Source organism: Ensifer sp. D2-11, from assembly GCF_054161295.1.
Genome location: NZ_CP096433.1, coordinates 2,115,317 through 2,172,720 on the forward strand (window position 1 = coordinate 2,115,317; position 57,404 = coordinate 2,172,720).

Annotated in this window: 53 protein-coding genes, 1 tRNA gene and 1 pseudogene (1 of these 55 cut by a window edge); 31 read left to right on the plus strand and 24 right to left on the minus strand. The window is 61.9% G+C overall.

Annotation, left to right across the window (positions count from 1 at the left end):
• Positions 1-376: 376 nt before the first annotated feature.
• The 5 genes from M1D34_RS10240 to arsH are packed head-to-tail and all read left to right on the plus strand — an operon-like array spanning position 377 to position 3,687.
• Complete coding sequence (locus M1D34_RS10240) at positions 377-1,378, plus strand: glycerophosphodiester phosphodiesterase family protein (protein WP_015241107.1); 1,002 nt, start codon at positions 377-379, stop codon at positions 1,376-1,378.
• 57 nt (positions 1,379-1,435) lie between these two features.
• Complete coding sequence (locus tag M1D34_RS10245) at positions 1,436-1,849, plus strand: ArsR/SmtB family transcription factor (RefSeq protein WP_013844238.1); 414 nt, start codon at positions 1,436-1,438, stop codon at positions 1,847-1,849.
• Entirely contained in the window at positions 1,849-2,550 is a 702-nt protein-coding gene (aqpS, locus tag M1D34_RS10250; protein WP_498778927.1) for an aquaglyceroporin AqpS, read from the plus strand. The genes M1D34_RS10245 and aqpS overlap by 1 nt, the downstream gene beginning before the upstream one ends.
• Positions 2,547-2,969: an arsenate reductase (glutaredoxin) gene (gene arsC / locus M1D34_RS10255; protein WP_028011999.1), complete on the plus strand. Its 423-nt coding sequence runs from the start codon at positions 2,547-2,549 to the stop codon at positions 2,967-2,969. Before aqpS ends, arsC begins: the two co-directional genes overlap by 4 nt.
• Positions 2,962-3,687, plus strand: a complete 726-nt coding sequence (arsH, locus tag M1D34_RS10260) for an arsenical resistance protein ArsH (RefSeq protein ID WP_010969023.1) — start codon at positions 2,962-2,964, stop codon at positions 3,685-3,687. The genes arsC and arsH overlap by 8 nt, the downstream gene beginning before the upstream one ends.
• Positions 3,688-3,699: 12 nt before the next feature.
• On the opposite strand, the gene era is transcribed toward arsH, so the two are convergent.
• From era to rpoZ, 10 genes are all read right to left on the minus strand, one after another.
• Positions 3,700-4,629 (minus strand): GTPase Era, encoded by a 930-nt coding sequence (gene era / locus M1D34_RS10265; protein ID WP_013844236.1) that lies wholly within the window; start codon positions 4,627-4,629, stop codon positions 3,700-3,702.
• A gap of 8 nt (positions 4,630-4,637) precedes the next feature.
• Positions 4,638-5,354, minus strand: a complete 717-nt coding sequence (gene rnc, locus M1D34_RS10270) for a ribonuclease III (RefSeq protein ID WP_127620528.1) — start codon at positions 5,352-5,354, stop codon at positions 4,638-4,640.
• A complete protein-coding gene (gene lepB / locus M1D34_RS10275) occupies positions 5,354-6,097 on the minus strand; it encodes a signal peptidase I (RefSeq protein WP_003527287.1) in 744 nt (247 codons plus the stop codon). The genes rnc and lepB overlap by 1 nt, the downstream gene beginning before the upstream one ends.
• 159 nt (positions 6,098-6,256) lie before the next feature.
• The gene (gene acpS, locus M1D34_RS10280) at positions 6,257-6,676 is read right to left on the minus strand and encodes a holo-ACP synthase (protein WP_010969020.1); all 420 of its coding nucleotides are present in this window, start codon (positions 6,674-6,676) and stop codon (positions 6,257-6,259) included.
• On the minus strand, positions 6,673-7,230 hold the full coding sequence (locus tag M1D34_RS10285) for a DUF2062 domain-containing protein (protein ID WP_014529131.1): 558 nt from the start codon (positions 7,228-7,230) through the stop codon (positions 6,673-6,675). The genes acpS and M1D34_RS10285 overlap by 4 nt, the downstream gene beginning before the upstream one ends.
• 308 nt (positions 7,231-7,538) lie before the next feature.
• Positions 7,539-7,691, minus strand: coding sequence for a DUF3563 family protein (locus tag M1D34_RS10290; RefSeq protein ID WP_003527290.1), 153 nt, complete (start codon positions 7,689-7,691; stop codon positions 7,539-7,541).
• Positions 7,692-7,891: 200 nt separating this feature from the next.
• Complete coding sequence (locus M1D34_RS10295) at positions 7,892-8,269, minus strand: type II toxin-antitoxin system VapC family toxin (protein ID WP_015007428.1); 378 nt, start codon at positions 8,267-8,269, stop codon at positions 7,892-7,894.
• Positions 8,266-8,499, minus strand: coding sequence for an AbrB/MazE/SpoVT family DNA-binding domain-containing protein (locus M1D34_RS10300; RefSeq protein WP_003527293.1), 234 nt, complete (start codon positions 8,497-8,499; stop codon positions 8,266-8,268). The genes M1D34_RS10295 and M1D34_RS10300 overlap by 4 nt, the downstream gene beginning before the upstream one ends.
• A 50-nt stretch (positions 8,500-8,549) precedes the next feature.
• Entirely contained in the window at positions 8,550-10,775 is a 2,226-nt protein-coding gene (locus M1D34_RS10305) for a RelA/SpoT family protein (protein WP_003527294.1), read from the minus strand.
• A gap of 102 nt (positions 10,776-10,877) precedes the next feature.
• On the minus strand, positions 10,878-11,285 hold the full coding sequence (rpoZ, locus tag M1D34_RS10310) for a DNA-directed RNA polymerase subunit omega (protein WP_003527295.1): 408 nt from the start codon (positions 11,283-11,285) through the stop codon (positions 10,878-10,880).
• A 472-nt stretch (positions 11,286-11,757) separates the two neighbouring features.
• Here rpoZ and M1D34_RS10315 point away from each other — a divergent pair, with 472 nt between their 5' ends.
• Entirely contained in the window at positions 11,758-12,336 is a 579-nt protein-coding gene (locus M1D34_RS10315) for a LabA-like NYN domain-containing protein (RefSeq protein ID WP_003527296.1), read from the plus strand.
• Between the two features lie 502 nt (positions 12,337-12,838).
• On the plus strand, positions 12,839-16,924 hold the full coding sequence (locus M1D34_RS10320; protein WP_498778932.1) for an autotransporter outer membrane beta-barrel domain-containing protein: 4,086 nt from the start codon (positions 12,839-12,841) through the stop codon (positions 16,922-16,924).
• Between the two features lie 323 nt (positions 16,925-17,247).
• Here the strand turns inward: M1D34_RS10320 and smpB are convergent, their stop codons facing one another.
• On the minus strand, positions 17,248-17,727 hold the full coding sequence (gene smpB / locus M1D34_RS10325; protein ID WP_003527297.1) for an SsrA-binding protein SmpB: 480 nt from the start codon (positions 17,725-17,727) through the stop codon (positions 17,248-17,250).
• Positions 17,727-18,611 (minus strand): 4-hydroxy-tetrahydrodipicolinate synthase, encoded by an 885-nt coding sequence (gene dapA, locus M1D34_RS10330; RefSeq protein ID WP_027989980.1) that lies wholly within the window; start codon positions 18,609-18,611, stop codon positions 17,727-17,729. The genes smpB and dapA overlap by 1 nt, the downstream gene beginning before the upstream one ends.
• 299 nt (positions 18,612-18,910) lie before the next feature.
• Between dapA and M1D34_RS10335 the strand changes: the two genes are divergently transcribed.
• The 4 genes from M1D34_RS10335 (at position 18,911) to M1D34_RS10350 (ending at position 23,986) form a co-directional block, all read left to right on the plus strand.
• Positions 18,911-20,956 carry a lytic transglycosylase domain-containing protein gene (locus M1D34_RS10335; RefSeq protein WP_498778934.1) on the plus strand — a complete coding sequence of 682 codons (2,046 nt, stop codon included), beginning with the start codon at positions 18,911-18,913 and terminating at the stop codon, positions 20,954-20,956.
• 166 nt (positions 20,957-21,122) lie between these two features.
• Complete coding sequence (locus M1D34_RS10340; protein WP_192923412.1) at positions 21,123-21,614, plus strand: BA14K family protein; 492 nt, start codon at positions 21,123-21,125, stop codon at positions 21,612-21,614.
• A 214-nt stretch (positions 21,615-21,828) separates the two neighbouring features.
• Complete coding sequence (locus tag M1D34_RS10345) at positions 21,829-22,878, plus strand: porin (protein WP_127517053.1); 1,050 nt, start codon at positions 21,829-21,831, stop codon at positions 22,876-22,878.
• 223 nt (positions 22,879-23,101) lie between these two features.
• Positions 23,102-23,986 (plus strand): tyrosine-type recombinase/integrase, encoded by an 885-nt coding sequence (locus tag M1D34_RS10350; RefSeq protein ID WP_050579939.1) that lies wholly within the window; start codon positions 23,102-23,104, stop codon positions 23,984-23,986.
• A gap of 109 nt (positions 23,987-24,095) precedes the next feature.
• Here the strand turns inward: M1D34_RS10350 and M1D34_RS10355 are convergent, their stop codons facing one another.
• The gene (locus tag M1D34_RS10355) at positions 24,096-25,133 is read right to left on the minus strand and encodes a porin (RefSeq protein WP_498778936.1); all 1,038 of its coding nucleotides are present in this window, start codon (positions 25,131-25,133) and stop codon (positions 24,096-24,098) included.
• Positions 25,134-25,460: 327 nt separating this feature from the next.
• On the opposite strand from M1D34_RS10355, the gene M1D34_RS10360 reads away from it, so the two are divergent.
• The 4 genes and pseudogenes from M1D34_RS10360 to M1D34_RS10375 all read left to right on the plus strand — a co-directional run.
• On the plus strand, positions 25,461-25,766 hold the full coding sequence (locus M1D34_RS10360; RefSeq protein ID WP_003527305.1) for a hypothetical protein: 306 nt from the start codon (positions 25,461-25,463) through the stop codon (positions 25,764-25,766).
• A gap of 47 nt (positions 25,767-25,813) precedes the next feature.
• Positions 25,814-26,110, plus strand: coding sequence for a type II toxin-antitoxin system RelE/ParE family toxin (locus M1D34_RS10365; RefSeq protein ID WP_003527306.1), 297 nt, complete (start codon positions 25,814-25,816; stop codon positions 26,108-26,110).
• A gap of 13 nt (positions 26,111-26,123) precedes the next feature.
• Positions 26,124-26,432: a HigA family addiction module antitoxin gene (locus M1D34_RS10370; protein ID WP_010969010.1), complete on the plus strand. Its 309-nt coding sequence runs from the start codon at positions 26,124-26,126 to the stop codon at positions 26,430-26,432.
• Positions 26,433-26,450: 18 nt separating this feature from the next.
• Positions 26,451-26,673 (plus strand): annotated as a pseudogene (locus M1D34_RS10375) (hypothetical protein); the annotation flags it as partial.
• A gap of 52 nt (positions 26,674-26,725) precedes the next feature.
• Here M1D34_RS10375 and M1D34_RS10380 read toward each other — a convergent pair.
• Positions 26,726-26,815, minus strand: a tRNA-Ser gene (locus M1D34_RS10380).
• 286 nt (positions 26,816-27,101) lie between these two features.
• On the opposite strand from M1D34_RS10380, the gene M1D34_RS10385 reads away from it, so the two are divergent.
• Positions 27,102-28,223: a pyridoxal phosphate-dependent aminotransferase gene (locus tag M1D34_RS10385; RefSeq protein ID WP_153313443.1), complete on the plus strand. Its 1,122-nt coding sequence runs from the start codon at positions 27,102-27,104 to the stop codon at positions 28,221-28,223.
• 21 nt (positions 28,224-28,244) lie between these two features.
• On the opposite strand, the gene M1D34_RS10390 is transcribed toward M1D34_RS10385, so the two are convergent.
• A complete protein-coding gene (locus M1D34_RS10390) occupies positions 28,245-28,511 on the minus strand; it encodes a sel1 repeat family protein (protein WP_003527312.1) in 267 nt (88 codons plus the stop codon).
• Between the two features lie 585 nt (positions 28,512-29,096).
• Here M1D34_RS10390 and M1D34_RS10395 point away from each other — a divergent pair.
• Positions 29,097-29,438 carry a DUF2147 domain-containing protein gene (locus M1D34_RS10395; RefSeq protein ID WP_027989913.1) on the plus strand — a complete coding sequence of 114 codons (342 nt, stop codon included), beginning with the start codon at positions 29,097-29,099 and terminating at the stop codon, positions 29,436-29,438.
• A 223-nt stretch (positions 29,439-29,661) separates the two neighbouring features.
• Here the strand turns inward: M1D34_RS10395 and M1D34_RS10400 are convergent, their stop codons facing one another.
• Positions 29,662-30,363 (minus strand): glutathione S-transferase family protein, encoded by a 702-nt coding sequence (locus M1D34_RS10400; protein WP_153313442.1) that lies wholly within the window; start codon positions 30,361-30,363, stop codon positions 29,662-29,664.
• A gap of 235 nt (positions 30,364-30,598) precedes the next feature.
• On the opposite strand from M1D34_RS10400, the gene M1D34_RS10405 reads away from it, so the two are divergent.
• The 4 genes from M1D34_RS10405 (at position 30,599) to M1D34_RS10420 (ending at position 32,936) form a co-directional block, all read left to right on the plus strand.
• The gene (locus M1D34_RS10405; RefSeq protein ID WP_003527318.1) at positions 30,599-30,772 is read left to right on the plus strand and encodes a hypothetical protein; all 174 of its coding nucleotides are present in this window, start codon (positions 30,599-30,601) and stop codon (positions 30,770-30,772) included.
• 13 nt (positions 30,773-30,785) lie between these two features.
• The gene (locus M1D34_RS10410; protein ID WP_003527319.1) at positions 30,786-30,959 is read left to right on the plus strand and encodes a hypothetical protein; all 174 of its coding nucleotides are present in this window, start codon (positions 30,786-30,788) and stop codon (positions 30,957-30,959) included.
• A gap of 74 nt (positions 30,960-31,033) precedes the next feature.
• Positions 31,034-31,354, plus strand: a complete 321-nt coding sequence (locus tag M1D34_RS10415) for a YnfA family protein (RefSeq protein ID WP_027989911.1) — start codon at positions 31,034-31,036, stop codon at positions 31,352-31,354.
• Between the two features lie 79 nt (positions 31,355-31,433).
• On the plus strand, positions 31,434-32,936 hold the full coding sequence (locus tag M1D34_RS10420; RefSeq protein ID WP_498778941.1) for an AMP nucleosidase: 1,503 nt from the start codon (positions 31,434-31,436) through the stop codon (positions 32,934-32,936).
• Positions 32,937-32,964: 28 nt separating this feature from the next.
• On the opposite strand, the gene M1D34_RS10425 is transcribed toward M1D34_RS10420, so the two are convergent.
• Positions 32,965-33,921: a lysylphosphatidylglycerol synthase domain-containing protein gene (locus M1D34_RS10425; RefSeq protein ID WP_498778943.1), complete on the minus strand. Its 957-nt coding sequence runs from the start codon at positions 33,919-33,921 to the stop codon at positions 32,965-32,967.
• Between the two features lie 95 nt (positions 33,922-34,016).
• Here M1D34_RS10425 and M1D34_RS10430 point away from each other — a divergent pair, with 95 nt between their 5' ends.
• Both M1D34_RS10430 and M1D34_RS10435 read left to right on the plus strand, forming a co-directional pair.
• Positions 34,017-35,036: a glycosyltransferase family 2 protein gene (locus tag M1D34_RS10430; RefSeq protein WP_498778945.1), complete on the plus strand. Its 1,020-nt coding sequence runs from the start codon at positions 34,017-34,019 to the stop codon at positions 35,034-35,036.
• Entirely contained in the window at positions 35,029-36,516 is a 1,488-nt protein-coding gene (locus M1D34_RS10435; protein ID WP_498778947.1) for an ArnT family glycosyltransferase, read from the plus strand. The genes M1D34_RS10430 and M1D34_RS10435 overlap by 8 nt, the downstream gene beginning before the upstream one ends.
• Before the next feature lie 15 nt (positions 36,517-36,531).
• Here the strand turns inward: M1D34_RS10435 and M1D34_RS10440 are convergent, their stop codons facing one another.
• On the minus strand, positions 36,532-37,458 hold the full coding sequence (locus M1D34_RS10440) for a diacylglycerol/lipid kinase family protein (protein ID WP_010969003.1): 927 nt from the start codon (positions 37,456-37,458) through the stop codon (positions 36,532-36,534).
• A gap of 138 nt (positions 37,459-37,596) precedes the next feature.
• Complete coding sequence (locus M1D34_RS10445; RefSeq protein WP_015007347.1) at positions 37,597-37,998, minus strand: winged helix-turn-helix transcriptional regulator; 402 nt, start codon at positions 37,996-37,998, stop codon at positions 37,597-37,599.
• Positions 37,999-38,098: 100 nt separating this feature from the next.
• Between M1D34_RS10445 and M1D34_RS10450 the strand changes: the two genes are divergently transcribed.
• Entirely contained in the window at positions 38,099-39,112 is a 1,014-nt protein-coding gene (locus tag M1D34_RS10450; protein WP_010969001.1) for a zinc-binding alcohol dehydrogenase family protein, read from the plus strand.
• Positions 39,113-39,201: 89 nt separating this feature from the next.
• Here the strand turns inward: M1D34_RS10450 and M1D34_RS10455 are convergent, their stop codons facing one another.
• From M1D34_RS10455 to M1D34_RS10465, 3 genes are all read right to left on the minus strand, one after another.
• The gene (locus M1D34_RS10455) at positions 39,202-40,089 is read right to left on the minus strand and encodes an ABC transporter permease (protein ID WP_003527334.1); all 888 of its coding nucleotides are present in this window, start codon (positions 40,087-40,089) and stop codon (positions 39,202-39,204) included.
• A gap of 220 nt (positions 40,090-40,309) precedes the next feature.
• Positions 40,310-41,308: an ABC transporter substrate-binding protein gene (locus tag M1D34_RS10460; protein ID WP_010969000.1), complete on the minus strand. Its 999-nt coding sequence runs from the start codon at positions 41,306-41,308 to the stop codon at positions 40,310-40,312.
• Positions 41,309-41,872: 564 nt separating this feature from the next.
• Complete coding sequence (locus M1D34_RS10465) at positions 41,873-43,537, minus strand: electron transfer flavoprotein-ubiquinone oxidoreductase (RefSeq protein ID WP_127638307.1); 1,665 nt, start codon at positions 43,535-43,537, stop codon at positions 41,873-41,875.
• 268 nt (positions 43,538-43,805) lie between these two features.
• Between M1D34_RS10465 and M1D34_RS10470 the strand changes: the two genes are divergently transcribed.
• From M1D34_RS10470 to M1D34_RS10490, 5 genes are all read left to right on the plus strand, one after another.
• Positions 43,806-45,095, plus strand: coding sequence for an Hsp70 family protein (locus M1D34_RS10470; protein ID WP_010968998.1), 1,290 nt, complete (start codon positions 43,806-43,808; stop codon positions 45,093-45,095).
• Between the two features lie 72 nt (positions 45,096-45,167).
• Positions 45,168-46,028, plus strand: a complete 861-nt coding sequence (locus M1D34_RS10475) for a uracil-DNA glycosylase (protein WP_010968997.1) — start codon at positions 45,168-45,170, stop codon at positions 46,026-46,028.
• Between the two features lie 138 nt (positions 46,029-46,166).
• Complete coding sequence (locus tag M1D34_RS10480) at positions 46,167-46,343, plus strand: hypothetical protein (RefSeq protein WP_003527344.1); 177 nt, start codon at positions 46,167-46,169, stop codon at positions 46,341-46,343.
• 37 nt (positions 46,344-46,380) lie between these two features.
• Entirely contained in the window at positions 46,381-46,536 is a 156-nt protein-coding gene (locus M1D34_RS10485; protein WP_003527345.1) for a hypothetical protein, read from the plus strand.
• Between the two features lie 264 nt (positions 46,537-46,800).
• Complete coding sequence (locus M1D34_RS10490) at positions 46,801-48,090, plus strand: MFS transporter (protein WP_003527346.1); 1,290 nt, start codon at positions 46,801-46,803, stop codon at positions 48,088-48,090.
• 9 nt (positions 48,091-48,099) lie between these two features.
• Here the strand turns inward: M1D34_RS10490 and M1D34_RS10495 are convergent, their stop codons facing one another.
• Positions 48,100-49,038, minus strand: coding sequence for a DMT family transporter (locus tag M1D34_RS10495; protein ID WP_003527347.1), 939 nt, complete (start codon positions 49,036-49,038; stop codon positions 48,100-48,102).
• A gap of 424 nt (positions 49,039-49,462) precedes the next feature.
• Between M1D34_RS10495 and pepN the strand changes: the two genes are divergently transcribed.
• Positions 49,463-52,117 (plus strand): aminopeptidase N, encoded by a 2,655-nt coding sequence (gene pepN, locus M1D34_RS10500; protein ID WP_153313433.1) that lies wholly within the window; start codon positions 49,463-49,465, stop codon positions 52,115-52,117.
• A gap of 352 nt (positions 52,118-52,469) precedes the next feature.
• Positions 52,470-54,797: a PAS domain-containing sensor histidine kinase gene (locus M1D34_RS10505; RefSeq protein WP_192923411.1), complete on the plus strand. Its 2,328-nt coding sequence runs from the start codon at positions 52,470-52,472 to the stop codon at positions 54,795-54,797.
• Positions 54,798-54,807: 10 nt separating this feature from the next.
• Here M1D34_RS10505 and M1D34_RS10510 read toward each other — a convergent pair whose 3' ends face one another.
• Positions 54,808-57,404, minus strand: the 3' portion of a protein-coding gene (locus tag M1D34_RS10510) for a bifunctional [glutamine synthetase] adenylyltransferase/[glutamine synthetase]-adenylyl-L-tyrosine phosphorylase (protein ID WP_498778954.1). The gene runs 364 nt beyond the window's last position; 2,597 of the gene's 2,961 nt are visible here — the last part of the coding sequence; the start codon falls outside the window, past its right edge — the gene reads right to left on this strand; it ends in the stop codon at positions 54,808-54,810.

The following is a 57,404-nucleotide window of genomic DNA, read 5'->3' on the forward strand; positions in this document are numbered from 1 at the left end:
CCAGCTGCGGGAATTCGTCAGGCCAGCCCATCGGGCTCCTATCCATCAGAACTTCCATTAACTTAGCTGTGTTCGGCGGTTATTCAATGGGGCTTTTTTGTGGCCCCTCAAAGATTTGTTTGCTTAGCAAATTCGAAAGCACCGAGGCAAGACCGTGCGCGTGGGGCCGGCCGGTGCATCGAGGCTATCTTTCTCCCCCCTTTCGAGACGGGTGTTGCAGGACCGCTTCCGAGCGCCTACCTGCGATTCGTGGTGGCCGGCCGATCATGCGCCGGGTGACAGAGCGGTGCCGATCCCTTGTAACACTCGTATACCTACCGGTAACATCGTCACGCCACATTGTCGCGGCAAGCCCGTCGCGAGAGGAGGATACACGATGAAGAAGATCGCAGCGGTTGCGCTCGTCGTCGTCGTCGCCATCGTCTGGCTTCTCAATACGTCGCTTCTGGCGCCGCCCCCCTCCGGCAATGCAAAGATCCTCGCCCATCGCGGCATCCACCAGGTTTTTCACTCGGAAGGTCTCGACAACGACACCTGCACCGCCGAGCGCATCGAAACGCCGCGCCACAGCTATCTCGAAAATACGATTGCCTCGATGCGCGCGGCGATGGAGAGCGGCGCGGACGTCGTCGAGCTCGACGTCCACCTGACACCGGATCGCCAGTTTGCCGTGTTTCACGACTGGACGCTCGACTGCCGGACGGATGGGAGCGGCGTCACCCAGGAAACCCCGATGTCCGAGCTGAAGACACTGGACATCGGCTACGGCTATACGGCCGACGGCGGCAAGTCCTTCCCCTTCCGCGGCCAGGGGGCCGGCCAGATGCCGACGCTGACGGAAGTTTTCAAGGCCCTGCCCGAGGGCCGCTTCCTGATCAATTTCAAGAGCGAGCGGCGGGAGGAAGGAGCGACCCTCGCCGTCCTGCTCCGGTTCCACCCGGATTGGCGCAAACAGGTGTTCGGCGTCTATGGCGGCACTGCTCCGACGCAGGAAACGCTCCGGCTGGTTCCGGGGCTCAGAGGCTATGATCGACAATCCACGATCGCCTGCCTTGGCCGCTACGCCGCCTATGGCTGGACCGGCATCGTACCGGACGCCTGTCGCGATACGCTGATCATCGTGCCCGGTAATTATGCAAGGTTTCTGTGGGGCTGGCCCGACCGGTTCGCGGCCCGCATGCAGGCCGCCGGCAGCGAAATCATCCTGCTTGGCCCTTACAGCGGCGGCGATTTCACCTCCGGCATCGACAGCACCGATGATCTCGCCTTCGTTCCCGAGGGCTTCTCCGGCTACGTATGGACCAACAAGGCGGAAACAATCGCTCCCCTTCTCGGCAAGCGCCCCGGCGCAGCGACCGATCAGGCCAATCGGCAGTAGCAGAAGAGCGCAACCTTTCTCTTGCGTGGGTCACCACATGTCGATATATCTCGACAAATGGACACAGTTGACACTATCGCCGCCTTCGCCGCTCTCGCTCAGCCGACGCGGCTTGACGCTTTCCGGTTCCTGGTCAAGCATGAACCGGACGGACTGCCGGCAGGGGAGATCGCGCGGCTTCTGAACGTTCCGCACAACACCATGTCCACCCACCTCGCGCAGTTGCAGCGCGCAGGGCTGGTGACAACGCGCCGGCAGAGCCGGTCGATCATCTACCGCGCCGACCTCGACGGATTGCGCCACGTCGTGAGCTTTCTGCTCAAGGACTGCTGCGCCGGCCATCCGGACGTTTGCGCGCCGCTCGTTGCAGATCTCACGCCATGCTGTTCGCCAATGGATAGACCGGCATCCCGCAGCCATCGCTCCGAAGGCGGCGGAATGGACGGCGAAGCCGCGGATCGGAAGAATTGATGCAGGAGTTCGACCTGACACGGCGCTGTGTTGCAGAAGCGCTCGGCACCGGCCTTCTCGTCGCGGCGGTCGTCGGGTCGGGGATCATGGCCGATGCGCTTACCGCGGACGACGCCCTGGCGCTCGTTGCCAACACTATCGCCACCGGCGCAATCCTCGTCGTCCTGGTCACCATTCTCGGCCCGCTGTCAGGAGCGCATTTCAATCCGGCGGTGTCGCTTGTCTTCGCCCTTTGCGGCAGACTTACGCGACGGGACTGCGCCGCCTATGTCATCGCGCAAGTGGCCGGCGCGATTGCCGGGACCGCCCTCGCCCACCTGATGTTCGATCTTCCGCCGCTCGACATGTCCATGAAGGTGCGCACCGGTCCGGCGCAGTGGCTCTCCGAGGCAGTCGCGGCCTTTGGGCTCGTCGCCACCATACTTGCCGGCATCCGTTTCCACCGCGAGGCCGTGCCCTGGCTCGTTGGTCTCTACATCACTGCCGCCTACTGGTTCACCGCATCCACGTCCTTCGCCAATCCCGCCGTGGCACTGGCGCGGTCGTTCACAAACACCTTTTCCGGCATCCGCCCGGGCGACCTGCCGGGGTTCGTGATCGCCGAACTGCTCGGGGCCGTCTGCGCGCTCGCGCTGATGCGATGGCTCTTGCAGCCCGCCCGACCCATCATTCGTCAAACCTCCCCGGAGACCGCTCCATGACCGTCACCATCTACCATAATCCGGCTTGCGGCACCTCGCGCAACACGCTGGCCATGATACGCAATGCCGGCATCGAGCCGACCGTCGTCGAATATCTGAAGAACCCTCCTTCACGCGCCGAGCTTGAGGCGATGATAGCCGCCGCCGGGCTGACGGTGCGCCAGGCGATGCGCGAAAAAGGCACACCCTTCGCCGAACTCGGCCTCGGAGACCCGTCGCGGAGCGACGAGGAACTGCTCGATGCGATGCTCGAGCATCCGATCCTCATCAATCGTCCCTTCGTCGTGGCGCCACTCGGCACGCGCCTTTGCCGGCCTTCCGAGGTCGTGCTCGACATTCTGCCCGACACCCACAAGGGTCCGTTTTCCAAGGAGGACGGCGAAGCCGTCCTCGACGCCGGAGGCAAGCGCATTGTCTGACGACGATTCGAGCCATGACCTGCCTGCGGCGAACCTGCAACAGCTGCGGCTGCCGGATAGCGCCAGCCTGCGCCCGGCCTTTTCGACCCACAGGCCACGCATCCTGATCCTCTACGGGTCGCTGCGGACCGTATCCTACAGCCGCCTTTTGGCCGAGGAGGCCCGGCGTCTGCTCGAATTTTTCGGCGCGGAAGTGAAGGTCTTCGATCCATCCGGTCTGCCGCTTCCCGACGCGGCGCCGGTGAGCCACCCCAAGGTGCAGGAACTGCGCGAATTGTCGATCTGGTCCGAAGGACAGGTATGGGTGAGCCCGGAGCGGCACGGCGCGATGACCGGGATCATGAAGGCTCAGATCGACTGGATCCCGCTTTCCACCGGCTCCATCCGGCCGACTCAAGGAAAGACGCTTGCCGTGATGCAGGTTTCGGGAGGCTCGCAGAGCTTCAATGCGGTGAACCAGATGCGCATTCTCGGCCGTTGGATGCGCATGATCACGATTCCGAACCAGTCATCCGTCGCCAAGGCGTTCCAGGAATTCGATGCGAACGGCCGCATGAAGCCGTCGAGCTATTACGATCGCGTCGTCGACGTCATGGAAGAGCTGGTGAAATTCACGCTTCTGACGCGTGACTGCTCCGCTTACCTGACCGACCGTTACAGCGAGCGCAAGGAATCGGCTGCGGAGCTCGAACACCGCGTGACGTTGAAGAGCGTCTGACGTTCCTTCCCGCTACTTCGGAAAGTCGAGCCCCATTTCGCGGAAGCGCTCCGGATCGTCGCCCCAGTTCTCACGCACCTTGACGAACAGGAAGAGGTGCACCGGCTGCTCGAGGATTTCGGAGATTTCCTTGCGCGCGGCGGTTGAGATCGCCTTGATCGCCTCGCCGCCCTTGCCGAGGGCGATCTTCTTCTGGCTGTCGCGTTCCACGTAGATCACCTGTTCGATGCGCACGGAACCGTCCTTGCGTTCCTCCCATTTCTCCGTTTCCACGTGAGATGCATAGGGAAGCTCCTGATGCAGCCGGAGGAAGAGCTTCTCGCGGGTGATCTCGGCGGCGAGCTGGCGCATCGGCAGATCGGAGATCTGATCCTCGGGATAGTACCATGGACCTTCCGGCAGCGTCTCGGCGAGATAATCCATCACGTCTTCGCAGCCGGAACCCGTCAGCGCCGAGATCATGAAGGTGCGCTCGAATGCGACCACGTCGTTCGCAGCCGCCGCAAGCTTCAGCAAATCCTCGCGGCGAACTTGATCGACCTTGTTGAGGACGAGGACCTTCGGCTGATGTACCTCCTTCAGGCCTTCAAGGATCGCCTCCGCGTCACCCTTGATCCCACGCTCGCTGTCGATCAGCAGCATGATCAGATCGGCGTCCTTGGCTCCGCCCCAGGCCGTGGTGACCATGGCGCGGTCGAGCCGGCGCCGCGGCTTGAAGATGCCGGGCGTGTCCATGAAGACGATCTGCGCGCTGCCGTGGATTGCAATGCCGCGGATGATCGCCCGCGTCGTCTGCACCTTGTGGCTGACGATCGACACTTTCGCCCCGACAAGGCGATTGACCAGTGTCGACTTGCCGGCATTCGTCGCCCCGATCAGCGCCACGAAGCCCGAGCGCGTCGGCACTGCGCCGGCGGCCGTATCCTTTTGAGTATCCGTCATGATATCCGTCAATTCCCGGCAGAGCGCTTCTGCCACACACCTTCGCGTTCCAGCAATTTCATGGCCGCGACCTGCTCGGCCCCACGCTTGGAACGATCGACCCCCGTCTCCGGCGCGATCCCGTCGACCTCCACCGTCACGGTGAAGCGCGGATCGTGATCGGGGCCGGAACGGTCATCCGTCCTGTATTTCGGCGCGACACCGAACCTGGCATGCGCCCATTCCTGCAGTTCCGTCTTGGCGTCCCGCCTGGCGCCGTCTGCGCTTGCAGCCCGATGCGTCCAATGCTCGAGCACGAAACGTCGCGCCGCATCCAGGCCGCCATCGAGATAGATCGCGGCGATCAGCGACTCTACCACATCGGCGCGCACATTCATCATGTGCTTGCCCGTGATCTTCTTCACATCCGAGCCGGTACGGATGAATTCATGCAGCGAGAGCTCATCCGCCACCTTGGCGCAGCTCTCCGCGCTGACGAGCTGGTTCAGGCGCACCGAGAGCTCGCCTTCGTTGGCATCGGTGAAGGTCTGGAACAGGAGTTCCGCGACGCAGAGCCCAAGCACCCGGTCTCCCAGGAATTCGAGCCGCTGATAGTTGATCGCACGGCCGCTGCGAGCGCTCGAATGCGTCAGCGCCCGGTCGAGACGTTCCTTCTCGGCGAACCGGTAACCGATCGCGGCCTCGAGCCGCGCCCGGTCCTCCGCGTTCAACGAGCGGCCCTTCATCAGTGGACGACCTTGAACAAACGATCGTAACGCAGGTTCGCCGGCCATTTCCAGATCTGCCGGAACGAGGTGTCGTTGCCGAGCGAGAAGAAGATCAGGCTCGCCCGGCCGACAAGGTTTTCAGCCGGCACGAAGCCGACGTCGAAACGGCTGTCGGCGGAGTTGTCCCGGTTGTCGCCCATCATGAAATAATGACCTTCCGGGACGATGAATTCACGGGTGTTGTCGCCGCGCGAATCCGGGAACTGGTCGAGCGTGTCGTAGGTCATGCCGTTGTCCATCGTCTCGCGATAGACCGGAACATCGCCGCCCGTGTCGTACTGGTCGTCCGCGCGGAACGTGCCGTCCGGCACCCGTTCGACCGGCTTGTCGTTGACGTAGAGAACGCTGTTCCTGACCTGGATGCGGTCGCCCGGCAGGCCGACGAGGCGCTTGATGTAGTCGATGTCGGGATTGGGCGGGAACCGGAAGACGACGATGTCGCCCCGGTCCGGTTCGCTCGCAAAGATCCTGCCGCTGAAAAGGTCCGGCGAGAAGGGCAGCGAGTATTTCGAATAGCCGTAGGCGAACTTGTTGACGAAGATGTAGTCGCCGACAAGAAGCGTCGGCATCATCGAGCCGGACGGGATCGTGAAGGGCTGAAAGAAGACGGTGCGGATGACCACGGCGAGGAGCAGCGCCTGGATAATGACCTTGACGTTCTCCCAGAGACCGCTCTGCTTCGCTTCTGTCTTTTCTGCCACGCTCAGTCTTCCTTGTCATCCTGCCCGGGGCACCCGGGCCTAACGCTTCAACGTTCGTCTGCGCCCGAACTCATGCGCACGCCGCCCCGCAACTCGATGCTATATGTCGCGGGAATACCGTGCTTCAAGCGACCGCGGGCCGGGCTTTCGGCAAGTGCTCTAAACCGTTCCCTCGGCGGGGGCAACCGGGAGCGCTTCGATAATCACGAAAGCTTGAGCAAGCGGGAAGTCGTCGGTGATGGTCAGATGGATTGCGGCGCGGTGGCCGACCGGCAGCATTTCCTGAAGGCGCGCGGCTGCGCCGCCGGTCAGTTGCATCGTCGGCTTCCCGCCGGGCAGGTTCACGACGCCCATATCTTTCCAGAACACGCCTTGAGCCAGGCCTGTGCCCAGTGCCTTGGAACAGGCCTCCTTTGCGGCGAAACGCTTGGCATAGGAGGCCGCACGGTTTTTGCGGCCTTCGGATTTGGCGATTTCGATATCGGTGAAGCACCGGTTGACGAAACGCTCGCCGAAGCGCTGGAGCGAGTTTTCGATACGCCTGATATCGATGAGATCGCTGCCGATACCGATGATCATGTCGGATGTCCGAATTTGTGCGAGCGGGCCTGCCGGCGCCGCTCCTGAAAGAGGCGGGCCGTCTGAAAGGCAAGCGGGTAGAATATCAAGGCACCCGCCGCTGAAAGAGGAAGCGAGCCTATGAGCATCGGCTTGAAGACCGGACCCCAAAGGCTTGCAAGATCGAGATGTTCGACCATCCGCATGATCTCTTGACCGCCGATCACCTGAGCGGCTTGCGGCTGCGTAATCATCGTGCCGACCTCATAGGAAGCGGTCAGGATGACCGGTATCGTAATGGGATTGGCGAGCAGCGTCGTAATCGCGGCCGCGATCAGATTTCCGGAAAACGCCGACGCGAGAAGGACGGCGAGAACGATGTGCAGGCCGAAGAACGGCGTCAAAGACGACGCAGCACCCGCCGCCACCCCAACGGCGATCGAGTGCGGAGACGAGTTCAGACGGAGAATTCGAAGGGCAATGTAGCGAGGAGCGCGCGTCAGCCCCTTGCGCGGCCAGAAGAAGGCGCGAAGCCTCTCGGAGAGTGTGACCGGTTTTCTGCGCCTGAATAACATTATGCCGTCATGTTCGCATTCAAAGCCGCCCGCCGGCGCAAGACGGACCGCCCGCCTTTCGATGGGCGCAAGATAGGCGCCACGCACGCCATGTGCAAGCTGCTGCGTGGTTCCTTCAATCCTTGACGGACTGAGTCATGCGGCAGATCAAAACGTCACGGCGACCTTTGCGCATCTGACAAGAGGCGCGGCACCGTAAGGCGCCAGACCGACAGATAAGGCAAGAGAGCTATTCGTAGAACGCATAGCTCAGGCTACCGCTGGGCGCGGCAGCCGTGGCGCGCCTCTCCGGCGCGCCGCATTCGCGATCAGAAGCCCTTCCGGAAAAGGCCGCGGTCGATCTGACGCTGACGGTATTCCAGGTCGATCCGGTCGACGGAGCCGTTCAGATAGGCGGTCTCGCGCTCTTCAACGCTCGGAATGTGCAGGGCACGGGTGATTTTCTTCAACTGCTTGAACATGGCAAACCCCTTTCGTTCACCTCCCGATGCGAAAGATAGTTCACCAGCCGAACCGCCACCAGTCCCGCGAAGCGGCGGCAGCCATGCGAAAGACGCATGACTGTCGAGCTCGATGCGACGATCTGCTTATTTCAAAGGCAATGTGCCTGAATTCGCGCCCGGAATGGACGGATCGAAAAGTCAGGTGAACGGGATCGATTTCACGCGGTCGGAGTGATGAGCCCGACAGTGGGAAAGGAAGTGCGGTAGCGGGAGGCATCACGTGTCAGCAGCGGAATTCCGACGATCGCTGCGTGGGCACCGATGAAGAAGTCCGGCAGCACGCCGGTCCGCGCGCCCCCTGCCCTGCGATACTTCGCAAAGACCTTGCCGGCCAGGAACAGTGCGGCACGGGGCAGGGCCACCCGCTCCAGGCCGGCTTCGGCTATGAACGAATCGAGCGTTTCAATGCGTTCGTATCGCACGCCGAGCTCCGCATAGATCATGTCATTGATCAGAAGCGGGCTCTGCAGGCTTGCCGCCCAGTTTGCGTCATCGGTAACGAGATCAAGCAGAACGCTTGTGTCGACCAGCGTCACGCATCACCACGCGTCAGCGCCATAATGTCATCCGTGCTGAGGCCCTCGCCGGCATGGCCGCGCAGATTCTGGAAACGGCTGCGGACAGGTTTGCTGTCGGCCCGCCTGATTTCGACGATGCCGTTGCCGGTGCGGCGGAAGTCAACCTTGCTGCCCGGCTTGATACCAAGCAGTTCGCGCACCGCTTTCGGTATCGCGACCTGCCCCTTGATCGTAACGGTGGTTGCCATTCCGGCCTCCTGTATTCTGCGGGAGTGTCCCCCCTGTTCGAACAGGCGCCCTATTCGAACAAACGCTTGACCATGGATATGCTCGGCAATTCCTTGAGCTGCGCCATCAGATGGTTGAGCTGGCGCAGGTCCCAGACCTCGAGATCGAACTGCAATTCGCTGAAGTCCGCGGCGACGCGCCCCATGGAAAGCGAGCGGATATTAACGTCGGTGGTCGCGATGGCCTGCGCGACCTCCGCCAGCGTGCCGGGCTCGTTCAAGGCGCTGACCGCAATCCTCGCCATGAAACGGCTGTTGTTCGCCTCGTCGAGATCCCAACGAACGTCGATCCAGCGCTCGGGCTCTTCGTCGAACTTCTGCAGGATCGGCGACTGGATCGGATAGATGGTGATGCCTTTGTCCTTGTCCATGATGCCGACGATGCGATCGCCGGGAACGGCGCCGGCAGGACTGAAATGGACCTCGGCATTGCCGGAGAGGCCGCGGATCGGCAGGGCTTCCGGCCCCTCCGCCTGCTCCGCTGCGGCCATTTCCTTCGACCGCTCCGGCAGCTTGAAGATCATGCCCGCGGCGCTGCGCATGTTGAACCAGCCGTCGTCGGCGCTGGGCTTCACGGTTACGCGCTCGTCCTGATGATCGGGAAACACGGCGCGCAGAACGTCGAGCGAGGAGAGTTCGCCGCGCCCGACCGCGGCAATGGCGTCCTCCACGTCCTTCTGCCCGAGCCGATGCAGCACCGGCTTCAAGGCCTCGCGCGAGAAGGTCTTGCCCGCCCGTTCGAAGGTGCGCTCGAGGATGCGATAGCCGAGGCCGGCATATTGCTTGCGGATGGCGGCGCGGGTCGCGCGGCGGATGGCCGCCCGCGCCTTGCCCGTGACGACGATCTCTTCCCAGGCCGGCGGCGGCACCTGAATGCCCGAGCGGATGATCTCGACCTCGTCGCCGTTGTTGAGCCGCGTCACCAGCGGCATGATGCGACCATTGATCTTGGCCCCGACGCAGGTGTCGCCGATGTTCGTATGCACGGCATAGGCAAAGTCGATCGGGGTGGCGCCGCGCGGCAGCGCTATCAGCTGCCCCTTCGGTGTGAAGCAGAAGACCTGATCCTGGAAGAGTTCGAGTTTGGTGTGCTCGAGAAACTCCTCCGGATTGTCGCCCTCGGCAAGCGATTCGATCGTGCGGCGCAGCCAGGAATAGGCATTCGATGTCGGAGTGCGCGTCAGGTCACCGGAAACGGTGTCTCGATCCTTGTAGAGTGCGTGGGCCGCGATACCGTATTCGGCGATCTCATGCATGCGCTTCGTGCGGATCTGCAGTTCGATGCGCTGGCGCGACGGGCCGATGATCGTCGTGTGAATCGATTGATAGTCGTTCTGTTTCGGGGTCGAGACGTAGTCCTTGAAGCGTCCCGGCACGACACGCCAGCGGGTGTGCACGATACCCAGCGCGCGATAGCAGGACGGGATGTCGTTGACGATGATGCGGAAGCCCCAGACATCCGAGAGCTGCTCGAAGGAGAGCGATTTCGACTGCATCTTGCGGAAAACCGAATAGGGCTTCTTCTGGCGCCCTCTGACCTGTGCGTCCGTAAGCCCCTCGGCCTGAAGCAGTTCGCTCAGTTCCTCCTCGATCTTCTTGATCAGCCCCTCATTGCGCTCGGAGAGCTCCTGGAGGCGTCTGGTAACGGTCTCGTAAGCCTCCGGGTTGATGTGGCGGAAGGACAGGTTCTCGAGCTCCTCGCGCATGTCCTGCATGCCCATGCGCCCTGCCAGAGGCGCATAGATGTCCATCGTCTCCTCGGAGATGCGCGCGCGCTTTTCGGCCGACATGTGGTCGAGGGTGCGCATATTGTGGAGGCGATCGGCAAGCTTGACCAGGAGCACGCGGACGTCGTCCGAAATGGCGAGCAGCAGCTTGCGAAGATTTTCCGCCTGCTTGGCCTTCTTGGTGACAAGGTCGAGCTTCTTGATCTTGGTGAGGCCTTCGACCAAGGCGCCGATATCCTCGCCGAAGAGGTCGTCTATCTCCTGCCGCGTCGCGGTCGTATCCTCGATCGTGTCGTGCAGCAGCGCGACGGCGATCGTGGATTCGTCCAGATGCATTTCGGTCAGGATCGCCGCCACTTCCAGGGGATGGGAGATGTAAGGATCGCCGCTTGCCCGCTTCTGCTGCCCGTGCTTCTGCATGGCGTAGACATAGGCCTTGTTCAGCAGCGCCTCGTTGACGTCGGGCTTGTATTTCTGCACGCGCTCAACGAGCTCGTATTGGCGCATCATCCGCTAGCGGCTCCGTGAAATCAGGCAAATAAAAAAGTGCGCCAATCATATGAGTGGCGCACTGCTTCGATAACACGTCGGAACGTTGTTCCGGAACGAATCTCAGTAGTCGTCGCTCTTTTCCGGAGGAACGAGGCCTTCGATGCCGGCCAGCAGTTCTTCTTCGGACATGCGGTCGAAGGTCAACGCTTCCGGCTGGTCTTCCTCTTCGGCGGCCTCAGCGAAGGCAGGGGCTGCTTCGGTCTGGACGAGCGACGCCGGATCGGGTTCCGGCTCGTCCACTTCCACATGTTTCTGCAGCGAGTGGATCAGGTCTTCCTTCAGGTCGCCGGGCGACAGGGTTTCATCGGCGATCTCGCGCAGTGCAACGACCGGGTTCTTGTCGTTGTCGCGGTCGACCGTAATCGGGGCACCCTGGGAAACCAGGCGTGCGCGGTGGCTGGCAAGAAGGACGAGTTCGAAACGGTTTTCGACCTTGTCGATGCAGTCTTCGACGGTGACGCGGGCCATGGCCTGTCCTTTACGACTCAAGAGATGCGGCGGCATCGCCGCGGCAGGTTTAACAACGCGAAACCGGAACGTCCGCTGACATGCGGCTCCATCAGCTCCGATTTCTGGAATTAGGCGTCCGATACAATCAAAACAGCATAAGTTCAAGTTTTTCCTGCATCCGGCTCACGTCATCGCGCGGAGCATGATAAAATGCCACGTCTGTGGAACGCTGCCATCGGGTCACAGACACTGCCTGTATTTCGTGATAATTTCGAACACGTATCCAGCAACAATTATAGATTGAAAATGTGGACGAACTGCAGCAACTGCTAAAACTAGCTATAGGCGCCGCGCCCTGGTTGGAATAATGCGTTGGCATGACCACATTATTTGCAGATAAGTGAGCTTTAATTTAATCCGCCAATTTTAAGCGTGACGCTCCGCGGGGTTGGTCCGGTCACTGTGCAGGGTACGGAAAAAGGAAGTAACGATGTTCGATCCTCGCGAGAAAATCGCTCTTTTTATCGATGGCGCCAACCTCTACGCCGCGTCGAAGAGCCTCGGCTTCGACATCGATTACCGCAAGCTGCTCAAGGCCTTCCAGAAGCGCGGCTACCTGCTCAGGGCCTACTACTACACCGCACTCATCGAGGACCAGGAATATTCGTCGATCCGCCCGCTGATCGACTGGCTGGACTATAATGGCTATAAGGTCGTGACCAAGCCTGCCAAGGAATTCACCGATTCCCTCGGACGCCGCAAGATCAAGGGGAACATGGACATCGAGCTGGCCATCGACGCCATGGAGCAGTCCGAATCGGTCGACCACCTGGTGATTTTCTCCGGCGACGGCGATTTCACCACACTCGTCGAAGCGCTGCAGCGCAAGGGGCGAAAGGTTTCCGTGGTCTCGACCATGTCGACGCAGCCGCCGATGATTGCCGACGACCTGCGCCGCCAGGCCGACCACTTCATCGATCTCGCGACCCTTAGGGGAGAGATCGGCCGCGAACCGTCCGAACGCGTTCAGCGCCCTGTCGAGCCGGTCGCCGACGACGTCGAGCTTTAAGGCCTGTTGGGATTTTTCCTAATCCCTGTGCTCGTCACAGGGATCCAGCCAGCCAAGTCCTTGAGCTGAAAGAAATCTTCCCAGCGCCGCAGACGCGGCGCTGCTCTCATCTCTGTGACAAGCACAGAAATGACGGAAGCGGAGAGATTGCAGTCCTGCGAGACGTTTCCTGGGCCGTGCCGATGAGGCACGGTTCAGCTGCGGGATTCCCTTATTTGCTCATAAGCGACAACCTGCGTTGTCTTATCTCTGCTGCCGATTCTACGATTCGGTGAACAGACCTCTCCGAATTGCCTGAATATGCGATTCAGACACTGATGGCCCTCGCTGCCGAAGCTTCGGGCTGCGGAGTGGGAGCTGAGTGATGAGTGATTCCTGCACCAGCCGAGGCGCAAGAGCCGCCCTTCGCAAACGGAAGACTCTTTCGTTGAGAACTCGCTTGCACCAAGAGGCAAGCAGCACCGCGCTGTATGCGAGTTGGGGCACCGGCTCTAAAACTTTCGTGATCCCCGCAGGCCCGGTCCTTGCATCGGTCGGCTTTACGCTCGCGATCGGAGCAGGCGCCGTGAGCCCGGCCCATGCGATAAACGAATGCGGCCCGGCCATTGGCGGAGTTGTGACCTGCAACACGTCCACTTACCCGAAGGGGCCCGGAACCCATATCGAATATCGTATTGATACCGGACTGAGGGCGACGATCGACAGCGTGGCGGTCAGATGGGCGGACGATGCGGGCAGCGATCGGCCTGCGATCGACATCCGTTCGGACAAGGTCACGAGCGAAGGCGATCTCATCGTGACGATGGAGGGCTCGACGGTGACGACCGGCGAGCCGGACAGAATTGGAACACGCTCCGACAGAGAGGTAGGCGAGTACGCCGATGGATTGAGAGTGACGCAGCGCGGTGCGGGGCTCGTTTCAGCGACGATGCTGAGCGGCAGCATCATCACATATGGATACAACGCAGCGGGAATTTACGCCTGGCAGCCCGGGGCCAACGAAAACAACAAGAGTGATGTGATCGCCGATTTCTCGGGAGAAGATTCCACGATCGAGACCTTCGGATCCTACTCTCAAGGTATCTATGGCCGCACAGAAACCGGCATAGGCAATGTCGCGGTGACGGCGAAGGACGGAACGATCGTCACCCATGGCCTGTCGTCGATAGGCGTTCGCGGACTGAAGCATAGCGCGTCCCTGGGAGACGGCGACGTGACCGTTGCCGGCGACAATATCACGGTAACGACCGGCGGAAATCTAAGTATCGGTATGGAGGCGAGAGTCGAGGACAGCAAGTCCGGCAGGGGCAACGCTTCGGTTTTCGTCCGCAACGAGGCGGCGATCGAGACCTCGGGCACAAGGGCACATGGCGCTCAAGCCTTCAATCTGGACCCGGGTGACAGCATGGTCGTTCTGGAAAAGAGCAAAATCACGACGCGCGGCGAGGGTGCTATAGGGATTCGGGCCGAGGCAGGAGACGGCAATGCCGTTACCGAAGTCACCAAAGGAAGCATTGCCACGGCTGGAGCATCGGCGATCGGGCTCGCGGCCATCAGCCAGGGAAACATGGGCGAGGCGCGCGTCTCGCTGGACGGCGGAGACGTCTCGACCGGCGGGGATAACGCGGAAGGCCTGATCGCGACCGCGAAGGGCGCCGGCGGAACGGCCACCGCCCGCTTGGTGGACGGGAACGTGAAGACGGCCGGTCGCGATGCAGAGGGCCTGATCGCTCACGCCGGCGATGAAAGTATCCCGACGAGCATCAATGCCGATGCCAGCGTGATCATGCAAGCCGGCAGCATAACGACCACCGGCGACGGCGCGGGTGGAATGATCGCAGAGACCGACATCGGCCCGACGCCCTCGACAGGAAAAGCAACTGCCGTGCAGCGGGCAGGCACGATCATGACCAGCGGCGGCGAGATTGGCGGCAATGAGGGCAGCTACGCAATCGCGGCGCTCTCCTTCGGGTCCGGCCTGGCTTCCATCGAGCAGGCGGGCGGCAGCGCTACGACTGCGGGGGCGCAGAGCCACGCCTTGTATGCTCTCTCGATCTTCGGCAACACCATGGTCACCCAGGCAGCCGGCAGCAGCGCGGTCGCGACCGGCGCGAAGGCGAGCGGTCTGCGGGCCCTGGCGGGCCCGGGCGGCGGCAATGAAGTAACGCTGGACGGCAAGGTTACCGCTGGCTCTGCTCCCGCCGTTCACACCATCGGCTCCGCAGGCGGCAAGATCACCATCGGCTCCGCTGCGGAGATCGACGGTTCTGCTTCGGGCACCGCCATTCGCGACGGCGACTCCGATCTGGATGCGGCGGACGAAACGGGAGGGAATTCCACCGCCACGCTGGCCGGCAAGGTCACCGGCGATGTCGTCATGGGGCTCGGCAATGATATCATCAATCTCACCGGCGGCGTGCTCGACGGCGATGTCTATGGCGACGACAGGTTAGCCACCGCCGCTGACGGCGACGACAGCTTCACCTGGAGCGGCGGCACCTGGCTTTCCAGTTTCTTCGGCGGCAACGGCTCCGACACCGCCACCGTCTCCGCGCAGAGTTACGACGGGACGCATCACTATCTCGATGGCGGCGACGACGTCTCGACTGCCGATGGCTGGACCGACCGTCTGACCCTGAGCGGCGTGACCGCGAGCGCCAACGGCGCCAACATCGTCAATTGGGAAATCGTCACCCTCGACGCTGCCGATCTCACCATTCTCGACGGCGCACTTGAAGCCGGCTCGGAGCCCGAAACGGGCCTTTTCCTGACGAACGGCTCCGTTCTTAACGGATCCGATGCCTTCGCGCTGACCGGCAACATGGCGATCGACGGTACTTCGCAATTCATCGCCTTCGGCGAGGATATCGCCAGTGGCGTCTATTCGATCTCCGGCAATTTAGTCAATGCCGGCACGGTCGACATGCAGGATGGAGGAACCGGCGACGTTCTGTCCGTCGGCGGCAACTACACCGGCGCGGAGAATAGCACGGTCTATATCGACACCTATCTCGGTGACGACGCGTCTCCCACCGACCGCATCACCGTCGGCGGCGACACGGCTGGCAGCACAGCGATCAGCATAGGCAACGCCAGCGGGCCCAGCGCTCAAACGGTGGCCGGCATTCGTGTGGTCGATGTGGCAGGCGCGTCCTCCGGCACCTTCGTCCTCGCCAACGCGAACTCCGAAATCAAGGAAACCGGAGAGGCCGCGATTACCCGGGGCGCCTATGCCTATGCGCTGCGGCAGGTCGATAACGACGACTGGTTCCTTCAGTCGACGTTAGCCGAAGACGATACCGGCCCGGACACCGGAGGCGAGCAGGCTGTCGATCCAGAGACCGAAGGCGGTGAAACCGTCGACCCGGGGACCGGAGGCGGCGAAACCGTCGATCCGGGGACAGGAGGCGGCGAAACCGTCGACCCCGGGACCGGAGGCGGCGAAACCGTCGACCCCGGGACAGGAGGCGGTGAAACCGTCGACCCCGGGACAGGAGGCGGCGAAACCGTCGACCCCGGGACAGGAGGCGGCGAAACCGTCGACCCCGGGACAGGAGGCGGCGAAACGGTAATCCCGAGCTACAATCAGGGCGTGCCCGTCTACGAAACCTATGCCCGGAACCTCCTCGGCTTCATACAACTCCCGACATTGCGCCGGCGTGCCTCCGGCGAGAGAGTTCCTGCCTTGCTCTCCTGTGGGAGCGTACCACTGAATGTCGAGGGCAATCAGGCCGCCGCCTGCGCCGAGGATAATACCGTCTGGGCTCGAATCGACGGCACCCGTGCCCATGTGGAGCCCGAGGAGAGCGGCGCCCGCGTTTCGGAATACGACTCTCGTTCCTGGTTGCTGCAGGCCGGCATCGACGCACTTCTTCATAGCAGCGGCAAGGGCGAGCTGATCGGCGGCCTGACTGCCCACTATGGCGGCATCAACACCGATGTATCTTCCTTCTATGGTGACGGCTCCATCGACACCCGCGGCTACGGCCTCGGCGCGACCCTGACCTGGTATGGACAGAACGGCTTCTATCTGGACGGTCAGGGCCAGCTAACCCGGTTCGACAGCGATCTCGACTCGGACATTCTTGGCCGGCTTGCCGACGGGAATGACGGGCTGGGTTATGCGGTCAGCATCGAGGCGGGCCATCGTATCGGCCTCGGCGACACGTGGGCGCTGACGCCGCAGGCGCAGCTCGCTTATACCTCAGTGAACTTCGATGACTTCGTGGACCCATACGGGGCGCGGGTTTCACTCGATGACGGAAATAGCCTGCGCGGCCGCATCGGTCTCGCACTCGATCGCGAGCAGCAATGGCAAGGCGCGGAAGGCGACGGTCGCGGCTCGCGCCTCTACGGCACCGTCGATCTATACCGTGAGTTCCTGGGCGATACCCGCGCGGATGTGTCCGGCGTCTCGTTTGGCATCGAGGCCGATGACTGGATTGGCGAAATCGGCATTGGCGGCAGCTACAACTGGGGAGACGACAAGTATTCGCTCTATGGCGAAGCCCGCGCATCCACCGGTCTGTCCGATTTCGGCGGCAGCTACGCGGTACGTGCATCCGTCGGACTGAAGATGAAGTTCTGAGACCCGTTGAGATTCGGGCTACCCGCCGCGGTTTGTTTGATTTCCTCATCCCTGTGCTCGTCACAGGGATCTAGCCAGACCAAGTCCTTGGGCTGAATGAACTCTTCCCGCGCCGCAGACGCGGCGCTGCTGGATCTCTGTGACAAGCACAGAGATGAGGAAGGGGGAGATTTCAGTCCTCCGATACGGGCGCGGTTTTCCGCCCGCATCCCGCTCCAACCTTTTGGAATCGAGCACTTTCATGGTTTAGGCCGACCGGACCTAGTCCATCGTGATCTCGTCTGACGGATGAAGTGCAATATACCCCAACGATCGACGAGGACTCAGCCGCGCTCCTTGAGGAGCCTGTTCTTTTGCCGGTTCCAATCGCGTTCCTTGGAGGTCTCTCGTTTGTCGTGCAGCTTCTTGCCCTTGCCGAGCGCCAGTTCCAGCTTCGCCCTGCCTCGCTCATTGAAGTATATCCGGAGCGGTATCAGCGACATCCCCTCGCGGTTGACCGCACCCTGCAGACGGTTCACTTCCCTTTTCGACAGGAGCAATTTGCGGCGGCGGCGCGTCTCGTGATTGAAGCGGTTGGCCTGCAGATATTCGGGCAGGTAGGAATTGATGAGCCAGATCTCGCCGCCTTCGTCGGTCGCGTATGATTCCGCGATATTGGCCTTCCCCTCGCGCAACGACTTGACCTCCGTGCCGGTCAGGACCAGACCGGCCTCGTAGGTGTCGACGATCTCGTAGTTGAAGCGGGCCTTGCGATTTTCCGCAACAACCTTCTTGACCGTGCGTTCGCTGCCTTTCGGTGCCATCAGTTCATCAGCCCTGCATGCCTGAGCGCCGCGTCGATAGCCGAGGCCGTGGCCGGCTCGAGCGCCGACAACAACGGCGAACGAACGGTAAAGCTCATTCGCCCGAGGCGGTTCAACGCATATTTGGCGCCGCAGACGCCCGGCTCAAGGAAGATGGCCTTGTGAAGCGGCATCAATTTGTCCTGAAGCTCCAAGGCCTTGGCATAGTTGCCGGCAAGGGTGGCCTCCTGGAACTCGGCGCACAGGCGCGGCGCGACATTCGCGGTGACGGAAATGCAGCCGACGCCGCCATGGGCATTGAAGCCGAGCGCGGTCGCATCCTCACCCGAAAGCTGCACGAAGGCCTTGCCGCAGGCCATGCGCTGCTCGGAAACCCTCTCGATCCTGCCGGTCGCATCCTTCACGCCGACGATCGTCGGATGGGCCTTCGCCAGCGCCGCCATGGTCTCGACGCTCATGTCGACGACGGAACGGCCGGGAATGTTATAGATCACGATCGGCAGCTTCACGCTTTCGGCGATCGCCGCGAAGTGGGCGAAAAGACCCTTCTGCGTCGGCTTGTTGTAATAGGGCGTGACGACGAGGATCGCGTCCGCACCGGCCTTTTCCGCATGCTGCGCAAGCTCGATCGCTTCGATGGTATTATTGGACCCGGCACCGGCGATGACCGGTACGCGCCGCGCCGACGCCTCGACGCACAGTTCCACGACCTTCTTATGCTCGTCGTGGGAAAGCGTCGGAGATTCACCCGTGGTGCCCACCGGCACAAGGCCGTGGCTGCCCTCTTTTATCTGCCACTCCACATGCGCGACGAAACTATCCGCATCAACCGAGCCGGAGGCGGTGAACGGCGTTACGAGTGCGGGAATGGAACCCTTGAACATGCACAACTCCTGACGACCGAGGGCGCAGAATACGCTCACGCTTTGGCCGCAATCGACGGTTAAAAAACTGCCGCACCATAATCATGTGACGTGTCTGCGGCAAGCGCTGAGAGGATGCATTTCGCTTTCGTTTCCGCGCAATCGACGCCCTCGAGCGGGACCGCAATAGGCGCCGGGTTTCGGGGAACGCGCACGCGCCGGCCGGCAAGCACGCCGACAAATGTGCTAGGTTTTCGCCGGCCGATCGGCTGTAATGGAGCGGCAATGAAGTCGAGGGATGGGGGACCACGGGGCTCTTGATGCGGGGAACAGTCTTTCTGCCGGTCGCCGCCATGATCGGTGCGGGGATGCTGGCTTTTTCGGCCGACGCAGCCGAGGGCCGGATTCCTGTACCGACGAGCAAGCCGGATGCTGCCGGCAAGGTCGGCAGCCTCGCAACCGGCGAACTCTCAACGATCCTCGGCGCGGATCTGAAAAGCGGTCTCGATGCCCTCTCCGATCGGCAGCCCGAAAAGGCGATCGCCGTTCGCGAGCGCATGCCGGCAGGAACGCTCGACCGCCATATCCTAGCCTGGGCGATCGCGGTGTCCGGACAGAAGGGCATTCCCTCCTATGACATTGCCGAGGCGCAGCGGGAACTCCAGGGCTGGCCGGGCCTGAAATCGCTGCGCTCCCATTCGGAACGGGCGCTTTATCGCGAGAACGCTCCGGCCGCCGATGTGATCGCCGCCTTCGGCACCACCCGCCCGGAGACGGCTGAAGGGGCGATCATCCTTGCACGCGCACTCGCAGCACAGGGGCAGAGCTCGGCGGCCGCCACGCACCTGCGCGCATTCTGGCTGAGCGAAGCCCTGGACAAGGACACGGAAACGAAGATCCTTTCCGAGTTTTCCGATCTGTTGACGACGGAAGACCACAGGCAGCGGATGGAAATGCTTCTCTACCGCGCCCGCATAGACCAGGCCGAGCGGTTCAGCGATCTCGGCAAGGCGCAATCGCTGTTCCGCGCCTGGGCCGCAGTGACCCGCGGCGGCAGCAACGCGGCCTCGCTCATCGAAGCGGTGGACGCTTCCTGGCGCAGCAAGCCTTCCTACCTCTTCATTCGCATCGAGCATTTACGCAAGCAGCAGAAATACGCCGAGGCGGCCCGGCTTCTCGACCAGATGCCGAAGGACGACGGCGCCCTCGTCAATCCCGGAGAATGGTGGGTCGAGCAACGTATCGTCAGCCGCGGTCTGCTCGACGCCGGCGACTTCCGCGGCGCCTACCGCATCGCTGCCAACCATGCGGCAAAGCGCGCTACGGACCTCGTGGACGCGGAATTCCACGCGGGCTGGTATGCGCTCCGCGGCCTCGAGGAACCCGAGACGGCGGCGCTTCACTTTCGCAGGATTCTCGAGGCATCGAGCCGGCCGATCTCCGCCTCGCGCGCCTGGTACTGGCTGGGCCGCGCGGCCGAAGCGGGCGGCCCAGGCGACGCGCGCGAATATTTCACCAACGCGGCGCGCTATCCGGCGACCTTCTATGGACAACTCGCCGCCGCACGCCGCGGCCAGGCGAAGCTCGACATGAGCTACCCCTCACCCACCCAGGAAGACCGCATCCGGCTGGAAGGTCGCGAAGCCGTCAAGGCGATCGGCCGGCTCGAAGCCGCCGGCCATGGCTGGCGCGCCGAAAGTCTTTATCGTGCGCTTGCCGAGGAACTGACCAGCCCCGGGGAGCTTGCGATCCTGGCGGAGCGGGCCGAGAAGTCGGGCAATCACCAACTCTCGCTGCAGATCGGCAAGATCGCCTTCGGCCGCGGCATCGAGGTAGCTGCCCTCGCCTTTCCGATCGGAGTCATTCCGCCGAGCGCCGATATCGACGGCGCCGGCAAGGCGCTCGCCTATGCCATCGCCCGCCAGGAAAGTGCTTTCAATCCGGCCGCCATTTCGGTGGCGAATGCCCGGGGGCTCCTGCAACTCCTTCCCGGCACAGCCAAGGGCGTCGCCAGCCGCTATGGCCTCGCCTACTCGAAGGACCGTCTGACGAGCGACGCCGGCTATAATGCGACGCTTGGAGCCCATTACCTCGGCGAGCAGATCGACAGCTTCGGCGGTTCCTACATTCTCACCTTCATCGCCTATAATGCCGGCCCGCGTCGCGTTCCTGACTGGCTCGCCCGCTATGGCGATCCACGCGGAAAGCCCATCGACGAGGTCGTGGACTGGATCGAGCGCATCCCCTTCGAGGAGACGCGCAACTATGTCCAGCGGGTGATGGAGAACTATCAGGTTTATAAGTCGCGGCTGGGACAAGATACGGATATCGTTGCGGATTTGAGGTTGGGACGCGCTTTGCCTTGAGCCTGAGTATTCGGGCGCGACGGCCCGGTCGAGCCCGGCCGCAACGTTCCCTCGCGGCGCTCTGTTGAGCGAGGATCACATCATCGTGATCGGTTGGCCGCGCCCGGCACAAAATAGGGGCTGGGCCATTTTCCCCTGGAAGGGATTTATTTTCTCCTGAGAGGAAATGGTGAGGCCAATGAAGACCTTAGCAATTGTTGCCCTGTCGCTGGCCACGGCCATCAGCAGCGTTCCGCCGGCAGAAGCGTTTCCGGTCGTTCCGGCGCCGAAGCCGCAGGCTGCCGACGTGCAGTTGGCGCAGTTTCCCTACGAGCGCGGGGAAGCGCGCAAGGGCCGCCGCTGCCGCGACCGGGACTGCTGGCGGACGGGCAATTGGCGCGGTTATCGCGGAAACCGCCATTACGGCAACCGTTATCATCACCGCCGCTACTACCGCGACGACGATGATGATCTTGGAGCTTTCTTTGGCGGCCTAGCCGCCGGTGCGATCGTGGGTGGCGTGTTGAGCCAGCCGAGATATGCGGCTCCGAGGTATTACGGCGGCGGCAACGCACATGTGGAGTGGTGCTACTCGCGCTATCGCTCGTATCGGGCCTGGGACAATACATTCCAGCCCTATAATGGTCCGCGACGCCAGTGCTATTCGCCGTATAGCTGATGAGTTTTGCGCCTAAGACGTGAGTCTGAAGGGAGGAGCCGAGCGCGCCTCCCTCCCCGCATGCTCGGGCCGTCATTCTTGCGCGGCACGGCAGGTCATCGCCGGATCCCTGTTCCATTTCCCGCCTGATTCATCCGCGGCATGTAAGCCCGCGGCCTGGTATCTTCCTGTCCAGTCATAGGAATTATTTCTCACGTCTGACTGGAGGTCAGAAATGAATATCAAGAGCCTTCTTCTTGGCTCGGCTGCTGCTATGGCGGCAGTCTCCGGCGCGCATGCTGCCGACGCTATCGTCGCTGCAGAGCCGGAGCCTATGGAATACGTCCGCGTTTGCGATGCTTTCGGCACGGGCTACTTCTACATCCCGGGCACGGAAACCTGCCTCAAGATCGGCGGCTATATCCGCGTTCAGGGCGACTTCGGCCGTGACAATGTCAATCATCTGACCAGCTTCGATGATGACGGCACTTCCGATTGGGACATGTTCTCCCGCGCTTACATCTCGTTCGACGCGAAGAGCGATACCGAGTACGGCACGCTCACCGGCTTCTTCGCTTCCGAGTTCAATTCCGATACGGATTCGGCCTCGGACGGCGGCGGCGACAGCCACATCGACGTCGACGAAGCCTACATCGAGCTCGGTGGCTTCCGGGCCGGCTTCTTCTACAGCTGGTGGGATAAGGGCCTGAACGGCGAGACCGACTCCATCGGCGAGAACACCGAGTTCAACTCGGTCCGCTATACCTATGACGGCGGCACCTTCCAGGCCGGCGTTGCTGTCGACGAACTCGAGGGTACTTCGACCAAGCCGAATGGCGTCGGGGTCGAAGGCATCGTATCGGCTTCGCTCGGCGGCGTGACTTTCGACCTGCTCGGCAGCTACGATACGGAATGGGAAGAAGGCGCGATCCGTGCCCTGCTCTCCGCGGATGCCGGTCCAGGCACCTTCCAGGTCGCCGGTATCTGGGCATCCGGCTCGAACGCATACTGGCATGACTCGGAGTGGGCCGTTGCTGCCTCCTATCGCTTCAATGTGAGCGACAAGCTTGCGATCACGCCCGGCGCTCAATACTGGGGCGGCCTGAACGAAAGCGACAAGCTCGGAGGGCGCTTCGACAACGATGCGGACCAGTGGCGTGTCGGCCTTACCGCCGACTACGACATCACCGAAGGTCTCGCGACCCGCTTCGCGATCAACTACACAGACCCGAGCAATGCTCCGGATTCCGTCAGCGGTTTCCTTCGCCTGCAGCGGGACTTCTAATCTGACCTAGTCAGGTAAAAGAAAGCCCGCAGCTCACAAGTTGGGTTGCGGGCTGTTGCTGTACTGCAACGCAAAGTGCGCCGCCAAGGCGTTGAGATTGTTTGACTATAAGCACTGGTTTCATTGCCAGTGGTTTCTTGGCTCGTTCACGGAGAATGGGAAGGAAACGGCAAACGTGACGTCGGACGCTGAAAAACAGGTAGGTGATCTCGGTTTCCCGGATATGGGTTCGGGGTATGAGGTCAACTATACCTTCGGCCGGCAAGGGCCGATCGGCGTGGTCAAGGAGACCACGCTTGCCGAATTGCTTCAGCGCTATGCCGACATCCTGTGGGACGAAGGCAGGCACAAATACAATGTGAAGGCCTTCATCGGAGAGCTCGACGAGATCTTGCTCGGTGCCCGTTTCTCCGCCTTCTCGCAGGAATTGCTCGACGGCCTCATAGGTGCGCTACGCAAGCGCGGTAACAGCAACGCGACCATCAACAGGAAGATGGCGGCGCTGGGGAAGTTGCTGCGGAAAGCGTACAAGATGGGGGACATCCACAATCTGCCGGAATTCAAACGCCAAAAGGAGAAAGCGGGGCGCCTGCGCTTCCTGGAGGCCGACGAAGAAGAGGTGCTGTTCCGCGAAATCGCCAGCCGATCGGAACTCTATCTGTACCTCTCGATATTTCTGGTGGATACCGGTGCTCGCCTGGGCGAGGCCATTGCCCTCAAATGGAACGATATTCACGAGGGCCGGGCGACATTCTGGGTGACGAAATCGGGCCGCAGCCGCACAGTCCCGCTTACCGTGAGAGCAAAAGACGCATTGAAGCGCGTCGCGGACAGATCCCCGGGTCCATTTTCTAGAATCGATCAGCAAAAATACCGTGCTGTCTGGAACGCCGCAAAAGTGGATGCGGGCCTCGGCAACGAAGACGATCTCGTTCCCCACATTCTCCGCCATACCTGCGCCTCGCGCCTGGTCAGAGGCGGGATCGATCTCAGACGTGTTCAGATGTGGCTAGGCCACCAGACCCTCGAGATGACGATGCGCTACGCGCATCTGGCCTCCCATGACCTCGATATGTGCGTGCCCGTACTCGAGCGTCATCTCAAGTAATCGCGCATGAGCGCCGGCAGCAGCGCGCCGTCCCCGTAGCCATACTCTAAAAAAGAGAAAGCCCGGCTTAAAGCCGGGCTTCCCTTCCACTGACCGAGGTCAGGTCAGATTAGAAGTCACGCTGCAGGCGGAGGAAGCCGCTGACGTACTCGTCACCATCATCCGGATCGGTGTAGTTGATCGTGAAGCGGGTAGCGAGACCTTCCGTGATGTCGTAGTCGGTCGTGATACCAACGCGCCACTGATCGTCGTCACCGAAGTTACGGTTTCCGTCGTTCAGGCTACCCCAGTACTGAGCTGCCGGGGTGATCGCGAACTTGTCGGTAGCGTTGAAGCGGTAAGATGCAGCAACGGTCCACTCGGAAGCATCCCAGTAGGCGTTCGGGTCGGATGCCCAGATACCGGCGAGCTGGAAGGTGCCCGGGCCGAGGTCTGCGGAGAGCAAAGCGCGGATCGCGCCTTCTTCGAACTCACTGTCGTAGCTGCCGAGCAAGTCGACCGAGACGCCACCGAGGGTAGCCGTTACGGTACCCGTAACGCCAACGCCGTTGGCCTTGGTGCTCGCGCCTTCGAGTTCGTCGACCGAGATACCGGCCTGGAACGTGCCGCCGTCATAGATGTAGGCGAGCGAGTTGAACTCGGTGAAGTTGCCGAGCGAGTCGGTTTCGCCGTTCAGACCCTTATCCCACCAGCTGTAGAAGAAGCCGGCCTTGAAGCCGCCGAGCTGGATGTAGGCTTCATCGACGTCGATCAGGCTGTCGCCTTCGTCGGTGTCGTTGTCGGCGTTGAACTCAGCGGCGAAGAAGCCGGTGAGCGTGCCGTATTCAGTGTCGCTCTTCGCGTCGAACGCGATGTAGGCGCGGGAGAACATGTCCCAGTCCGACGTGGACTGACCACCGAAGTCTTCCTGGTTCCAGCGATCGTCAGCTTCGTCACGGCCGAATTCGCCCTGAACGCGGATGAAGCCGCTGATCTTGAGGCAGGTTTCCGTGCCCGGAATGTAGAAGTAACCCGTACCGAAAGCGTCGCAGACGCGAACGTATTCCATGGGCTCCGGCTCGGCAGCGACGATTGCGTCGGCAGCCTGGGCGCCGGAGACTGCTGCGAGAGCAGCAGCGGAGCCGAGAAGAAGGCTCTTGATGTTCATTTCTGACCTCCAGTCAAAAGTTTCAAACGGGTCTGGGTTTTTTTTGCTGAAGGACAGCGTTCCCTGCCCCATCCCCAACGTTCAAGAAGTCGGACGATCAACCGCCCTTGCTTCCGGAGTTGAAAATACAAAACCGGGTGGGGCGCGCAACGACCAACTTACCAGATCGACTCCTTTGCCCTGCCCTTCCCTGATCCCTGTTGCTGAAACGACACAAAATCGCCCCAGACGGCCCGAGGGAATTAACAAAGCGTTAAGAAAATCCTTTAGCGACGGGGGTTTAGCGCGAGGTCACTCCCGGCCATCTGTTCCGGAAAGGGGCAAAAAATGGCCAGAAAGGGGGATAAAACCGGGCAAGAGCGCTCCGCGAGACCGGTCCTTGCGGAAGCCATGGGCACGCCGATCGTCGGTTCGCGCGGATGGTCGAGGTGCTTCCTGGCCGATTCCCGGCAGAATCAGTGCGCAGGGATTCGCGAGTCGGCAGGCACCTCGACACAGTGCGCGCTCGCCGAGGCAATGGGTTCAGCCAAGCATGTCATCAAGCAGCAAACTCAGGAACGTGACGGCGGTGGCGGGAATGGGAATCCGTTCGATGAACTGTTCGGACCCGGCGGCAGAGCCATTTGCCATTGAAATTTGAGTTATAGAGTGGTACATATGCCCATCGTTGGAGTGAACCTGTGATCGTAGGCTTTCGGGACGACTGGCTTCGGACCTTCTTTGTGGATGATGTCCGTTCCCGTAACATCCCGTCCGATCTTGAAGCTCGGTTGTTCCGCAAGCTCCAGATGATTGACGATGCCGCAACCGACCAAGACTTGCGCGTGCCGCCCAGCAATCACTTCGAGAAGCTGCGCGGCAATCTGGCGGGGCTGCATTCGATCCGCGTCAACCAGCAATGGCGGCTGATCTTCCGCTGGGATGGGACGCGCGGAGAGGCCGACGGGATTTATCTGGACGATCACAGCTACCGATGAGAGCGAGGCGAACATGCTGACCACCAAGCGCAAGCCGGCGACTGTCGGCGAGATACTGACTGAAGAGTTCATGCGGCCGATGGGATTGACGCAGGGCGCGCTCGCCGAGGCGATGGGCGTCCAGCGCAAGCACGTCAACGAATTATGCGGCAACCGCAGGAACGTGACGGCGGCGACGGCGCTGATCCTCGCCCGCGTGTTCGGCAACAGCCCGGACTTCTGGCTCAATGTGCAGAGGCGCAACGATCTTTGGCTGGTGATGAATACGCCAAAGGAACGTGAGCGGATCGAGCGCGCGCGTCCGTTGGAGAATGCAGCCTGAGCACCGTCATGTGGACGAAATTGCGGGCGTCTCTGCATCTAGCAAGGAGATCAACATCTGCACCGTGCTGGCCGGGCAGAAGCTTGGAATCAAAGCAGTCGACGGAGCCTGCCCCGGCCTTGATCCGGGGTATTGGCTCGTCAGCTTCATGCACGATGATCTGGGATATATCGACCTGGAGCAGAGGACTTTGCAAACCATCGACAACCCGTTCGGCACGAGGTTGTCACCCATGTCTTAAGGACGAAGTGTTACCCATGTGTCCGGGTCGGACAGAATGGGCCGAAATAAAATGGCGGAGAAGAAGGGATTCGAACCCTCGATACCGTTTCCGGTATACTCCCTTAGCAGGGGAGCGCCTTCGACCACTCGGCCACCTCTCCGTTAGGGCCTGACTAGTGTCACGGCGTTTCCAATGCAAGATTTTTTTGTCGAATTTCAGGAAATCATCCGATTTTCATCCGCTTCGGGCCGCGGCGCCCCCCGAGTCATATGAGAACTAGGACCGCATCGGGCAATCGGGAAAGGTCTTGTCCATCACGCATGAAACGTCGCAATGCCAAGTGCACTGACTTCTTCCGGGGGAATTCTTTCTCTGCGTCGATTCCGATTCCCATCCTTATGCGATAAGTTCCGCGGGCATTTCCGAACGGAGTACGGTTTTTCAAGATGTCCGAATTCTTACGCTTCACGCCACTCATCCAATCCCTGCCGGCCAGCGTCCCCTTTGTCGGCCCGGAAGCCCTCGAGCGTCAGCACGGCCGCAAGATTGCGGCACGCATCGGCGCCAATGAGAGCGGCTTCGGCCCGGCACCATCCGTATTGCTCGCCATCCGCCAGGCGGCCGGCGACACCTGGAAATATGCCGATCCCGAAAACCACGACCTGAAGCAGGCGCTTGCCGACCATCTCGGCACCTCTCCCGCCAATATCGCCATCGGAGAGGGTATCGACGGCCTTCTCGGGCAAATCGTGCGGCTCGTCGTGGAAGCCGGCGCGCCGGTGGTGACTTCTCTCGGAGGCTATCCGACCTTCAACTATCATGTCGCGGGCCATGGCGGGCGGCTGGTCACGGTACCCTATGCCGACGACCGGGAAGATCTCGAAGGACTGCTCGCCGCCGTGGGCCGTGAGAATGCACCGCTCGTCTATCTGGCCAATCCCGACAATCCGATGGGAAGCTGGTGGCCCGCCGAGCGCGTCGTCGCCTTCGCGCAGGCCCTGCCGGAAACGACGCTCCTCGTACTCGACGAAGCCTATTGCGAAACGGCGCCGCGGGATGCGCTCCCGCCGATCGAAAGCCTTATCGACAAGCCGAACGTCATTCGCACGCGCACCTTTTCGAAGGCCTACGGCCTGGCAGGCGCGCGCATCGGCTATACGCTGTCGACGCCGGGGACCGCCCAGGCCTTCGACAAGATCCGCAATCATTTCGGTATGAGCCGCATCGGCGTGGCAGCAGCAATCGCCGCTTTGGCCGATCAGGACTATTTGAAGGAAGTCACGCTCAAAATCGCGAACTCACGGCAAAGGATCGGCCGCATAGCTGCCGATAGCGGACTCGCCCCCCTACCCTCAGCCACGAATTTCGTGGCTGTCGATTGTGGAAAGGATGCAATCTATGCACGGGCGATCGTCGATCGGCTGATGAGCGATCACGGGATCTTCATCCGCATGCCCGGCGTCGCGCCGCTCAACCGCTGCATCCGTATCAGCACCGCGCCCGATGCGGAAATGGATCTTCTTGCGGCCGCGCTTCCGGAGGTGATCAGGAGTTTGGCTGCCACCTGAACCGGCGGCAACCGCCACGCATCAGTGCATCGTCATCCATTCGCGTGCTGCGCGCAGCGCAGCGGCGAGATCCGACTTGCTCATCGTCGCCGCAAGGTCGGCCCGCAGGTCGGCCGCGCGGTCCGAGCCCCTGATCGCGGCGATGTTCAGCCACTTGTGCGCGGCTACCAGATCGACGGGCCTGCCGCGACCAGTCGCATAGGCGAGGCCCATCTCGCACAGAACGTCGGCACGGTTGCCGCCGCCGATGGCGTCATCCGAAACGATCTCAATGTTAAAGAGTGCCATTTTTCTTGTCCCTGTCTTTTCTTCGTTAGAGCGAAGCGGCCCGCCCGTATGGGGCGAGCCCTGCTTCAGCTGGTATCCTGGTCCCTGTTTCATCGAGCCTCTTGGCGGGCTTTCCGGGAAATCGCCCCGTCTTCTGCGGTGTCGCTTTCCGGTTGGTCGGCGGCTTGTTTCGCCGCTCGTCTTATGGATGTGAATATGCCCGACGGCCTTCAATGGCCGCTTAAAATCCATGCTTAATTTGACGCAAACAAAGTCCAAACGCTTGGTAAACTTGGGTTTTCGTTAAGCATTGCAGGCCCTGCAAAGGCACGCATTCGCCTCGAATTTTACGAAAATTTCACGTCCGGATTTCAACTAAACGCTAACCATGAGAACAGCTGCTCTTTTCAAGGACGGTGCCGCCGCGCGCAACATGTCCTGCAAAGCAACGCGCGGAGATTTACGTTTACGTACGCGTAATATACTGTCTGCGCCGGAGTGATCTTCGTTCGCCCGATAACCCGTGCGGCGCTGCAGGAGATCGCGCTCCACAGGGAACCAGCACACGGCAGGACCGAAGGGCCTGCCGACTTCGGAGGAGATCGCATGATTCGCACATTGCTCGCCGCAGCAGCGCTTGGCTTTGCCGCAGCCGCCCCGGTCCACGCCGCCGAACCTATCCTCGGCAAGTGGAAGACGGCGAGCGGCTCCACCGCGGAAATCGCCCCCTGCGGCGCGGCCTTCTGCGTCACGCTGAAGACGGGCAAGCACGCGGGCAAGCGTGTCGGTTCGCTGTCGGGAACCGGCGGCAGCTATAGCGGCGTGGTCACCGATCCCGAAAGCGACAAGACCTATAGCGGCACCGGGTCGGTGGACGGCAATCTGCTGAAGATGCGGGGCTGCGTGCTGAAGGTGCTTTGCAAGTCGCAAACCTGGACGCGTCTTTAAGCCTCGACAGCTAAAACATGGGCGGCGTTGCACCAGCCGCGACCTCTAGTGAGCCGTTGCACGGAGAGAGACCGGCTGGCTCTCGCTTCCAGTTATGCGGTCTGCCGACGGCATCGCTTGGGATAGGTGAAGGTCAAGCCGCTTGTTGTCTCCCCCACAAGGGGGGAGAATATATGCGGCAGGCCCTCGTTTCCTGCTTCTCCGTTCTGTCCGTGGCATCGTCTCAGCGGGCGCGTTGGCCGAACAGAACCTTCTGCGCCTCTTCGTCCTCGGCGAGGCTCTTCTGGCGCGCCCGCTCCTCCTTGCCCACCTCGATGGCCTTCTTCACCGCCGGTCGCGCAAGCACGGCGTCGAACCAGCGCTTCAGATTCGGGAATTCGTTGAGGTCCTGGCCCTGATTCTCGTGCGGAATCACCCAGCCGATCGCGGCCATGTCTGCGATCGAGTAATCGCCGGCGAGGAACGGTCGGTCGGCGAGCCTCTTGTTCATCACGCCGTAGAGGCGGTTCACTTCATTGGTATAGCGGTCGATGCCGTAGGCGATCCTTTCCGGGGCATATTGGCGGAAATGGTGTGCCTGCCCCGCCATCGGCCCCAGTCCGCCCACCTGCCAGAAGAGCCATTGCTCGACGTCGACACGGGCGCGCTCGTCGGCGGGATAGAACTTGCCGTATTTGCGGCCGAGATACTGCAGGATCGCTCCTGATTCGAATACGGAGATGGACTCGCCACCCGGACCGTCCCGATCGACGATCGCCGGCATCCGGTTGTTCGGCGAGATCTTCAGGAAGTCCGGCTGGAACTGATCGCCCCGGCCGATATTTATGTACTTGACGACGTAGGGAACGCCGAGCTCCTCCAGCATTATGGTGATCTTCCAGCCGTTCGGCGTGGGCCAATAATAAAGCTCGATCGGAGCGGTCATCGCGTCTCTCCTGATTTGTCGGAAGGACTGACTTAGGAACACGACGGCTCAACGGCAAGGCCGCAGTCCGACGCGCATTTGTTTAAGTGCATGATCGTTCTCCCTAAACCGCTGCACATCTTCGGCGCTGCTTAGATGAACGCCAGATGAACGGACGTCTCAGCCAGAGTTCAGTTTGGTTGTGCGAAAAGACAATCAATCGATTTGAACGTGTCTCGCTTCAACGGACGGAACCATGGACATTCTCGCTCGCCGCCTCACCATTATCAGCCTGCTCATGGTCGTCTTCGCGATGACGCTTGCCGCCGCAGTCGGCGCCGACACGGAACGCCGCCGCCAGAACACCTATATCGGCTCGCTCACGGATTGCACCGCTCACACGGCGCAATACTGCCAAGCCAAACTCTGAAGGAAGCTGTGGAATGGCCGCTCTCGTCTCCTCTGCCATTCTTTCGCTCAGGCTCCTGATACTCGCGGGCCTGCTGATCGCACCCATCGGAGCGGTCGCTTACAGCAAAGCCGCCGGCTACGGCATCGGCAAGAACGGTGCCGGCTTCGTTCTTTTCGTCACCCTTCAACGCCAGGCGATGAGCTGATTTCGAGACGCCGCTTTCTATCCTTGCATGTCGGTTGAAAGTCCGTTTCTCTCTGATCGGGAGGACCTGAAACCGTGCCCGCATACGCTATCTATTTTCTCGCTGCTCTTGCCGAAATCGCCGGATGCTTTGCCTTCTGGTCCTGGCTGAGACTTGGCAAATCCGCCTTATGGCTCATTCCCGGCATGGCTTCGCTCGCGCTTTTCGCCTGGCTGCTGACGATGGTGGACGCGGCAGCGGCGGGCCGCACCTATGCCGCCTATGGCGGCGTCTACATCGTCGCGTCGCTCTCTTGGCTCTGGCTTGCCGAAGGCGTCCGGCCGGATCACTGGGACATGACGGGCGCCGCCGTGGCGCTCGCCGGCAGTGCGATCATTCTCGCGGGGCCTCGCTGAAGTACAACGTGCGGCGCTGTAGAACAAAAAACAACACTCTTGTCGTTTGCTTGTCGAAAGGTGCAGCATATAATGCGACATGAACAAGCGAATCTCTTCAAACTCCGTCCTCTCCGTCACCACCCCTGAACCCTTTGAGCCGCAGCTCTTCGACGATCCGACCGAGGCCGTCGATTGTCTGGAGGCGCTCTACGAGCGCAACACCCGCTTCCTCTGCGAAGGTTTCGAAGGGCTCGGAAAAAGCGGCAGGCCGCTCACCCGTTTCCGCGCCTGCTATCCGCAGGTCAGCATCGAGACGAGCAGCTTCGGACATGTCGATTCCAGGCTCTCCTTCGGCTATGTCAGCGCGCCCGGCGTCTACACGACGACCATCACCCGGCCCAAACTGTTCCGGCACTATTTGAAAGAACAGCTCGGCCACCTCATGCGCAACCACGGCGTCGGCGTCACGGTGTCGGAATCCTCGACACCTATCCCCCTCCATTTCGCCTTTGGCGAAGGGGCGCATGTCGAAGCGTCTGCGGCCGAAAGCATCGACATTCCGTTGCGCGACCTTTTCGACGCGCCGGATCTTACGACCACCGACGACGAGATCGCCAACGGCTCCTACGAGCCGGGACCGGGAGAACCGTCGCCGCTCGCGCCCTTCACGGCGCAGCGCATCGACTATTCGCTGGCGCGCCTCAGCCACTATACTGCGACCAGCGCCAGGCACTTCCAGAACTTCGTGCTTTTCACGAACTATCAGTTCTATGTCGACGAGTTCTGCGCCTGGGCGCGCCAGCAGATGGCGGAGGGCGGCAACGGTTACACCGCCTTCATCGAACCCGGCAACATCACCACGCCGGCGGGTGCCGACCGGCCGGATGCCGACTATTCGCTCGCCCGTCTGCCGCAGATGCCCGCCTATCATCTGAAGAAGAAGGGGCACGGCGGCATCACCCTCGTCAATATCGGCGTCGGGCCATCCAATGCCAAGACGATCACCGACCATATCGCCGTGTTGAGGCCGCATGTCTGGCTGATGCTCGGCCATTGCGCGGGGCTGCGCAACAGCCAGCGGCTCGGCGATTACGTGCTGGCGCATGCCTATATGCGCGAGGATCACGTGCTCGATGACGACCTGCCGGTCTGGATTCCCCTGCCCGCACTGGCCGAGGTGCAGGTTGCCCTGCAGGATGCCGTCGCCGAAGTGACGGGCTACAAGGGCTACGACCTCAAACAGATCATGCGCACCGGCACGGTCGCGACGATCGACAACCGCAACTGGGAACTGCGCGACCAGCGCGGGCCGGTCAAACGACTCTCGCAGGCCCGGGCCATCGCGCTCGACATGGAATCGGCTACCATCGCCGCCAACGGGTTCCGCTTCCGCGTCCCCTACGGGACGTTGCTCTGCGTGTCCGACAAGCCCCTGCACGGCGAACTGAAGCTGCCCGGCATGGCAAGCGCCTTTTACCGGACCCAGGTGAGCCAGCATCTGAAGATCGGTATCCTGGCCCTGCAGAAACTGGCGGCAATGCCTCCCGAGAAGCTGCATTCACGCAAGCTCAGAAGCTTCTACGAGACCTCGTTCCAGTAGAGCCAGCATCTTATCGCGCAGAAGCGTTTCACGCTTTCGGCCGCAGGAGGAGCGACAGCATCGTGCCGGCCACCGCCGACACGATGACCATGAGGTGGGCATTGACACTGGCGCGGCCGAGCGTCTCGAGCGTCGCCTGATCCGCCGACGCTCCGAAGGAAACCGCGCCGGCGACGATCGCCGCTGCGTAGGTTCCCACACCCGCCGGCGCGTGCACCGGCAGGACGGAAGACAATTCGCCACCGAGCGCCCCGCCGAAGGAGGCGGCGAGTGGCGCGACCCCCATGAACGCGAGCACCCAGGCGAGAACGACGACCTTTACCGCCCAGTTCAGCATCGTCATCGCCCAGGCCCGCAGGAAAGCGGGAATGCCGATCGGCAGGCCTGCCGCCACCTCGTCCAGATGCGGACCGGCCTTCGCCGGCGCGAAACGGCGCATCACGGTGAGAGCTTTCTCCTTCATGAGAAAGAAGGCAAGAGGCGACAGGAAAGCGATCAGCCAGAGAACCCAGCCGATCGCCCCTTGGCCCCGCCCGGCCACCAGGCCCACCGCAGCGACGGTGAGCAGGGCGTGCAGATCCAGAAGCCGCATGACGAAGAGCGCCGCGGTGCCACGCACCAGCGGCACGCCGAATTCGCTGCGCATGAGCAAGGGAAAGCTCGTTTCGCCGGCTCTGAACGGCAGCATGATGTTGAGCAGATTGTGAACCTGGGTCACCCGGAAGAGAGACAGAAAACGGCCCCCGGTTTCACCCGGGAAGTAGTCGTGGATCCGATAGCAGCGGATGAAATAGGTGGCGACGAGAAGCGCTAGCGCCGAGAGGACCGGCCCGACGCCGATCTCGGCCCATTGCCGCAGCAGTACCGGCCAGCCCCAGACCCACTCTACGAAGATGGCATAAGCCGCGATTGCCGCCGCGGAAATCAGTGCCAGACGGTTGCGCGCGAGCCACGACCGCCGGCTGCGCTCCCAGTTCGTATTCATCGAGACTGTTTTCCTGTATCAGCAATGCGATTCGACATTGGTTATAACCTCATAAGTATGCAAGAAAACCTGCAAGCCCACCGGAGACTGCCCCCTTGAATCGCATCGAAGAACCCGTGACGCCGATGACCGAAGTCCTGGAGGGCGTCGAGCTCTCCATAGTCGTGCCGGTGTTCAACGAGGAGGAGAGCGTCGGGCCGCTCGTCACGCGCATCCGGGCGGCCATGGCCGGGTTCCTGAAGTCATGGGAGCTCATCCTCGTCGACGACGGCAGCACGGATCGCACCCTGCCGAATGCGCGCAAGGAGCTTTCAAACCCCGACCTGCAACTGAAGATCATCGAGCTCCAGAAGAATTTCGGCCAGACGGCCGCAATGCAGGCGGGAATCGACGCGGCCTCCGGCCGGCTGATCGCGACGCTCGACGGCGACCTCCAGAACGATCCGGCGGACATTCCCAACATGGTCGCGGCGATAGAAGAGCGCGGGCTCGACCTCCTTGTCGGCTGGAGGCAAAACCGACGCGATGCGCTGATTCTGAGGAAGATCCCTTCCTGGTGCGCCAACGTTCTGATCGGCAAGATCACCGGCGTGAGATTGCACGATTATGGCTGCAGCCTGAAGATCTACCGCGGTTCCATCATCAAGCAGGTGAAGCTGATGGGGGAAATGCACCGCTTCATTCCCGCCTGGGTGGCGGGTGTCGTGCCGAGCAGCCGGATCGGGGAGATGCCGGTGACCCATCATGCGCGGCATTACGGCACCTCGAAATACGGTATCTCGCGCACGTTCCGGGTTATCCTCGATCTGCTCGCGGTCTTGTTCTTCATGCGCTACAAGGCGCGGCCCGGGCACTTTTTCGGCTCCATTGGCCTGGCCGCAGGCGGCCTCAGTGTGCTGATCCTTCTCTATCTTGCGATAGACAAGTTCATCCTCGGCAACGACATCGGCACCCGTCCGATGCTGATCGTCGGCGTGATGCTGTTCCTCTCGTCGATCCAGCTGATCACCACCGGCATTCTCTCGGAGATGATGGCGCGCGCCTATTTCCGCGACGATGAAGTGACGAGTTACATCGTGCGCCAGACTTTCGAGCGGGAGCAGCCGCATGCTTGAAGCGGTCAATCGGCGGCCTGGAGCGGCCGTCCTGGCGGTTGCCGGCTATTTCCTGCTGTGCATCATCCTGCGGGTCTCCGTCTCGAGCTCACTGGAGATCGACGAGGCGGAACAGGCATTTCTGTCTCAGTTCCTCGCCCTCGGATACGGGCCGCAGCCGCCCTTCTACAATTGGCTGCAATATGGACTGGCAGAGCTCATCGGACCTTCGCTGGCGACGATGACCATCCTCAAGAACGGGCTCCTTTTTCTCTGTTGCCTGTTCTATGGTCTTGCGGCACGGCTCGTGCTGGCCGACCGGCGTCTGCCCCCGATCGCGATGCTCGGCGTTCTCACGCTACCCCCAGTCTTTCTACTCGCACAGCGCGACCTTTCGCACACGATTGCAGCACTCTTCGCCGTCTCGTTGTTTCTGTACGGCTTTCTGAGGACGCTCAAGCGGCCCAGCCTCTTTTCCTATCTCCTCACCGGGGTCGCGGTGGGTATCGGCCTGATGGCGAAGTACAATTTCGTCCTGGTGCCGGTCGCGGCGATTGTCGCCGTTTTGCCGGAACGGGAGCTGCGGGCGCGGATACTCGACTGGCGCATTCTGCCGGCGATTGCGATAGCAACTCTCATCGTTCTGCCCCACGCCTACTGGATGCTGCAGAATTTCGGTTTCGCCTCGGGTGGGACCTTGAACGAGATGAGGGAGCGCGAGGCGGAGGGACTTCTGCTTCAGGCCTTTTACGGCGTCTATTCGCTCGGCTCAGCCATCATCGGCGGCAGCCTGGTGCCGCTGCTCGTATTCGGCCTCGTCTTCCGCGGCAAGCTCCGCGCGATCTGGCAGGCGGAAAGCCAGTGGAGCAGGATCATAGGGCGGATGCTCGCCCTTTGCCTGATTGCGGTCCTGCTGGTCGTACTCGGCGTGGCCGCCACCCATGTACGGGAAAAATGGCTGGTCCTCTTCCTCGTTCTCATTCCGCTTTATCTCTGCCTGAAGATCGAGGCGGCGAATATCGACCTCACAGACAGCCTCAGGCGCTTCTTCCTGCTGGTCTGCGTCATCGCGCTGGGTGCACTCGTGATGGTATCGGCGCGAGCCGTCGTGCGGCCGTGGTTCGGCGACTATTCGAGGCTGAATATACCCTACGCCGCATTTGCCGAAGCGGTGGCGCAGGCGGAAGGCGGCCAGCCGGCGCTTATCCTCGCCAATGACAAGCAGATTGCGGGAAATCTCCGAACGCAGTTCAGCCGGGCACAGGTCACGATGCCGAGGCCCTCGAATGCCCTTCCGGTCGATATGTCGAGAAGACCCCTTCTCCTGGTCTGGCACGATGACGCACAGCCGGAAGCGCCCGTTCCCGACCTGCTGCGGAACGCTCTATCCGACCTTGGTGTCCCGGGGGCGGCAGCGGCACCGCGCCACCTCGCCCTTCCCTATCTCTACGGGACCGGCTCGGATCGCTATAGCTTCAGCTATATCTGGGTCGCGGAATAGCGCGCGGGAAAACCGTTACACGGTTTTCCCGGCATTGCTCTCCTGCGAGCCGACCAGCAGCTTCAGTTCGCCGGGGTGAACGCGCAACGCGACCCGACCGCTTCTGATCGGAACGAGTTCGCCATCGATGACGCAGTTGATCTTCCGGTCCATCTTTGGAAAGTGCAGGTCGACCGTCAGAGCGCTCATCTCGGTGATCAGCGTGCTGCTCCTGAATTTTCCGCGCAGGATGTCGAAAGAGAGCTTCGCCACGCCGGCGGGGCTCAGCGGCGGCGCCGTGTAGAAGCCGAGGTGGCCGCTCGTCAGGTCTTCGGCATACATAAGCGTGTCGTGGCCGAAATGGTTGTTCGAAACCGAAATCGCCGAAACATGCCTTCGCTCGCGGTGCCCGTCCGCGTCGAATTCGATCTCGAAATCCGGTGGATTGAAGATGACACCGATGGCGGCGCGTGTGCTGGCGCTGATCTTCCCGAGTCGGGATGCGAACCGATAGGATTGACGATAGCGTACCATGCGGGCGTGAAGGCCCATCGAGAACTGGTGCACGAAGGCACGGCCGTCGGCGCTGCCTATATCGGCATCGATGATACGGCCATTGGCCAGCACCTCCGGGACCTTCCAGATATCGAGCGGCAGCTTCAGGGAACGCGCGACGAGATTCATCGTGCCGGCGGGAACGATGCCCAGCGGCATGCCGGTTTTCCAGGCGACGCCTGCCGCCGCCGAAATCGTGCCGTCGCCTCCGCCGGCGACTATCGCATCGAGATCGCCCCGCCCGCAGGCGGTCTCCAGAGTATCCCGCATCTCGTCCGCTCCGACCACGGCGATTTCAATCTCGTGGCCGGCAGCCCGAAAGTCCTCCTCGACTTTCCTGCTGTAGGCGTCCATGTCCGTCGTTCGAAAAGTCCCCCCATCTCGATTGAAGATGGCCTTGACTTTCAATGGCTGCTGCCTCCGTCGTGCGAGTGCGTTCAGCTTCTCAGATAAGAGCGGCCGCGGGGGTTTCCATAGCCGGGCGACGAAAATTCCGGGCGGCCCTATCGCCGGCCGCTTCGGCGTGGAGAGGTTTCGACGAAGCGATCAAGCGCGCTTGAGTTCGGGCCGCGAGCGGGATTCGAGCGGCTTCAATGTCATGCTATCGCCGTCGCAGAGGACATTCTCGTCGCCCCAGGCTTTCAGGGCCATGATCACCGGTTTCAGGCTTTCTCCCCTCGCCGTCAAGGCGTAGTCGACGCGCGGCGGAACGACCGGAAAGACCGTACGCGACAGAAGCGCCGCCTCCTCCAGTTCACGCAACTGCCTGGTCAGCATACGCGGCGTCACGCTCGGCAGCCTCCTGCGCAGTTCGTTGAAGCGCAGTACGCCTTCGCTCATCAAGTGATAGAGGATGACGCCCTTCCATTTGCCATCGATGAAGCTCAAGGCCGACTCCACCGGGCAGCCCGGAAATGTGTTCGTCAGTTTCGCGCGCGGCCGGGACATACGGTATCCTTTTCGACACTATAGGCCAAATTTGTGCATTCTTGTGCCTTTTGAGCATAGGGCCCATGTAGCTCCTGTTCAATTTCAAAAGGAGCATTCCATGCGTGCCGTCGCCTACAAGACACCGCAACCCATCGCCAACGAGACCGCGCTGATCGACGTGGACCTGCCCGTGCCGACGCCGGGGGAGCGCGATCTCCTGGTGGAAGTCAGGGCGGTTTCCGTCAACCCGGTCGACACGAAGGTGCGCGCCGGCGTTCAGCCGGAGCCGGAGCAGCTGAAGGTTCTTGGCTGGGATGCCGCCGGCGTGGTCAAGGCGGTCGGCCCGAAGGTTACCCTCTTCAAACCCGGCGACGAAGTGTTCTACGCAGGCGCCATCGACCGGCCGGGGACGAATGCGGAGCTTCACCTCGTGGACGAACGGATCGTCGGGCGGAAACCGCAGTCGCTCGATTTCGCAGCCGCCAGCGCCTTGCCGCTTACGGCGATCACCGCATGGGAGACGATTTTCGATCGCCTCAGGGTCAATGATCCCGTGCCGGGTGCAGCGAATGCGGTGCTGATCATCGGGGGTGCCGGCGGCGTCGGCTCGATCGCCATCCAGTTGCTGCGCGCTTTGACCAATGTCACCGTCATCGCCACCGCTTCACGCGCCGAAACGCGCGAGTGGGCCTTGAAGCTCGGTGCCCATCATGTGCTCGACCACAGCCGCCCGCTTGCGGCGGAGATAGAGCAGCTCGCCCTCGGCGCGCCGGCCTTCGTGTTTTCAACGACCAACACCGACAAGCATGTCGACGAGATCGTCAAGCTGATCGCGCCGCAGGGACGCTTCGCGCTGATCGACGACCTGGCCGTCCTCGACGTCACGCCGTTCAAACGCAAATCCGTCTCGATTCACTGGGAGATGATGTTTGCGCGTCCGCTGTTCGGAACCCCGGACATGATCGAGCAGCACAATCTCTTGAACAGGGTCGCGGAACTGGTGGATGGCGGCAAGATCCGCACGACCTTGACGGAGACGCTCGGCCCCATCGACGCGGCAACGCTCAGGAAGGCGCATCAGATGATCGAAACCGGCCGTACGCGCGGCAAGCTGGTGCTCGCCGGCTTCTGATCCGGCGCGATGTGGGCCGTCTGCAAGGCCCCTCCCCAACCCCTCCCCACAAGTGGGAGGGGTTGGGGCGGGGAAGTTCTTTGGAGCTTCTATCCGTGAATGATTTCGCGGTGGCGCTGGAGCCGGCGCCCGTAAGCCTGGCTCACCCGGTCGAAGATGATCGCGATCCCGACGATGGCGAGGCCGTTGAAGATGCCGAGCGTGAAATACTGGTTGGCGATCGCCTTCAAGACCGGCTGACCCAGGCCCTGAACGCCGATCATCGAGGCGATGACGACCATGGCAAGCGCCATCATGATGGTCTGGTTGATCCCGGCCATGATCGTCGGCAGCGCCAGCGGCATCTGCACGTTCTTCAGCTTCTGCCAGTTCGACGAGCCGAAGGCGTCCGCCGCCTCCAGCACATCCTTGTCGACCAGCCGGATGCCGAGATTGGTCAGGCGGATCATCGGCGGGATCGCATAGATGACGACGGCGATAAGCCCCGGAACCTTGCCGATGCCGAGAAGCATCACGACGGGAATGAGATAGACGAAGCTCGGCATCGTCTGCATCACGTCGAGCACCGGATTGACGATGTTCTGGAAACGGTCGGAGCGTGACATGATGATGCCCATCGGTATGCCGATCGCTATCGACAGGACCGTACAGACGAAGATCATCGAGATCGTCTTCATCGTGTCGTCCCACATGTCGAGATAGCCGATGAGGAGCAGGGTACCGATGGCACCGGCGACGATCTTCCAGTTGCGGCTGGCGAACCAGGCGATCACGGCGATCAGTATGAGAATGATCGGCCAGGGCGTTCGCGTCATGAAACGTTCGGCGTGGATCAGGAAGAACTGGAGCGGGTCGAAGAACGATTCGATCGCGTCGCCATAGGCGCGTGTGAAGCTACGAAACCCTTCGTCGATGATCTTCTTCAACTGTCGAAGCCGATCGTCGTCCATGTGCGGAAATTTGGTCAGCCATTCCATGTGTCGATTCCCCTTCGCACTCTTTTGGGCGGCTTATGGTTGTTATTGCTTTGCCGCCTGCCTTTTAACGCTAACGCGCGGTGTAAACGATGAAGCTGCGCAATCTTATTCTCAAACCGACATGCGGTGAACGAAATCTTGCGCCATCCTTCGAAAACTACGCACTCCAAAACAAAAAACGGCGCGCTTTTACGCGCGCCGTTCATTCGAAGAGAGTCGATCAGAGGGCAGCCTTGATCTTCTCGGCAACTTCGGGGGAAACCCACTTGGTCCAGAGGTCCGGGTTTTCCTCGAGGAAGTGCTTCGCGCCTTCCTCGCCGCTCGCCTGGTTGTCGGTCATCCAGGCCATGAGCTTGTTGACCGTGTCGTTCGTCCATGCGCGGGTGTTGAGGTATTCCATGGCCGGGCCGGCGCGGTCGGCGAATTCCTTGGTCACCAGCGTCTGGACCTTGTCCTTCGGCCAATCGTTCTTCTTCGGATCCGGGCAATCCGCGACCGTGTTGCAGCGCTTCCATTCGGCCATGTCGTTCGGAACGCCGTGCTCGAGCTTGACCATCTCGTACTTGCCGAGCAGCGCCGTCGGGGCCCAGTAGTAGCCGGCCCAGCCCTGCTTGCGCTCATAGGCCTTGGCAATCGAGCCGTCGAGGCCGGCTGCCGAGCCGGTGTCGACCAGCGTGAAGCCCGCCGCCTCGGCGCCATAGGCCTTGTAAAGCTGGGTCGTCACGACCGTGCCGCCCCACCCTTGAGGACCGTTGAAAATAGCGCCCTTGCTCGGATCCTCCGGATCGGGGAAGAGTTCCTTATGCTTCAGGACGTCGTCGATCGTCTTGATGTCGGGATTGGCATCGACGATGTATTTCGGCACCCACCATCCCTGGACGGCGCCATCCGAAAGCGCGACTGCGGCGCCGACGAGCTTGCCTTCCTGGAGACCGCGGTTCACCACGTCCGGCAGCAGGTCGACCCAGCCCTCCGGCGCGATGTCCGGCTCGCCCTTCTCGATCATCGACGTGATGGTCGGCACCGTGTCCCCGACGACCAGCTCTGCACTGCAGCCGTAGCCTTCGGTCAAAATGAACTTGTCCACACTCGCCAGGACTTCGGCGCTCTGCCAGTTCATGTTGGCAATCGTCACATCGCCGCATTCCGCCGCCGATGCCGCGCTGCCGAGTCCCAAAAGACCGGCGGCCAGGCATGTCGTTGCAAGAAGTTTCTTCATTTCGGCTCCCTCTGTTTTGGCGGTGTCTCTATGGCGGACTGCCAGCCTCACCGCAGCTGCTGACAGTGAATGGTACAAGCACCCGCCCCGGTCCGATGCCGGGGCGCGACAACTCGCGGGCCAACCGATACCTGTTCGGACCTGTGCCGCCCACATTGCTACCGTGTCTTTCCGGCAAACACTTTCCCATTTGCGTCAGCGGCTGACATTCCTGCCGTTTGTCAAACTACACAAATAATTGATGGGTTTAACCCCCTTTTTTAAATTCATTTACCGGCAACCCCCACCATCCACGTCGGAAGCTGGACGACTGACAAGGACATGCGAAAAGGCCGGCGATCGCTCGCCGGCCTTTTCGGGAAGTGCAATTGCGTGTTCGGACAGGGGGCGTTCGACCTGCCTCTCCGAACATTCACATGTTCGGATAAACCGGCCCTTCGCCCGTTTTCTCCTGGCGGGAGTCCGTACGGGCCTGCCTCTCCGGACATTCACATGTTCGGATAGACCGGCCCTTCGCCCCCTTTCTCCCGGCGGGAGTCCGTACGGGCCTGCCTCTCCGAACATTCACATGTTCGGATAGACCGGCCCTTCGCCCCCTTGTGGCGGCACCCAGTTGATGTTCTGGTTCGGGTCCTTGATGTCGCAGGTCTTGCAGTGGACGCAGTTCTGGGCGTTGATGACGAAGGTCTGCTGGCCGTCCTTCTCCACCCATTCATAGACGCCGGCCGGACAGTAGCGCGAAGATGGGCCGGCATAGACCTCGTATTCCGAGCGCTTCTGCAGGTCCCAGTCCTTCACCTGCAGATGCACCGGCTGGTCCTCCTCGTGATTGGTGTTCGACAGGAACACCGAGGAGAGCCGGTCGAAGGTCAGCACCCCGTCCGGTTTCGGATAGTCGATCTTCTCGTGCTTGGCGGCCGGCTCGAGCGATTGCGCATCGGTCTTGCCGTGCTTCAGCGTCCCGAAGAACGAAAAGCCGAAGAGCTGGTTGGTCCACATGTCGAGACCGCCGAGCGCCACCCCAACGGCGGTGCCGAATTTCGACCACAGCGGCTTGACGTTCCGGACCCGCTTCAGGTCCTGGCCGATAGCGCTCTCGCGCCAGCCGCGCTCGATCTCGATCGGCTCGTCATTGGCGCGGCCGTCGGCGATCGCCGCCGCAAGCTTCTCCGCGGCGAGAATGCCGGACAGCACCGCATTGTGGCTGCCCTTGATGCGCGGCACGTTGACGAAGCCGGCCGAGCAGCCGATCAGCGCCCCGCCGGGGAAAGACAGCTTCGGCACCGACTGGTAGCCGCCTTCGGTGATGGCGCGGGCGCCGTAGGAGAGCCTTTTTCCACCCTCGAAAGTGCCGCGGATCGCCGGATGCGTCTTGAAGCGCTGGAATTCCTCGAACGGATAGAGATACGGGTTCTTGTAGTTGAGGTGGACGACGAAACCGACGGCCACCAGATTGTCCTCAAGGTGATAGAGGAAGGAGCCGCCGCCGGTCTTCATGCCGAGCGGCCAGCCGAAGGAATGCTGCACGAGGCCCGGCTTATGATTTTCCGGTTTCACCTCCCAGAGCTCCTTCAGGCCGATGCCGAATTTCGGCACGTCGCAGCCCGCGTCGAGCTTGTATTTGGCAATCAGCTGCTTGGCGAGCGAGCCACGCACGCCCTCGCCGATGAGGGTGTACTTGCCGAGCAGCTCCATGCCGCGGGCGAAGTTCGGCCCCGGCTCGCCGTTCCGCTCGATCCCCATGTCGCCGGTGGCAACACCGATCACCGCGCCCTCGTCATTGTAGAGCACTTCCGTTGCGGCAAAACCCGGATAGATCTCGACGCCGAGCGCTTCCGCCTGGGTGGCGAGCCAGCGACAGACATTGCCCAGCGATACCACGTAGTTGCCGTGATTGTTCATCAGCGGCGGCATCAGGAAATTGGGAAGGCGGACAGAGCCTGCGGGGCCGAGAAAGAGGAACTGATCGTCGGTGACTTCCGTCTTGAACGGGTGGTCCGGTTCGTCGCGCCAGCCTGGCAAGAGCCGGTCGATGCCGATCGGGTCGACCACGGCGCCGGAGAGGATATGCGCGCCCACTTCGGCGCCCTTCTCCAGCACCACGACCGAGAGTTCCGGATTGACCTGCTTCAGCCGGATCGCCGCGGCAAGCCCCGCCGGTCCCGCCCCGACGATCACGACGTCGAATTCCATGCTCTCGCGTTCGGGGAGTTCTTGTTGCTCGGTCATTACACTCTCCAGTTTTGCCGGTCTTCTGCCGGCTCCGTTCCCGGCCAAATCATCCCGTCATGACAAATGCCGTAAACCTTGTCGAGCCGGGATGCGACAGACTGTCTCTGCATTTGCGCATGAGTTCATGAGTTTACTATGTTACTGGAACGTAAACGTAAATAGTTTGCCCCGGATGTGGCAGTCGGCAGCTTGCTTTTGCAGCGCTCGCATGCGAGGAGGCCCGCCCCACCCCGCAAGCCGCATCACCGACAAGACGGAGACGATCATGGCATCCGCCCTAGGCCTCGACTTCGGCACGACCAATTCCGTACTGGCGCAGACCGAAGGCGCATCGACGCGCTCCATCGTCGTGGAAAGCCCGACCGGAAGATCGGACACGACGCGGACGGCCCTGTCTTTCCTGAAGGATGCGGGTCCCTCGCCGCTGAAAGTGGAAGCAGGACAGGCGGCAATCCGCGAGTTCATCGACAATCCGGGCGAATGCCGCTTCCTTCAATCGATCAAAACCTTTGCTGCGAGTGCGCTCTTCCAGGGCACGCTGATCTTCGGCAAACGCTACGAGTTCGAGGATCTGATGCAGCGCTTCCTGACGCGGCTCAGGGACTATGCCGGAAATAACTGGGAGGCCACCTTCAGGCGTGTCGTCATCGGCCGTCCCGTGCATTTCGCGGGCGCCAATCCGGACGAGAAACTGGCCCTCGAACGCTACAATCGCGCGCTTACCCGCATGGGCTTTCCCGAAGTCCATTACGTGTACGAGCCGGTCGCGGCCGCCTTCTATTTCGCGCGCAATCTCGATCGGGACGCGACGGTGCTCGTCGCCGACTTCGGCGGCGGCACTACCGACTACTCGATCATCCGATTCGAGAGCCAGGCCGGTCGGCTGACGGCAACGCCGATCGGACATTCCGGCGTCGGCATCGCGGGAGACCATTTCGACTTCCGGATCATCGACAACATCGTCTCGCCGCTCATCGGAAAGGGGAGTCTGTTCAAGAGCTTCGACAAGCTGCTTGAGGTGCCGTCGAGCTACTACGCGAATTTCGGCCGCTGGAATCAGCTTTCGATCTTCAAGACGTTGAGAGATTTCACTGAATTGAAAAAGCTGGTGCGGGCAAGCCTGGAGCCGGAGAAGCTGGAGTCCTTCGTGGAGCTCATCGAGCATGACGAAGGCTATCCGCTCTACCAGGCGGTCTCGGCCACCAAGATGCGGCTCTCGCAGGCGGAGGAAACCGAATTCGCCTTTGCGCCGCTGGGAGAGCGCGCACGCCGTACCGTTCGCCGGGACGAGTTCGAAGGCTGGATTGCGCCTGACCTCGCCCGCATCGAGGAGGCGCTTGACGAGGTCCTTTCAACGACTGCGACCACGCCGGACGGGATCGACAAGGTGTTTCTGACCGGCGGGACGTCCTTCGTGCCGGCGGTTCGCCGTCTCTTCGAGAACCGCTTCGGCAAAGAGCGTATCGAGAGCGGCGGCGAGCTCCTGTCGATCGCCCATGGCCTGGCGCTCATCGGCGAGCGCGACGACATTGCGGCCTGGACAGCGGCGGCCTGAAGGCGGTCCCTGCCGCTACAGATTTAAGGAACGTGCAGTGGACCACCCCCACCGATCTGTTACATTCGCCCTATGATCTCGGCCAACGACCTCTCCCGCTCCGAACTCGCTGCCCTTCTCGCCTTCCATGCGGAGGCGGGTGTCGAGTGGCTCCTCGAAGAAGAGCCGGTCGATCGGCTCGCTGAATTCGAGGCGATGAAAAGCAGGCGCGCACAAAGCCGCGCCGTGCCGCAAACCGGCGCGACCGCAGCCGAACCGCAGCAGTCTGCTCCCCCTGCCGCCGCCCGCGAGCGTCGCCCCGCGCCTCCGGCACCCCCTCCGGTGGTGGCGATACCGGACGAGCAGGCCATCAAGGAGGCGCAGTTCGTCGCGGATGCCGCGCGATCGCTGGGAGAGCTGCGTACGGCCATGGAGGCCTTTGCCGGCTGCAATCTCAGGAACAGCGCCCGCAACCTCGTCTTCGCCGAAGGCAGTGCTGCCTCGGGCGTCATGATCATCGGTCCGATGCCCTACGCGGATGACGACCGCGACGGCCGCCCCTTTGCGGGACGGCACGGCGAGATGCTCGAACGCATGCTGTCCGGCATCGGCCTCTCGCGCGAGGACGTCCTTCTTGCCAACGCCGTGCCCTGGCGGCCACCCGGCAACCGCGTTCCGAGCGCCCGTGAGGCGGATATCTGCCGGCCGTTCATCGAGCGTCAGATCGCGCTGGCCGAACCCAAGCAGTTGCTTCTACTCGGCAACTTCACCGCCCGCTTCTTCTTCGGCGGCGAAACGATCCATCAACTGCGCGGCGAATGGCGAGAGCTCACCTTTGGCGGCACCAGCATTCCGACGCTCGCCACCTTGCATCCGCAGGACCTTGTCGCGGCGCCGATCAACAAACGCTTCGCCTGGCTGGACCTGCTGGCGTTCAAGTCGCGCCTCGGCTGATACCACTGCTGGATTCATGAACAAGGTGTGAAAAAAGCCATGCGATTTGCGCATGTCTGAGCGGCGTTTTAACGCATTGCAAAATCAATGCTGCACCGCAATATAAGGCAACGGGAGGAATGGATAAGGAACTGAACCATGACTGCCCGCTATCGCCCGATTCACAGCAGCTTCGAGACGCTCCGCTACGCCGGTGCTTCCTCGCGCACGCCGTTCAACAGCTTCGGTTCGGCTGCCAACGAGCAGCTGACCGCAATCGGCCTCGCGCGGACGACCCGCCCGGCTCAGATCTTCGCCGAATTCATCCAGCGCTGAACGCCCCGCGTCGGAACGACTGCAGGAGGGAACGATCATGTCCAAGCCGCTCGACAGCATTCGCGCTCTCGTCGACACGATCTCCGACATTCGCACCGCCGTCCGCGCGTCTCGCGAGTATAGCCGCCTGAGCATCGCCAGCGACGGACGGCGCGTCCATGACGGCGCGGCGAGCCGGTTGCTGCCGAGCTAGATCACGTGGTTCCAGGTCGGATCGACCTGAACCAATGTGATCGATTCCAATTGGTTGAACGCGGGATGCGGGCGGAAAACCGCACACATTTTTCCTCATCCCGCATCAGCCTTTCCCGCTGCGTCATTTCACCATTCCCTGTCGCAATCGACAGCGCCCCGGAACTTCGTTACAGCCACTCTCGATTCCGTTTTGACGGAGTGACGAAGTTCATCGGCCGAAGCCGAAACGAAGCCGCTCCTTATCCCCTCACCAGGAGCGCCGATGCTGGCGAATTTCGCTTCCGTTTTCAGCCTGATGCTCTCGACCTTCCTGATGATGGTCGCATTTGGGCTGCAGAGCTATGTCATCCCGGTACGCTCCGTGGCGGAAAGCTGGTCGACCCTCACCATCTCGATCTTCGCGACCGGCTACACGCTGGGGTTCACCCTTTCCTGCATCGTCACGCCTAAATTCGTCCTGCGCGTCGGCCATGTCCGCGTCTTCACCGCCCTGATAACGCTCCTGTCCATCGCGATCCTGATGTGCGGGCTCGTCGTCGATTGGCGTGCCTGGATCGGCTTCCGTGCCGTGTCGGGCTTTGCGATTGCCGGAAGCTATCTGGTCATCGAGAGCTGGCTGAACGAGCGCGTGACGAACGAAAATCGCGGCCTGCTCTTCTCGCTCTATCTCATAACCACGATGGTCGGCACGATCGGCGGACAGTACCTGGTGCCGCTCGGTGATCCGAGCAACACCTCCCTGTTCATCCTTTGCGGCGTCCTGTTCTCGCTCGCCCTGCTGCCGACCGCCCTCTCCTCCTCACCGATGCCTGCACCCCCGGCACGGGCAAATTTCGATATCCCCGCACTCTATCGCCGCTCGCCGGTCGCGGTCGTCGGCGGCTTTCTCGCCGGTGCGCTCTCGGGCGCATGGCTCAATCTCGGCGGCGTCTTCACCCAGAAGATCGGCCTTTCGACCGGCGAGGGAGCGACACTGCTCGCGTCGCTTCTGGCCGGCAGCGCGATCTCGCAGGTCCCGATCGGCCGTGCCTCGGACCGGATGGACCGGCGCATCGTCATGGTTGCCTGCGGCATCGCCGGCGTCGTGTCGTGCCTTGCCATGTCCGTCTCGATTGCGAGCAGTCCCCCGGTTCTCTATGCACTCGCCGCCTGCATCGGCACGGTCCTCTTCCCGATCTATGCCCTGAACGTCGCGCATGCCAACGACCTTGCCCGCCCCGACGAATATGTGGAGATTTCATCCGGCCTGATGATCACCTACGGCCTCGGCACGATCTCCGGTCCGCTGATGGTCGGTCCGGTCATGGACCGGTTTGGCCCCGTCGCACTGTTCATCGCGCTTGCCGTGTATTTTGCGCTCTACAGCGGCTATGCCGCATGGCGCATCCTTCAGCGCGAGCAGCATGACGGCCTCGTGGCGAAGACCGATTTTCAGGCAACCACGGTACTGCCGACCCCCGGTCCTGACGTCACCGGTCCGCTCGCGCAGCAGGACGCAGGCGAACTCATCGAGGACGATACCGTTCCTGCCTGGGAGCAACGCGCCGAGTAGCACATCCCTTTATCCCTGCGGCGTCACGTGCTTGCGCGCGCCCTTGCGTTCCAGTCCCAGCCGATGCTCCCGGTAGATGATGAAGATGCCCGCGCCGACGACGATCGCCGTTCCGGCAAGCATGGTCGCGGTCGGCACGTCGCCGAAGAGGAAGTAGCCGATGACGATGCCGAGCACGATCGACGTGTACTCGAAGGGAGCGATCGTCGACATATCGGCGTGGCGATAGCTCTCCGTCAGCAGGATCTGCCCGACGCCGCCGCAAAAGCCGGCGATCGTCAGGAGAACGAAGGCCTGCCAGGAAAGCTCGGACCAACCGAAAGGCAGTGTCGCGAGCGAGAACACCGCGGCCGAAAGGGAGAAGTAGAGGACGATGGTGTGCGTGCGCTCTTTCTGCACGAGCTTGCGCACGAGTACCATCGCCGTTGCCCCGAGCGCTGCTGAAAGCAGTACGGCGACCGCACCCATGGCCTCGGCCGACCCGAAGCCCCCTTCATTGAACAGCGTAAGCCGCGGCCAGGTGATGATAAACACACCGGCGAGCCCGACAAACACCGCAGACCAGCGATAGAGCCGCACGATCTCGCCCAGAAAAATCGCCGCGAAAGCCACGGCCAGCAGCGGCATGGCATAGCCGATCGCAATCGCCTCTGGCAGCGGCAGATGGACGAGACCGTAAAAGCCGCAACTCATGGCGAGAATGCCGACAAAGCCGCGCACCAGGTGTCCGGTGATATCGGCGGTCCTGAAAGCGTCCCGCAATGCGCCGCGGCATGCCAGAAATCCAAGGATCGGCACCATCGCAAAAGCCGAGCGATAGAAGGTGATCTGGCCGGTGGGGATGTCGTCGCCCGCAGCCTTGATACAGGTCGACATGCACACGAAGACGACGACGGAGAGCACCTTGAGCACAATCCCCTTCATCGGGCTCGCATCGTCCGCATCCATGAAACACAACTTTTCAAACTGACATCGGCGAACCGATCGGAAGGCCAACAAAAACGGGAGGACGCGGCGGCAAGGCCGCGAAAGGACCACGCCACCTTACCCGTGCTTGCGCAGCATGTTGGATCAAATTTCGTGATGGACCTGGTTTTTTCGTGATGATTTCGCCTGCATGTGCAAAGCTTGCTGCCGGAGAAAATGCGCCTGCAGTTTATTTAGCAAGCCCGAAAAAATCGTCGCGGATTTAGTTCTTGTTAGTGCCGCTCCGATAAATCTTCGGTCAATAAGAGGCGGGACGGGCCCTGCGTTTTTGCTGCCGGATGTACCGTCGCCGGCACCACATTCGTGCGTAAATCTCGGATCTTGGCTTTTCACCATCACGAGCGCCCTCTACAAATCAAAAGAGCAAGCGCAAGCAGGACTGACCATGCGGACAAACACTGGCCAGATCGTTCATCTGGAAAACTACCGGCCGACCGATTTCGTACTCGAGAGGGTGGACCTGACTTTCGAACTCGACCCGAGGGAAACGAAGGTCGAGGCGCGCATGATCTTCCATCGCCGCGAAGGCGTTAGCCCCTCTGCACCGCTCGTTCTCGACGGCGACGAGCTCACCATGACCGGCCTGCTGCTCGACCAGGTAGCGGTCCCCGGCACGCTCTATGAAGCGACGGACGACACGCTCACCATTCGCGGCCTGCCGGAAGCGGCGCCCTTCGAGATCACCGTCACGACGGCCTTGTCGCCTGAGACGAACACCAAGCTGATGGGCCTCTACCGCACGAGCGACGTCTATTGCACCCAGTGCGAAGCCGAAGGCTTCCGCCGCATCACCTACTTCCCGGATCGTCCCGACGTGCTGGCGGTCTATACCGTCAACATCATCGCGGACAAGGCTTCTGCACCGCTGCTGCTTTCGAACGGCAACTATCTCGGCGGCGCCGACATGGGTGACGGCCGTCACTTCGCCTCCTGGTTCGATCCGCATCCTAAGCCGAGCTATCTGTTCGCGCTCGTTGCCGGCGATCTGGGCGTCGTCGAGGACGCCTTCACCACCGCTTCCGGCCGCGACGTCGCGCTCAAAATCTATGTCGAGCACGGCAAGGAGCCGCGCGCCGCCTACGCCATGGATGCGCTGAAGCGGTCGATGAAATGGGATGAGGAGGTCTTCGGGCGCGAATACGATCTCGATATCTTCATGATCGTTGCCGTTTCCGATTTCAACATGGGCGCCATGGAGAACAAGGGGCTCAACATCTTCAACGACAAATACGTGCTCGCCGATCCGGAGACGGCGACCGATGCGGACTATGCCAATATCGAAGCGATCATCGCCCACGAATATTTCCACAACTGGACCGGCAACCGCATCACCTGCCGCGACTGGTTTCAGCTCTGCCTGAAGGAAGGCTTGACCGTCTATCGCGACCACGAGTTTTCCGCCGACATGCGGTCGCGCGCCGTGAAGCGGATCGCCGAAGTGCGGCACTTGAAATCCGAGCAGTTCCCCGAGGATGCCGGCCCCCTCGCCCATCCGGTGCGCCCGACGCAATACCGCGAAATCAATAATTTCTACACGACGACGGTTTACGAGAAGGGGTCCGAGGTCACGCGGATGATCGCGACGATCCTCGGCCGCGACCTCTTCAAGAAGGGAATGGACCTCTACTTCGAGCGTCACGACGGCCAGGCGGTGACGATCGAGGATTTCATCGCCTGCTTCGAGGCTGCGAGCGGCCGAGACCTCAAGCAGTTCTCGCTCTGGTACCATCAGGCCGGAACGCCGCTCGTCACCGCTTCCGGCACCTATGACGCCGCCAGGCAGACATACACGCTGTCGCTGGAGCAGACCGTTCCGCCGACGCCCGGGCAGAGCAGCAAGGCACCGATGCATATCCCGCTCCGCTTCGGATTGCTGCTTCCGGACGGAAGCGAGGCAAGGCCCTCGGCCGTCTCCGGCGCCGAGATCACCGGCGACGTACTGCACCTGACCGAGCGCAAACAGACGGTCACCTTTTCCGGCATCCCATCCGAGCCGGTCCCCTCCTTCAACCGCGGCTTCTCCGCGCCCGTCAATCTGCACCTGACGCAAAGCGCCGAACATCGTGCGCTGATCGCGCGCCACGAGACCGACCTCTTCGCACGCTGGCAGGCGCTGAACGCGATGGCCCTCGACAATCTCGTCAAGGCGGCAGCGGAAGCGCGTACCGAGCAGCCGATTGACTGTGACGATGCGCTCGTCGATGCCCTGCTTGCCGCAGCCGGCGACGACCGACTGGAGCCGGCGTTCCGATCGCAAGTACTGTCCCTGCCGAGCGAAACCGACATAGGCCGCGAAATCGGCAGCAATAACGACCCGGATGCCATTTACGCCGGCCGCCAGGCTATTCTGGCCGCCATCGCCACGGTCGGCAAAGATACCTTTGCGCGACTGGTAAACGAGATGTCGCTGTCCGGCCCGTTCCGGCCCGACGCCGACAGTGCCGGACGGCGGGCGCTGCGCAATTCCGGGCTCTCCTATCTCGTCTATGCCGACGGAAGCCCGGACAAAGCGGCTGATGCGTTTAGCTCCGCCAACAACATGACCGATCTCAGCCAGGCGCTGACGCTTCTTGCACACCGGTTTCCGGATGCCCGGGAGACGGCGGACGCACTGGCCGTGTTCAAGAAGCGCTTTGCCGACAACGCGCTCGTCATCGACAAGTGGTTTGCCATTCAGGCGACGATCCCCGGAGCATCGACGCTCGACCGCGTTCGGGCGCTGATGTCGGATCCGCTCTTCAATGCCAGCAATCCGAACCGCGTTCGCTCACTGGTCGGCACATTCGCCTTCGCGAATGCCACCGGCTTCAACCGCATCGACGGCGAAGGCTATCGTTTCCTTGCCCGACAGATCCTGGACATCGATACGCGCAACCCTCAGCTTGCCGCGCGTATTCTGACGTCGATGCGCTCATGGCGGTCGCTCGAAAAAATCCGGGCCGGCCACGCCCGCAGCGCGCTTGAGGAAATCGCGCGTGCCTCCAACCTTTCCGCCGATGTCAGCGACATCGTCGACCGCATGCTCAAAGACGAGCACTGAACGAGCATCGGTCCCGGCTTGTTGATCTCCTCATCCCTGTGCTCGTCACAGGGATGAGGAGAGGCAGAACTTCAACGCATCAATCCATCTCGCAGCAGCCGCCATAAACTCCCGGCAATCCGGCTATCATTTCCCAACGATGAAATATGGTTAACAAATCTTTACCATTGCCTCTGGACAAGGCGAATCGCCCTGTGATTCATTGAGTCAGATTCGGGCGAGCGGCGCGCCGAATCACTGGAACGCCCGCTTCCGGGAAACCGCTGAAGATGGGATCGACGTTTCGGACTGAGAAGAATCAAGCGTTCCTTGCGGCATTGTCGAGTGCGGAACGCTTTTCGAGGACGACAAATTGGATAAGATGGCGGACGCGCGACGGGGAAGCGCAGCCGAAGGGCGGTTGCGACTCAAGTTTCCGGGCTTTTCGGGCCTCGAACGGGAGTTCATCGAGCAGGCAAAGATCTTTGCCGAACCGGCGTCGCAGAAGCTCGCAATGGCCGAGCCGATGCTCAAGCGGTCCATCCCGGTCCTCATCATCGCTTTTCTTCTCATCGTGGCGATCTCACGCATGTCGGGCATCATGGACGAGCATGCCCGCATGGAGGCCTCCTCCCGCCGGACGGTCAGCCTCGCGGCCGCAGCAGCAGCCGGTGTTTTCCAGACCGGCGGATCGGAACTCTTCGCCGAGGGCCGCCGCTGGGAAGTCGAACGGCGGCTCACCGAATTTCTGCCTGCGGAAATCCTGGACGCCGGAATTTTCCTGCTGACGGTCCGCAGAGACGGCCGCGTCTTTGCCGGCACGCAGGATGGCGTCCATCTCATCGGACGCACGCTCTCCGCAATCGCTCCCGAGGTCGCGACGCTGCAATATTACGGCGAGGGTGCCAGCGTCGTAAGAGCGTCGATCGACGGCACCGAGCATTTCATCGCGCTCCGGCAATTGCCGGATTCCGGCGGCGCCGTTCTGGCGGCAACGTCGATCGCCAGATTCGAAGCGGCATGGCGCGACGAAATTTCGCTCAACGTCACGCTGTTTGCCGGTGTTTCGGCGATCCTGATGGTCGTCCTCTATGCCTATTACATCCAGGCAAAGCGCACCCGCGATGCCGATGCGGTCTTTGCCGAATCGAACCTGCGCGTCGAAACGGCGCTCTCCCGCGGACGCTGCGGCCTCTGGGATTTCGATCTCGACAACCGGCGCCTCTTCTGGTCCCGCTCGATGTACGAGATGCTCGGCATGCCGGGCGACGCGAGCGTACTGTCGTTCGGCGATGCCGCCCGTCTCATGCATGTCGAGGACCGGGGCATATACCGGGTCGCTCGGGCAATCGCGAAAGGCAACGAGCGCCAGATCGATCAGGTGTTCCGGATGCGCCATGCGGATGGCCACTATGTATGGCTTCGAGCGCGTGCCCAGGTGATCCGCACCGTGTCGGGCCGGACGCATCTGATCGGCATTGCGATGGACGTGACCGAGCAGCACAGGCTTGCGCAGCGTTACGCCGAGGCCGATCAGCGCCTGGCGGACGCGATCGAGTGCACCTCGGAGGCCTTCGTGCTCTGGGACAAGCACGATCGCCTGGTGATGTGCAACACCCATTACCAGCAAGCCTGGCAGTTGCCCGACCACGTGCTGGTGCCGGGCACCGAACGCACGATCGTCCATGCTGCGGCGGCAAGGCCCGTCGTCGAACGGCGCATCGCCGATCCGGACCGGAGCAACCACTCGCAGACGAGCGAGGTTCAGCTTGCCGACGAACGCTGGCTGCAGATCAATGAGCGCCGCACGCGCGACGGCGGGCTCGTCTCGGTGGGTACGGACATCACGCTCCTCAAGCGGCATCAAGTTCGCCTGCGCGAATCCGAGCGGCGGCTGATGGCGACCATCGGCGATCTCTCCGCCTCCCGCGTAACACTTGAGCAGCAGAAGGCCGAACTTTCCATCGCCAATGCGAACTATCAGGCGGAGAAAGAGCGCGCCGAGGCCGCGAACCGGGCAAAGTCCGAATTCCTCGCCAACATGTCGCACGAGCTGCGCACGCCGCTGAACGCCATTCTCGGCTTCTCGGAAATCCTGCAGGACCAGATGTTCGGCCCCCTCGGCTCGGAGAAATACCACGAGTATTCGCGCGATATTTTCGAGAGCGGCAAGCATCTGCTCAACGTCATCAACGACATACTCGACATGTCGAAGATCGAGGCCGGCCATATGCGCATCACGCGCGAGCGGATCGATCTCGCGCCACTCATCGAGGAGACCCTTCGTTTCACGACGATTCCCGCAGAGCGAAAGAACATCCGCGTGGTCCAGCAGATATCCTCCGGCCTGACGATGTTCGCCGACCGCCGGGCGATGAAGCAGGTCCTGCTCAACCTCCTCTCCAATGCAGTCAAGTTCACCAATGAAGGCGGGCGCATCTCCTTGCGGGCCCGCAAGGTGAGGGGCGCCGTCACGCTGACGATCGCCGATTCCGGCATCGGCATTCCCAAGGGCGCATTGCAGAAGATCGGCCAGCCCTTCGAGCAGGTGCAGAGCCAATATGCCAAGAGCAAGGGCGGCTCCGGGCTCGGGCTCGCCATATCCCGCTCGCTGACGCGGCTTCACGGCGGGACAATGAAGATCCATTCGGCAGAGAATGTCGGCACCATCATATCGGTCAGGATTCCCGACCGCGGCTGACCACGCCCGCTTACGCTGCAGCAACAACCCCCTGGAAGATCCGGCGCACGGCCTTCGAGAGACGGCGAATGTCGGCTTCGAGATGCGTCAGATCCGGATAGTCTCCGGCACGGCAGACGAGATCCACGAGACCGGCCGGCGCTTCCTTGGGGTCGAAGTCGCCATCGATGCAAAGGCGCACGAGCTGCGACAGCTCGGTGAAGAGCACGAGCGCTTCGGCGGCCGTATCGAGATCGTTCGCATTCATCATCCCGGCACCGAGCGCCTTCAGCGCCTCGAGCGTATGCGTACCGGCAGGAGGGGACGTTACTCCCCTCGCCGGTGCGACCAGGGCGAGGTACTGGGCGATGAACTCGATATCGACCAACCCGCCGGGAATGAGTTTGAAATCCCATATGTCCTTCGGCGGTTTCTCCTTGTCGATCAGGCCGCGCATCTCCTCGACGTCCTTGCGGATCTTCGCGATGTCGCGCTTTTCAGTGAGAATCTCGGCAAAGATCGCCTCCGCTTCGCCGACGAGGCTCTCATCGCCGCAGATGCAGCGCGCCCGCGTCAGCGCCAGATGCTCCCAGGTCCAGGCTTCCGTTCGCTGGTACTTGGCGAAGGCGGTTATGCGGGTGGCAACCGGCCCCTTGTTGCCGGAGGGTCGCAGCCGCATGTCCACGTCGTAGAGGATGCCCTCGGCGGTCGGCGCCGACAGCGCGGCGATCAGCCGCTGCGTCACCCGCGTAAAATAGCGTACCGGATCGAGCGGCTTGGCGCCGTCGGACTCGAGCACTTCGTCGTCGTAGTCGTAGAGCAGGATGAGGTCGATATCGGAGCCGGCGGTCAATTCGTGGCTGCCAAGCTTGCCCATTCCGACGATTGCGACCCGCCCCCCGGGGAAACGTCCATGCGCCGACCGGACCTCCTCCAGGACCGCATCGAGCGCGGCGGCAATGATCAGATCGGCAAGGTCGGTGAGAGCGCGTCCCGCCTGAAGGCCGGTGATCGCGCCCGTGAGCAGCCGGATGCCGATCAGGAAGCGCTGCTCGGCGGCGATGATGCGCAAGCGGTCCAGCACCTCCTCGTAGTGCCGGCCTCCGCCGACGAAAGTCGCGATCCGCGGCGCCAGATAATCCTTGGTCGGCAGCTCCGCAAGCAGCCCCGGCTCCAGCATGCCGTCGAAGACATGCGGTTTGGCGGCGATGATGTCCGCCAGGCGCGGTGCCGACGACATGATATTGACGATCAGCGACAGGAGGCCGGGATTGTTGCCGAGCAGCGAGAAGAGCTGGATCCCCGCCGGCAGACCGGAGAGGAAGTGGTCGAAACGCAGAAACGCTTCGTCGGCCCGCCTGCTTTCGCCGAAGACGCGCAGGAGCTCCGGCGTCAGTTCCGTCAGCCGCTCGCGCGCCTCGACCGACTGCGTTGCCCGATAGCGCCCGTAGTGCCAGGTGCGGATGATATTCGCTATGTCGGATGGCCGTTGGAAACCGAGCTTCTTCAACGTTTCGAGCGTATCCGGATCGTCCTGCTGACCGGTGAAGACCAGGTTTCCGGTCTCGGTGGATAGCTTCGCCTCCTGCTCGAAAAGCTGCGCATAGCGCCGCTCGACCGTGCGCAGCACGCGCGACAGCGCATTCGAGAAGGAAGCCGTATCCTCGAAGCCGAGCATATAGGCGATCCGCCTGAGTTCCGGCTCGGTCTCCGGAAGAAGGTGGGTCTGCTCGTCATGCACCATCTGGATGCGGTGCTCGACGTCACGCAGGAACCAATAGGCCTCGATAAGTTCCTCGGCCGTCGCCCCGTCGATCCAGCCGCTCTCGGCGAGCATCCGCAGCATCGTTTCCGTTTCGCGCAGCCGCAGCGCGGGCGTGCGGCCGCCTGCGATCAGCTGCTGCGTCTGGACGAAGAACTCGATCTCCCGAATGCCGCCGCGCCCGAGCTTGATGTTGTGTCCCTTCACGGCGATTTCTCCGTGCCCCTTGTGGGCATGGATCTGCCGCTTGATCGAGTGAATGTCGGCAATTGCCGCATAGTCGAGGTACTTGCGGAAGACGAAGGGCGTCAGTTCCTTGAGGAAGCGTTCGCCCGCCTCCAGATCGCCCGCGATCGGCCGCGCCTTGATGAAGGCGGCCCGTTCCCAGTTCTGTCCCCTGCTCTCGTAATAGAGCATTGCCGCCTCGACCGGGATGGCAAGTGGCGTCGAGCCCGGGTCTGGCCTAAGCCGCAGATCCGTACGGAAGACATAGCCGTCGCCGGTTCTCTCCTGCAGGATGCGAATCAAGCGCCGCAACAGCCGGGCGAAGGTTTCCGGAGCATCGTCGCGATTGGTGATGATGCTCGACTGCGGATCGTAGAAGACGACAAGATCGATATCGGAAGAATAGTTGAGCTCGCCGGCACCAAGCTTGCCCATTCCAAGCACGACGACGCCGGAGGCGGTGGACGGCGCGGAACTGTCCTTCAACACGAACTTGCCGCTTTCATGCGCGCCGAGCAGCAGATGATCGATCGCCGCCGAAACGGCCGCCTCTGCAAAATCGCTGAGCCACCGCGTCGTCTCACGGCCGCCGAAAAGCCGCGACAGGTCCGCAAGCGCGACAGCGAAGGCGACCTCGCGCT

Coding starts and splice junctions, on each gene's coding strand:
- M1D34_RS10370 (WP_010969010.1), top strand. CDS start 26,124: ATGCTGACCACCAAGCGCAAGCCGGCGACTGTCGGCGAGATACTGACT.
- M1D34_RS10360 (WP_003527305.1), top strand. CDS start 25,461: ATGGCCAGAAAGGGGGATAAAACCGGGCAAGAGCGCTCCGCGAGACCG.
- M1D34_RS10355 (WP_498778936.1), bottom strand. CDS start 25,133: ATGAACATCAAGAGCCTTCTTCTCGGCTCCGCTGCTGCTCTCGCAGCA.
- M1D34_RS10335 (WP_498778934.1), top strand. CDS start 18,911: ATGCGGGGAACAGTCTTTCTGCCGGTCGCCGCCATGATCGGTGCGGGG.
- M1D34_RS10240 (WP_015241107.1), top strand. CDS start 377: ATGAAGAAGATCGCAGCGGTTGCGCTCGTCGTCGTCGTCGCCATCGTC.
- M1D34_RS10455 (WP_003527334.1), bottom strand. CDS start 40,089: ATGGAATGGCTGACCAAATTTCCGCACATGGACGACGATCGGCTTCGA.
- M1D34_RS10495 (WP_003527347.1), bottom strand. CDS start 49,038: ATGGATGCGGACGATGCGAGCCCGATGAAGGGGATTGTGCTCAAGGTG.
- M1D34_RS10300 (WP_003527293.1), bottom strand. CDS start 8,499: ATGGCAACCACCGTTACGATCAAGGGGCAGGTCGCGATACCGAAAGCG.
- M1D34_RS10480 (WP_003527344.1), top strand. CDS start 46,167: ATGACTGCCCGCTATCGCCCGATTCACAGCAGCTTCGAGACGCTCCGC.
- M1D34_RS10305 (WP_003527294.1), bottom strand. CDS start 10,775: ATGATGCGCCAATACGAGCTCGTTGAGCGCGTGCAGAAATACAAGCCC.
- M1D34_RS10405 (WP_003527318.1), top strand. CDS start 30,599: ATGGACATTCTCGCTCGCCGCCTCACCATTATCAGCCTGCTCATGGTC.
- M1D34_RS10285 (WP_014529131.1), bottom strand. CDS start 7,230: ATGTTATTCAGGCGCAGAAAACCGGTCACACTCTCCGAGAGGCTTCGC.
- smpB (WP_003527297.1), bottom strand. CDS start 17,727: ATGGCACCGAAAGGCAGCGAACGCACGGTCAAGAAGGTTGTTGCGGAA.
- M1D34_RS10445 (WP_015007347.1), bottom strand. CDS start 37,998: ATGTCCCGGCCGCGCGCGAAACTGACGAACACATTTCCGGGCTGCCCG.
- M1D34_RS10315 (WP_003527296.1), top strand. CDS start 11,758: ATGTTCGATCCTCGCGAGAAAATCGCTCTTTTTATCGATGGCGCCAAC.
- M1D34_RS10410 (WP_003527319.1), top strand. CDS start 30,786: ATGGCCGCTCTCGTCTCCTCTGCCATTCTTTCGCTCAGGCTCCTGATA.
- M1D34_RS10385 (WP_153313443.1), top strand. CDS start 27,102: ATGTCCGAATTCTTACGCTTCACGCCACTCATCCAATCCCTGCCGGCC.
- dapA (WP_027989980.1), bottom strand. CDS start 18,611: ATGTTCAAGGGTTCCATTCCCGCACTCGTAACGCCGTTCACCGCCTCC.
- M1D34_RS10485 (WP_003527345.1), top strand. CDS start 46,381: ATGTCCAAGCCGCTCGACAGCATTCGCGCTCTCGTCGACACGATCTCC.
- M1D34_RS10345 (WP_127517053.1), top strand. CDS start 21,829: ATGAATATCAAGAGCCTTCTTCTTGGCTCGGCTGCTGCTATGGCGGCA.
- M1D34_RS10425 (WP_498778943.1), bottom strand. CDS start 33,921: ATGAATACGAACTGGGAGCGCAGCCGGCGGTCGTGGCTCGCGCGCAAC.
- rnc (WP_127620528.1), bottom strand. CDS start 5,354: ATGAAGGGCCGCTCGTTGAACGCGGAGGACCGGGCGCGGCTCGAGGCC.
- M1D34_RS10470 (WP_010968998.1), top strand. CDS start 43,806: ATGGCATCCGCCCTAGGCCTCGACTTCGGCACGACCAATTCCGTACTG.
- M1D34_RS10395 (WP_027989913.1), top strand. CDS start 29,097: ATGATTCGCACATTGCTCGCCGCAGCAGCGCTTGGCTTTGCCGCAGCC.
- aqpS (WP_498778927.1), top strand. CDS start 1,849: ATGCAGGAGTTCGACCTGACACGGCGCTGTGTTGCAGAAGCGCTCGGC.
- acpS (WP_010969020.1), bottom strand. CDS start 6,676: ATGATCATCGGTATCGGCAGCGATCTCATCGATATCAGGCGTATCGAA.
- M1D34_RS10420 (WP_498778941.1), top strand. CDS start 31,434: ATGAACAAGCGAATCTCTTCAAACTCCGTCCTCTCCGTCACCACCCCT.
- M1D34_RS10490 (WP_003527346.1), top strand. CDS start 46,801: ATGCTGGCGAATTTCGCTTCCGTTTTCAGCCTGATGCTCTCGACCTTC.
- M1D34_RS10475 (WP_010968997.1), top strand. CDS start 45,168: ATGATCTCGGCCAACGACCTCTCCCGCTCCGAACTCGCTGCCCTTCTC.
- M1D34_RS10390 (WP_003527312.1), bottom strand. CDS start 28,511: ATGGCACTCTTTAACATTGAGATCGTTTCGGATGACGCCATCGGCGGC.
- M1D34_RS10340 (WP_192923412.1), top strand. CDS start 21,123: ATGGTGAGGCCAATGAAGACCTTAGCAATTGTTGCCCTGTCGCTGGCC.
- M1D34_RS10460 (WP_010969000.1), bottom strand. CDS start 41,308: ATGAAGAAACTTCTTGCAACGACATGCCTGGCCGCCGGTCTTTTGGGA.
- M1D34_RS10290 (WP_003527290.1), bottom strand. CDS start 7,691: ATGTTCAAGCAGTTGAAGAAAATCACCCGTGCCCTGCACATTCCGAGC.
- M1D34_RS10245 (WP_013844238.1), top strand. CDS start 1,436: ATGGACACAGTTGACACTATCGCCGCCTTCGCCGCTCTCGCTCAGCCG.
- rpoZ (WP_003527295.1), bottom strand. CDS start 11,285: ATGGCCCGCGTCACCGTCGAAGACTGCATCGACAAGGTCGAAAACCGT.
- M1D34_RS10450 (WP_010969001.1), top strand. CDS start 38,099: ATGCGTGCCGTCGCCTACAAGACACCGCAACCCATCGCCAACGAGACC.
- pepN (WP_153313433.1), top strand. CDS start 49,463: ATGCGGACAAACACTGGCCAGATCGTTCATCTGGAAAACTACCGGCCG.
- M1D34_RS10350 (WP_050579939.1), top strand. CDS start 23,102: ATGGGTTCGGGGTATGAGGTCAACTATACCTTCGGCCGGCAAGGGCCG.
- M1D34_RS10400 (WP_153313442.1), bottom strand. CDS start 30,363: ATGACCGCTCCGATCGAGCTTTATTATTGGCCCACGCCGAACGGCTGG.
- M1D34_RS10435 (WP_498778947.1), top strand. CDS start 35,029: ATGCTTGAAGCGGTCAATCGGCGGCCTGGAGCGGCCGTCCTGGCGGTT.
- arsC (WP_028011999.1), top strand. CDS start 2,547: ATGACCGTCACCATCTACCATAATCCGGCTTGCGGCACCTCGCGCAAC.
- era (WP_013844236.1), bottom strand. CDS start 4,629: ATGACGGATACTCAAAAGGATACGGCCGCCGGCGCAGTGCCGACGCGC.
- M1D34_RS10465 (WP_127638307.1), bottom strand. CDS start 43,537: ATGACCGAGCAACAAGAACTCCCCGAACGCGAGAGCATGGAATTCGAC.